This is a genomic window from Ensifer sp. Root423, from assembly GCF_001426275.1.
Classification (GTDB): domain Bacteria; phylum Pseudomonadota; class Alphaproteobacteria; order Rhizobiales; family Rhizobiaceae; genus Ensifer; species Ensifer adhaerens.
On sequence record NZ_LMEG01000023.1, the window covers coordinates 483,689 to 541,359 of the forward strand.

The 57,671-nt window shown below is 61.3% G+C and carries 47 protein-coding genes and 4 pseudogenes (1 of these 51 cut by a window edge); 21 read left to right on the forward strand and 30 right to left on the reverse strand.

Annotated features, from left to right (window positions below; translation table 11 throughout):
• The 3 genes from istB to ASD01_RS21715 all read right to left on the reverse strand — a co-directional run.
• On the reverse strand, positions 1-766 hold the 5' portion of the coding sequence (istB, locus tag ASD01_RS21705; protein WP_060644370.1) for an IS21-like element helper ATPase IstB. It extends 11 nt beyond the left edge of the window; only the first 766 of its 777 coding nucleotides appear in the window; its start codon is at positions 764-766; the stop codon falls past the left edge of the window.
• A gap of 12 nt (positions 767-778) precedes the next feature.
• Positions 779-2,332 carry an IS21 family transposase gene (gene istA, locus ASD01_RS21710; protein WP_060528918.1) on the reverse strand — a complete coding sequence of 518 codons (1,554 nt, stop codon included), beginning with the start codon at positions 2,330-2,332 and terminating at the stop codon, positions 779-781.
• Positions 2,333-2,892: 560 nt separating this feature from the next.
• Positions 2,893-4,104 (reverse strand): glycosyltransferase family 4 protein, encoded by a 1,212-nt coding sequence (locus ASD01_RS21715; RefSeq protein WP_060529176.1) that lies wholly within the window; start codon positions 4,102-4,104, stop codon positions 2,893-2,895.
• Between the two features lie 174 nt (positions 4,105-4,278).
• Between ASD01_RS21715 and ASD01_RS21725 the strand changes: the two genes are divergently transcribed.
• From ASD01_RS21725 to ASD01_RS34885, 6 genes and pseudogenes are all read left to right on the forward strand, one after another.
• Positions 4,279-5,405 (forward strand): IS3 family transposase gene (locus tag ASD01_RS21725; RefSeq protein WP_156623686.1). Its coding sequence is split into 2 segments (ribosomal slippage): positions 4,279-4,540 and positions 4,540-5,405, totalling 1,128 coding nucleotides; the frame shifts between segments, so codons are not numbered across the junction.
• Between the two features lie 433 nt (positions 5,406-5,838).
• The gene (locus ASD01_RS21730) at positions 5,839-7,542 is read left to right on the forward strand and encodes a sensor histidine kinase (RefSeq protein ID WP_156623676.1); all 1,704 of its coding nucleotides are present in this window, start codon (positions 5,839-5,841) and stop codon (positions 7,540-7,542) included.
• On the forward strand, positions 7,542-8,174 hold the full coding sequence (locus ASD01_RS21735) for a response regulator (protein ID WP_060529178.1): 633 nt from the start codon (positions 7,542-7,544) through the stop codon (positions 8,172-8,174). Before ASD01_RS21730 ends, ASD01_RS21735 begins: the two co-directional genes overlap by 1 nt.
• Positions 8,175-8,603: 429 nt before the next feature.
• Complete coding sequence (locus tag ASD01_RS21740; RefSeq protein WP_156623677.1) at positions 8,604-8,996, forward strand: hypothetical protein; 393 nt, start codon at positions 8,604-8,606, stop codon at positions 8,994-8,996.
• 16 nt (positions 8,997-9,012) lie between these two features.
• Positions 9,013-9,405, forward strand: coding sequence for a hypothetical protein (locus tag ASD01_RS35715; RefSeq protein WP_156623678.1), 393 nt, complete (start codon positions 9,013-9,015; stop codon positions 9,403-9,405).
• 474 nt (positions 9,406-9,879) lie between these two features.
• Positions 9,880-10,147 (forward strand): annotated as a pseudogene (locus tag ASD01_RS34885) (transposase); the annotation flags it as partial.
• 258 nt (positions 10,148-10,405) lie between these two features.
• On the opposite strand, the pseudogene ASD01_RS21745 reads toward ASD01_RS34885, so the two are convergent.
• Positions 10,406-11,411, reverse strand: a pseudogene (locus ASD01_RS21745) (IS110 family RNA-guided transposase); the annotation flags it as partial.
• A gap of 271 nt (positions 11,412-11,682) precedes the next feature.
• On the opposite strand from ASD01_RS21745, the pseudogene ASD01_RS21750 reads away from it, so the two are divergent.
• From ASD01_RS21750 to ASD01_RS36240, 3 genes and pseudogenes are all read left to right on the forward strand, one after another.
• Positions 11,683-12,098 (forward strand): annotated as a pseudogene (locus ASD01_RS21750) (DDE-type integrase/transposase/recombinase); the annotation flags it as partial.
• A 355-nt stretch (positions 12,099-12,453) separates the two neighbouring features.
• Complete coding sequence (locus tag ASD01_RS37640) at positions 12,454-12,675, forward strand: hypothetical protein (protein WP_060529180.1); 222 nt, start codon at positions 12,454-12,456, stop codon at positions 12,673-12,675.
• A 306-nt stretch (positions 12,676-12,981) separates the two neighbouring features.
• The gene (locus ASD01_RS36240; protein ID WP_200953469.1) at positions 12,982-13,344 is read left to right on the forward strand and encodes a hotdog family protein; all 363 of its coding nucleotides are present in this window, start codon (positions 12,982-12,984) and stop codon (positions 13,342-13,344) included.
• Between the two features lie 155 nt (positions 13,345-13,499).
• Here ASD01_RS36240 and ASD01_RS36910 read toward each other — a convergent pair whose 3' ends face one another.
• Positions 13,500-13,685, reverse strand: a complete 186-nt coding sequence (locus ASD01_RS36910; RefSeq protein ID WP_244495275.1) for a hypothetical protein — start codon at positions 13,683-13,685, stop codon at positions 13,500-13,502.
• Between ASD01_RS36910 and ASD01_RS21760 the strand changes: the two genes are divergently transcribed.
• The 3 genes from ASD01_RS21760 (at position 13,686) to ASD01_RS21770 (ending at position 16,214) form a co-directional block, all read left to right on the forward strand.
• Positions 13,686-15,038 carry a sensor histidine kinase gene (locus tag ASD01_RS21760; RefSeq protein WP_244495276.1) on the forward strand — a complete coding sequence of 451 codons (1,353 nt, stop codon included), beginning with the start codon at positions 13,686-13,688 and terminating at the stop codon, positions 15,036-15,038.
• Complete coding sequence (locus ASD01_RS21765; protein WP_060529182.1) at positions 15,035-15,643, forward strand: response regulator transcription factor; 609 nt, start codon at positions 15,035-15,037, stop codon at positions 15,641-15,643. Before ASD01_RS21760 ends, ASD01_RS21765 begins: the two co-directional genes overlap by 4 nt.
• 88 nt (positions 15,644-15,731) lie before the next feature.
• Positions 15,732-16,214 carry a GlcG/HbpS family heme-binding protein gene (locus tag ASD01_RS21770; RefSeq protein WP_060521119.1) on the forward strand — a complete coding sequence of 161 codons (483 nt, stop codon included), beginning with the start codon at positions 15,732-15,734 and terminating at the stop codon, positions 16,212-16,214.
• A 196-nt stretch (positions 16,215-16,410) separates the two neighbouring features.
• Here the strand turns inward: ASD01_RS21770 and ASD01_RS21775 are convergent, their stop codons facing one another.
• From ASD01_RS21775 to cyoA, 8 genes are all read right to left on the reverse strand, one after another.
• Positions 16,411-18,615, reverse strand: a complete 2,205-nt coding sequence (locus tag ASD01_RS21775; protein ID WP_060529183.1) for a TonB-dependent siderophore receptor — start codon at positions 18,613-18,615, stop codon at positions 16,411-16,413.
• Between the two features lie 173 nt (positions 18,616-18,788).
• Positions 18,789-19,673 (reverse strand): helix-turn-helix domain-containing protein, encoded by an 885-nt coding sequence (locus tag ASD01_RS21780; protein ID WP_034790688.1) that lies wholly within the window; start codon positions 19,671-19,673, stop codon positions 18,789-18,791.
• Positions 19,674-19,883: 210 nt separating this feature from the next.
• On the reverse strand, positions 19,884-25,826 hold the full coding sequence (locus tag ASD01_RS21785; protein ID WP_162251022.1) for a putative Ig domain-containing protein: 5,943 nt from the start codon (positions 25,824-25,826) through the stop codon (positions 19,884-19,886).
• 387 nt (positions 25,827-26,213) lie between these two features.
• A complete protein-coding gene (locus ASD01_RS21790; RefSeq protein WP_060529185.1) occupies positions 26,214-26,972 on the reverse strand; it encodes an SURF1 family protein in 759 nt (252 codons plus the stop codon).
• Between the two features lie 22 nt (positions 26,973-26,994).
• Positions 26,995-27,399: a cytochrome o ubiquinol oxidase subunit IV gene (cyoD, locus tag ASD01_RS21795; protein ID WP_060529186.1), complete on the reverse strand. Its 405-nt coding sequence runs from the start codon at positions 27,397-27,399 to the stop codon at positions 26,995-26,997.
• On the reverse strand, positions 27,396-28,016 hold the full coding sequence (gene cyoC, locus ASD01_RS21800; RefSeq protein ID WP_060529187.1) for a cytochrome o ubiquinol oxidase subunit III: 621 nt from the start codon (positions 28,014-28,016) through the stop codon (positions 27,396-27,398). The genes cyoD and cyoC overlap by 4 nt, the downstream gene beginning before the upstream one ends.
• A gap of 4 nt (positions 28,017-28,020) precedes the next feature.
• Positions 28,021-30,024 (reverse strand): cytochrome o ubiquinol oxidase subunit I, encoded by a 2,004-nt coding sequence (gene cyoB, locus ASD01_RS21805; RefSeq protein WP_060529188.1) that lies wholly within the window; start codon positions 30,022-30,024, stop codon positions 28,021-28,023.
• Positions 30,025-30,104: 80 nt separating this feature from the next.
• Positions 30,105-31,223 (reverse strand): ubiquinol oxidase subunit II, encoded by a 1,119-nt coding sequence (gene cyoA, locus ASD01_RS21810; RefSeq protein WP_060529189.1) that lies wholly within the window; start codon positions 31,221-31,223, stop codon positions 30,105-30,107.
• Between the two features lie 294 nt (positions 31,224-31,517).
• Here cyoA and ASD01_RS21815 point away from each other — a divergent pair, with 294 nt between their 5' ends.
• Positions 31,518-32,843, forward strand: coding sequence for an MFS transporter (locus ASD01_RS21815; protein ID WP_060529190.1), 1,326 nt, complete (start codon positions 31,518-31,520; stop codon positions 32,841-32,843).
• Between the two features lie 113 nt (positions 32,844-32,956).
• Here ASD01_RS21815 and ASD01_RS21820 read toward each other — a convergent pair whose 3' ends face one another.
• The 4 genes from ASD01_RS21820 to ASD01_RS21830 form a co-directional block, all read right to left on the reverse strand.
• A complete protein-coding gene (locus ASD01_RS21820) occupies positions 32,957-33,835 on the reverse strand; it encodes a sensor histidine kinase (protein ID WP_060529191.1) in 879 nt (292 codons plus the stop codon).
• 193 nt (positions 33,836-34,028) lie between these two features.
• Positions 34,029-34,382: a methyltransferase family protein gene (locus ASD01_RS36915; protein ID WP_244495277.1), complete on the reverse strand. Its 354-nt coding sequence runs from the start codon at positions 34,380-34,382 to the stop codon at positions 34,029-34,031.
• A gap of 8 nt (positions 34,383-34,390) precedes the next feature.
• On the reverse strand, positions 34,391-34,630 hold the full coding sequence (locus ASD01_RS36920; protein ID WP_244495278.1) for a hypothetical protein: 240 nt from the start codon (positions 34,628-34,630) through the stop codon (positions 34,391-34,393).
• Between the two features lie 103 nt (positions 34,631-34,733).
• Positions 34,734-35,366, reverse strand: a complete 633-nt coding sequence (locus ASD01_RS21830; RefSeq protein WP_244495279.1) for a methyltransferase domain-containing protein — start codon at positions 35,364-35,366, stop codon at positions 34,734-34,736.
• A gap of 280 nt (positions 35,367-35,646) precedes the next feature.
• On the opposite strand from ASD01_RS21830, the gene ASD01_RS21835 reads away from it, so the two are divergent.
• Positions 35,647-36,900: a S41 family peptidase gene (locus ASD01_RS21835; RefSeq protein ID WP_244495286.1), complete on the forward strand. Its 1,254-nt coding sequence runs from the start codon at positions 35,647-35,649 to the stop codon at positions 36,898-36,900.
• Between the two features lie 26 nt (positions 36,901-36,926).
• Here ASD01_RS21835 and ASD01_RS21840 read toward each other — a convergent pair whose 3' ends face one another.
• Together ASD01_RS21840 and ASD01_RS34905 are read right to left on the reverse strand one after the other, a co-directional pair.
• Positions 36,927-37,295 (reverse strand): hypothetical protein, encoded by a 369-nt coding sequence (locus tag ASD01_RS21840; protein ID WP_060529193.1) that lies wholly within the window; start codon positions 37,293-37,295, stop codon positions 36,927-36,929.
• 112 nt (positions 37,296-37,407) lie between these two features.
• Positions 37,408-37,974 carry a chemotaxis protein CheB gene (locus ASD01_RS34905; RefSeq protein ID WP_082572837.1) on the reverse strand — a complete coding sequence of 189 codons (567 nt, stop codon included), beginning with the start codon at positions 37,972-37,974 and terminating at the stop codon, positions 37,408-37,410.
• 496 nt (positions 37,975-38,470) lie between these two features.
• Between ASD01_RS34905 and ASD01_RS21845 the strand changes: the two genes are divergently transcribed.
• The 4 genes and pseudogenes from ASD01_RS21845 to ASD01_RS21855 all read left to right on the forward strand — a co-directional run bounded on the left by ASD01_RS21845 (position 38,471) and on the right by ASD01_RS21855 (position 43,133).
• Positions 38,471-38,938, forward strand: a complete 468-nt coding sequence (locus ASD01_RS21845) for a hypothetical protein (protein WP_156623679.1) — start codon at positions 38,471-38,473, stop codon at positions 38,936-38,938.
• Positions 38,939-39,115: 177 nt separating this feature from the next.
• On the forward strand, positions 39,116-39,600 hold a 485-nt coding region (locus ASD01_RS36925; protein WP_244495287.1), incomplete at its 3' end, for a glycosyltransferase.
• Between the two features lies 1 nt (position 39,601).
• A pseudogene (locus tag ASD01_RS36930) lies at positions 39,602-40,215 on the forward strand (glycosyltransferase); the annotation flags it as partial.
• A gap of 1,109 nt (positions 40,216-41,324) precedes the next feature.
• The gene (locus ASD01_RS21855) at positions 41,325-43,133 is read left to right on the forward strand and encodes an ABC transporter ATP-binding protein/permease (protein WP_060644372.1); all 1,809 of its coding nucleotides are present in this window, start codon (positions 41,325-41,327) and stop codon (positions 43,131-43,133) included.
• A gap of 128 nt (positions 43,134-43,261) precedes the next feature.
• On the opposite strand, the gene ASD01_RS21860 is transcribed toward ASD01_RS21855, so the two are convergent.
• Positions 43,262-44,089 carry a bifunctional allantoicase/(S)-ureidoglycine aminohydrolase gene (locus ASD01_RS21860; RefSeq protein ID WP_060529196.1) on the reverse strand — a complete coding sequence of 276 codons (828 nt, stop codon included), beginning with the start codon at positions 44,087-44,089 and terminating at the stop codon, positions 43,262-43,264.
• Positions 44,090-44,158: 69 nt separating this feature from the next.
• Positions 44,159-44,845: a GntR family transcriptional regulator gene (locus ASD01_RS21865; RefSeq protein ID WP_060521105.1), complete on the reverse strand. Its 687-nt coding sequence runs from the start codon at positions 44,843-44,845 to the stop codon at positions 44,159-44,161.
• Between the two features lie 193 nt (positions 44,846-45,038).
• On the opposite strand from ASD01_RS21865, the gene ASD01_RS21870 reads away from it, so the two are divergent.
• Positions 45,039-45,683 carry a flavin reductase family protein gene (locus ASD01_RS21870; protein ID WP_034797914.1) on the forward strand — a complete coding sequence of 215 codons (645 nt, stop codon included), beginning with the start codon at positions 45,039-45,041 and terminating at the stop codon, positions 45,681-45,683.
• Positions 45,684-45,686: 3 nt separating this feature from the next.
• Positions 45,687-46,418 (forward strand): aspartate/glutamate racemase family protein, encoded by a 732-nt coding sequence (locus ASD01_RS21875; protein ID WP_060529197.1) that lies wholly within the window; start codon positions 45,687-45,689, stop codon positions 46,416-46,418.
• 65 nt (positions 46,419-46,483) lie between these two features.
• Here the strand turns inward: ASD01_RS21875 and ASD01_RS21880 are convergent, their stop codons facing one another.
• The 8 genes from ASD01_RS21880 to ASD01_RS21915 form a co-directional block, all read right to left on the reverse strand.
• The gene (locus tag ASD01_RS21880; RefSeq protein WP_060529198.1) at positions 46,484-47,131 is read right to left on the reverse strand and encodes a YceH family protein; all 648 of its coding nucleotides are present in this window, start codon (positions 47,129-47,131) and stop codon (positions 46,484-46,486) included.
• A 282-nt stretch (positions 47,132-47,413) separates the two neighbouring features.
• Positions 47,414-48,394, reverse strand: a complete 981-nt coding sequence (locus ASD01_RS21885; RefSeq protein WP_234798773.1) for an ABC transporter ATP-binding protein — start codon at positions 48,392-48,394, stop codon at positions 47,414-47,416.
• Complete coding sequence (locus ASD01_RS21890; RefSeq protein WP_034797922.1) at positions 48,391-49,377, reverse strand: ABC transporter ATP-binding protein; 987 nt, start codon at positions 49,375-49,377, stop codon at positions 48,391-48,393. The genes ASD01_RS21885 and ASD01_RS21890 overlap by 4 nt, the downstream gene beginning before the upstream one ends.
• Positions 49,374-50,858 (reverse strand): amidohydrolase family protein, encoded by a 1,485-nt coding sequence (locus ASD01_RS21895; RefSeq protein WP_060529199.1) that lies wholly within the window; start codon positions 50,856-50,858, stop codon positions 49,374-49,376. Before ASD01_RS21895 ends, ASD01_RS21890 begins: the two co-directional genes overlap by 4 nt.
• A complete protein-coding gene (locus ASD01_RS21900) occupies positions 50,855-52,048 on the reverse strand; it encodes an amidohydrolase family protein (protein ID WP_060529242.1) in 1,194 nt (397 codons plus the stop codon). The genes ASD01_RS21895 and ASD01_RS21900 overlap by 4 nt, the downstream gene beginning before the upstream one ends.
• A 3-nt stretch (positions 52,049-52,051) precedes the next feature.
• The gene (locus ASD01_RS21905; protein WP_060529200.1) at positions 52,052-53,002 is read right to left on the reverse strand and encodes an ABC transporter permease; all 951 of its coding nucleotides are present in this window, start codon (positions 53,000-53,002) and stop codon (positions 52,052-52,054) included.
• Between the two features lie 10 nt (positions 53,003-53,012).
• Positions 53,013-53,984: an ABC transporter permease gene (locus ASD01_RS21910; protein WP_034797927.1), complete on the reverse strand. Its 972-nt coding sequence runs from the start codon at positions 53,982-53,984 to the stop codon at positions 53,013-53,015.
• Positions 53,985-54,042: 58 nt separating this feature from the next.
• Complete coding sequence (locus ASD01_RS21915; protein WP_060529201.1) at positions 54,043-55,605, reverse strand: ABC transporter substrate-binding protein; 1,563 nt, start codon at positions 55,603-55,605, stop codon at positions 54,043-54,045.
• Positions 55,606-56,240: 635 nt separating this feature from the next.
• On the opposite strand from ASD01_RS21915, the gene ASD01_RS21920 reads away from it, so the two are divergent.
• Positions 56,241-56,816, forward strand: a complete 576-nt coding sequence (locus ASD01_RS21920) for a nucleoside 2-deoxyribosyltransferase (protein ID WP_060529202.1) — start codon at positions 56,241-56,243, stop codon at positions 56,814-56,816.
• A gap of 32 nt (positions 56,817-56,848) precedes the next feature.
• Here the strand turns inward: ASD01_RS21920 and ASD01_RS21925 are convergent, their stop codons facing one another.
• Positions 56,849-57,541, reverse strand: a complete 693-nt coding sequence (locus ASD01_RS21925; protein ID WP_034798066.1) for a pentapeptide repeat-containing protein — start codon at positions 57,539-57,541, stop codon at positions 56,849-56,851.
• Between the last annotated feature and the right edge of the window lie 130 nt (positions 57,542-57,671).

Genomic DNA, 57,671 nt, shown 5'->3' on the forward strand with positions numbered 1-57,671 from the left:
TGATTTCGGTTATTTCGCCGCCGGTCAAGAGCGTCGGCGTTTTTCGTTTCCGCATGCTGTCGCCTTCGAGCGTTATGCGGTGAGCGTTGTGAACAATACGGTCCAAAATCGCATCAGCTAAAGTGGCCTCTCCGATCATTTCGTGCCAGGCCGCCACGGGAAGCTGAGCCGTGATCAGGGTCGATTTCCGCCGATATCGTTCCTCGAAGATTTCTAGCAGATCGAGGCGCTGTCGATCGTTCAAGGTGTGGGTTCCCCAGTCATCCAGCACCAGCAAGTGAACGCGCGCAAGCTTGTCGACGAGGCGCGGAAAGCGTCCATCGAGTCTGGCAAGTGCGAGATCCTCAAACAGCCGCGGCATACGAACGTAGAGGACTGAGTAGTCGAGGCGGGCCGCCTGTCGTGCGAAGGCGCAAGCAATCCACGTCTTTCCGGTGCCTGTTTGGCCGGTTAGGATCAGATTCTCGTTTGCCTTCAGCCATGCACCTTGCGCCAGAGATAGGACGTTCCGGCGATCAAGACCGCGGTGAGATCCAAAATCGATGTCTTCGATCGAGGCATTGGCAAAACGAAGCTTTGCTGTAGCGAGCCTGTTTGTCAGCCGTCGGTCTGTTCTCACGGCGATCTCTCGGTCGAGCATCAACCCCAACCGTTCGTCGAAGCTAAGGTCGTTTCCATGAGCCTGCTCGATAAGCTCGCGATAGGCGGTCGCCATCCCGGCAAGACCAAGCGCATTCATCTGATCCAGTGTTGGATGTGTCAGCATCTGATGTCCTCTTCATTGGTAGTAGGTTTTGCCGCGGATATTGCCGTGCGGCGGCGCCGGCTTCACAGCCTCGCTCATGGCCGGAGCCTGATCGAGACCAGATCTGAGAATGTTGGCGACAGACGAATAGCTGAGCGCGTTGATGACCAGCGCCCGCTCGCAAGCCAGCTCCAGCCGATCGGATTCGTAACGGCGCGCCAGGGAGAGAACGCCTTGAGCGGATCGGTAGCCCTGCTCGGGGTGTGGGCGATCGCATAACAGACGTTCGATAAAGGTCGCCGTATTGGTCCCGACTTTCGCTGCTTCCTTGCGCAATGTGTGGGGTGTCGTGTTTGCGTAGCGCTGGTGAGCCTTGGGCATATGTTCATTGACGGTAATGTGGCCCGAGCGCTGCGAGCTTCGGATGTGGCTGGCGACACGCTTGTGGTCAAAGAAGATCTCGACTGCCCGATACGTCAACCTGATATCGACCCGTCTTCCGATGAGACCGTGCGGCACGGAATAGAACGTCTTGTCGACGTCGACATGGTAATCGGGATGGACCTTGGCGACCTTCCATTCCGCATACTCAAACGGCGTTGAAGGCAGCGGCTTGAGCTGGGAGCGCTCGACTTCATCGAACAAAGCGCGCCGAGATTTGCCATATCGCCGCATCGTTCGGGTGTTGAGGTCCTCGATCAAAGCGCTGATGCGGATATTGAGATCGACAAGGCTGAAGAAACGGTCGTTTCGAAGTCTGGCCAGAACCCACCTCTCGACGATTAAAACCGACCCTTCGGCGGAGGGCTTATCTCGAGGACGCCTCGGGCGTGCCGGCAATATTGTCGTATCGTAATGATCGGCGAAGGCTGCAAATGTCGCATTCAACGTCGGCTCGAACCAAAGAGCCTTGGCCACCGCAGACTTGAGGTTGTCGCAGATCGTGGTCTTCGTCACGCCACCGAAGTAACTGAAGGCCCGTTGGTTCGCTTCGATCCAATCCGGCAGCTTTTGGCTGAAGCTGGCATAAGAGAACGTCAGTTGTGACGCGCTTAGCACCGCCACATAGATCTGCGCTTCGCGGATCTCGCCGGTAGAGGGATCGATGATCGGGATCGTATGGCCGGCATAGTCGCATTCCATCGCCACGCCACCAACGTGACGGCTGCGATAGGTGGGCTTGGCTCGGCTTTCGTGATCGGCAAACCGGCAGCAAAACCACGTATAGCCATAGCCATCCGGATGGGCCTCACGATATTCCTGCCATAACAGATTGAGCGTCACGCCTTTGCGCTTCAGTTCACGCGCAACCTTCGGCCAATTCGGCTCATCGCTATCGCGCGGAGGTCGCCCCATTCGGCGGAATAGTCGTTGCTCGAGAACATCGTCCTCGTCCAGGCCTGGTGGAAGGGGCCAGACCGCAAGCCCGGCTTCCCGCGCCCGCAGCAGATACGTCGAAACCGACGTCTTGCTCATCTTCAGCCGTTCAGAAACGGCGCGTATCGACAATCCCTGCTCGAACGTCAGCCGCAGGATCGATCGGATGTCCTTCACGTCGGTATGTCTCGCTTGCTTCCGTCTGGGCATCATGTCCTCGCTCAAAACACGAGGGCAAAGTGCCAGATCGGCGCTTACGAAAATCGATCTAAATCCGCCGCTATGCCTGTCCGCGACTTAGTGAAATCGCTGTCCCGTACTTACTGAAATCGGTGTCCGCGACTTACTGAAATCCTTGTCCCGTACTTTGTGAAACCCGCAACACTCCGCTCTCCCGAAATCGATGCTGACGCGCCCGTCAGTACATCGGCATTTGTTTCGTACTTCAAGTCAGCGGATGGACTGCGGGTGAGAAGAAATGCGTTGCCGCAGCCGTCCGCTGCTGGATGAGGACGATGACCCGGCGGTGAGGTGCCTTCCGGCATGCCGGCCTGGAAGTTCGAGCAGCTGGTTTTGCCGGCTGGGCTGCGAGGTTCTGTCGCAAGCGCCGACGACACGAGGCGTGATGCGCAGCGGACGTGGGCATTCAGCGAGCCCATTGGGTTCAACACGGAACGCTTCGGAGGAGACGGTTGATCCGCGGCAACAATCGCTCGGTCATAAAGATCGAACCTGTTCATGAATGGCTCCGGTGTCGGGCGGATCATTGCCTATAAGCCTTCGCTGCCTCTCCGGCAGGCTAAGGAATCTCCTTCCTGCGACAAAGAGATCGTAAATTCGGTTCTATGGTTCAAAGCGGATCGCGCGATTGTGTCCCACTGAGCGAGTATGTTCTCGGCTGAATATTTTCTTGCACTGGCTTCCGCATTCGCGCCAAGTCGAGCCCTGAGAGCGTCGTTCTCGAGAACATTGGACAGCGCTTCGGCAAGTGCATCGACGTCGCCATTGGAAACGAGGATCCCGTTTTCCCCGTCGCGCACCATGTCCGTCGGCCCCCATTCGCATGCGAAGGAAACCACGGGTACGCCGGAGGCCATAGCTTCAAGCAACGCTATGCCCCATCCTTCGTAGCGTGATGATAGGACGAAGACGTCGGCAGTCTCCACCCAGAGCCCTGGGCGCGCTGTGACGCCGGGCAACTCCACTCTCTCAGTCAATCCAAGTTGATCGCGCAAGTCTTCCAGCTCTTTTCTGGCTTCGCCCTCCCCCCAAATGACTAGCTTCCAGTCAGGGTGTTTAGGGGCGACTTTTGCGAAGGCTTGCAACAACAAATCGAAACCTTTTTGCCACGTCAAGCGTCCGACCGCGGTCAAAGTATTATTGCCACGCCGTTTTTTCCACCCGCTGGGTAGATTGACGGCATTGGCGATCACCCAACCCTTCCGACGAACCTCCCATGGGAAGTAGTCGAGGGCGCCACTTGTCATCGTGACGAGCCCGAACGCACGCGGATACAATCGCGCCTGAAGCCACTTCCAAAGCGGGCCGAACGGCTGCAACTCCGGATTATTGCGCTCGGATACGACAACGGGATATGGCAGGCCGGTGGTGGCCAACAATGCCAACACGTTCGTCCGGGTAAGAAAGCTAAGCACAAAGTCGGGACGTGAGCGCCTTATGGCGGCGCGCAACCGCTGGATTCTCCTCGTCACCAACCACGCGGCCTGCAGCTTCGATGCCTTTTGCGGCGGCAAACCGATTCGCTCGATGGAGACGCTGGGATCAAACTCGTAATAGGGCTTGGCTGCCGGCGCTTCCTGGGTAATTAGTGTTACGACACAGCCAATGCGAACCCAATGGTTTGCAACAAGGCTTACCACATGTTCGGTTCCACCTGCACCGAGTGCTGGAACGATAATAGATATCCTTGCACCGGACACGGGCAGGCCACTAACAGCCTCGACATTCGCCCCGGAACTCAATTTTTACAGCCCTCCATCATCTCAACGTACTCAACATTATCGAACCCGGAAACGCAATATAGCATCCGATATAGATCGCTACGCACCTATCGGGTCACTTGGTTGGTAATCCCCCGCCGAATAACGGACTTCAAAAGTAGAATTTTCTCGGGCTTTATGATCGAGGAGATTTTGATGAAGACGAGCAGATTCAGCGAACCGCAAATCCTTGCAATCCTGCGCCAGGCGGAGGGCGGCGTTGCCGTTCCTGATCTATGCCGGGAGCACGGGATGAGCACGGCGTCGTTTTACAAATGGCGAGCCAAATACGGCGACATGGACGCGTCGATGATCAGCCAGATGAAGGCTCTTGAAGACGAAAACCGTCGGCTGAAGAAGATGTATGCGGAGATGAGCATGCAGGCGGAACTGCTCAAAGAGGCGCTTGGAAAAAAGTGACGCGGCCATCTCAACGCCGGGAGCCTTTCGGCAAATGCGAGCATTTGCCTGTCGGCCAAGGGATGGCCGGGAAAGCGGTGGCGTTGCGCGGGGTGAGCATCGCACTCGCCTGCCGCACCTTTGGTGTCAGCGAGACCTGCTATCGTTACAGCGCCAAGCTGAACGACGAGAACGAGCAGATCGCCGATCTCCTGATCGGGTTGACGCGGGCGAAGAAGAGCTGGGGCTTCGGCCTGTGCTTTCTCTACCTGCGCAATGTCCGGGGGCATCGCTGGAACCATAAGCGGGTATACCGCATCTATCGCGAGCTGGAACTGAACCTCAGGATCAAACCACGCAAGCGGTTGAGGCGCGAGAAGCCGGATGCTCTGGCCGTACCGGAGAAACCGAACCTGGTCTGGTCTATGGACTTCATGGCGGATCGTCTTGAGGATGGCAGGCAATTCCGCCTGTTGAACGTTCTGGACGACTTCAACCGCGAGGTGCTGGGCATCGAGGTGGATTTCTCGCTACCTGCCGAGCGTGTCATCCGCAGCCTGAACCAGATCATCGAATGGCGCGGCAAGCCGATGGCAATACGGGTCGACAACGGACCTGAATACGTCAGCGGCAAGCTGATGGAATGGGCAGAGAAACAGGGCATCGCCTTGAGCCACATCCAGCCGGGAAAGCCGCAGCAGAATGCTTATGTCGAACGCTATAACCGGACCGTCCGACATGAATGGCTCGACCAGCACATCATCGAAAGCATTGAGGAGGCACAGGAATTTGCCACGCAGTGGCTATGGACCTACAACAACGAACGTCCCAATATGGGCATCGGCGGCATCACGCCCGCACAGAAACTGAAAATGGCCGCGTGAATTCTACCGCGGAGCCCCGTTGAAAACGGGGGAATTACCGGTTGATAGTTCCAAGCATGATGATGTGTTCATGCTTTGGTGACGATTTTTCAACTGCGATGAGCGTTGCTTTGCGATTTCTATCGGCCATCAATCAGAGCGAGCGGTTGAAGGCAAGGCGGAGTTTCGCGTGGCAGGTTGAGGAAAAGGATGATCCGTCTCGATCTAAGAAAGCCGCAAAAGACTTAGAAAGACTTAAGTCAGCATGAAGCCGCCACCTTACTTTTGGGCTGAAGATGAGCGCGCTCTGACATTGGGCGCCGGGCGGGTTTGGAGACGTCCACCGGAAGCGGGAAAGAAACATCCCGTTGACAATTGAACAGATACTTGTGAGAATTCGCATATACTTAAATAAATTTCGAAGCCCGGGTGCAGCCGCGGGACGGAGTTGCTTATGTCGAGCCTGGATTGCGGTCGCAAGGCGGAAATTGAGCCCACCGCCCTGCCAAACAATATAATCAGGAACCTGGTCCGCTCGCTCGGGGACTGGTTGCTCGGCGCGGAGCCCGAACGCTTGATTAACATTGGCAGGCTGGTGACTGCGGTTTTCGCAATCTTCGCCATCTACCTTGATCCCACCCAGCCGACATCCCTGCTCTATGAATCGAGGGTTCTGCTGGGCTTCTACATTCTCCTCTCAGTTCTGTTGGTCCTGCGCCCGTTGCGCAAGCCGCTCGACAGCGTGGTTCATCTCCTATTCCACGTCGTCGACGTCGTGGTCCTTGCCTGGTTGACGCTGCTGACGAATGAGCTCACCAGCCCGTTCTTCGCCGTCTTGCCTTTCGTTCTTCTGGCAATGACGATGCGGTGGGGTCTGAAAGGGGCAGCATTCGGCGCATTTGTTTTGTTGTTGGTCCAGTTGGTTGTTGGTTTACCGGACCTGAGCGATGGCGACTCGGAGCTCAACCTGTTCATTATGCGGTCCACCTATTTCGTCCTTTCCGCCGTGATCCTTGGCTATTTCGGCGCTTACCGTGAGCGCAGCCGCCAGCACTTGGCTCAGCTCGCCGAGTGGCCATTTGAAGCCGTTGCCAATGACCGTACGTCTTGGCTGGGGCTGCTGTTTAGGCATGGATCCCGTGTCCTCGGGGGGTCTCGGTTGTTCGTCGTTTGGCGCGACCAGGAAGACGAAACTGGTTGCGTCGCCTACTGGGCGAACGACCATTTGAAGCTGGTAGATGTCGGGCGTTCGGATTTCTGGCGGCGCCACGATCTTCAACCCCCGCGACGAGGGGATGGTCTGGCCGCGCTATCGAGAACCGAGGCGGATTTGCTCCTTCTCATCGCGGATTTGCCAGAATTTTCGGCAGTCGCAGGCGAGCGTATCAGACGCATCTCAGCGGCATATTTTTCCAGCGTGCGTTATCGCGGACGCGTATTCGTTATCAATTCGCCTCGCCGCCCGGACGAGGGAAGTGCGATGACGGAGATCATCGCGACCCGCCTTGGCTCGGAGCTCGAGCGGCTCGCGTTGACACAGCGGTTAACGGAAGCCGCCTGCTCCGAGGAACGCGTGCGGCTGGCCTGTGACTTGCACGACAGTGTCTTGCAGAATCTCTCAGCCGCACGATTGAAACTGAAGCTCGTCGGCGAGGCTGCCGGTAGCTACTCGAAGCTCCCGCTCGAAGAAGTGGGGTCGCTCATCCTGGAACAACAGCAACGTATCCGCCACTTTGTGGAGGACAATCGCACCGCCGAAGTACCTGTCACAAACCTGCTCGAGCAAAGCCTATCGGGCTTCGCGAACTTGCTGGCAGACCAATGGAACTGCCAAATCGCCATCGCCATTACCCCACCCGGACTGACCCTACAGTATTGGATGGTGCACGAGATCAAGCAACTGATCTCGGAAACGGTCGCAAACGCCGTGCGTCACGGGCGCGCCACGCTATTGCGAATCTCAATTCGTCAAAGCGACTGCGGTCTGCAAATCGAGTTGAACGACAACGGGACGGGAATGCAGGCCCCGGCGAAATCGCCGAGGCCCTCATCGCTTTCGGCACGGGTGGACAAGCTCGGAGGCGCGCTCACGGTTTTCCGAACCGCGCCTGGCTTCGGCATCAGTATCAGTCTACCGAGGTTGGCGGGGAGGCTCTAATGCATTCAGTGGTTCTCGCTGACGACCATCCTCTGCTGCTCAGCGGTCTTCAACAAAATCTGATGGCCGCACCTGATTTTGATGTGGTGGGAGTTGCCGCCAACGGAAAAGACGCGCTCTACCTCGTTCGTGACCTTATGCCCGATATCGCCGTCCTCGACGTGACGATGCCGAGGATGACCGGGCTCGAAGTGCTGCATGCGCTGAACGACGAACAACTGTGTCTGAAGGTGGTCTTCCTCACCGCAACGATAAGTGGTGCGCAGATTGCTAATGCGATATCCAGCGGGGCGCGGGGAATATTGCTGAAGGAATATGCGCCAGAGGCGCTGCTCGATTGCCTCCGTCATGTTGCTAAGGGCGAGAAATGGCTGCCGGCCGAGATCGCGGCCAAGGCAAGTGAACCGGCTCATGCAGCCTCGAAGAAGATCGAACTGCTTACTGCCCGCGAACGGGAGATAACCGCGCTCATATGTGGCGGCTTGTCGAACCGGACGATCGCCCAGAAATTGGGCGCCTCGGAAGGAACGATTGGGATCCATCTCCACAACATTTACCGCAAACTGGAGATTACCAATCGAACGAGCTTAGCGGCACTGCACGTGCAATATATGGCAGCGCGCAATGGATGAGGCCAGTCAATGTTCCAAGAGCCGATTCGGAGCGATCATCCGCGCTTGCCCTAGTCTTGCCGCGAGTTTCGCATTCATCGTTCACGTCGCGACGTTGATTTCGGGGAAGCCTACGCCTATTGCAGAATGTGGCCGTTGCTCCCCAGGTGGTCGCCACCCTCACCTTTCGCAGATTTCCTCCTACGAGCTGTACGGCGCGACCTGACGCACGCTCCAACCGTGGTACCCGTTCATCGCCGGTTGATAATCGACGCTTGCTTGGCGATGGTTCTCGGGTGGTAGGGTCCAGCCGTCAGTTCCGCATCTCCCGCGGGGACGGTGATCGGGAAGGTTATCGTCGAACGCATTCTTAATCTAGTTACGTTCGTGACCGGAGAGCAATCGTTATGGTCTGCTCGACCTTTTGGCCGACCCTCACTGGTGTGGTATTTGAAGCTGGTTCTCGTCGTCGCCCTCGTCGGAGGAGTTGCGATGTTGTTCGCGAACCGGATACTTCTGGCGCTGTGGGATAAAACGGCGACTGCGTCGGCAACCAAGCAACGTCTCGGCCAATCTCCTGTGACCTTCTGCACTTTGGTGTCGATCCCACTGCGACGAACCCGCACGAGCGGGTCGCGCGCACGGTTGCCCGCCTCCGGTATTCTCCAACAGGCGGGATGTCAGAGCGCCCTCCCAAAATCAGAGCTAGCATCGGTGCTGCTGATAGAGCCACCCGTCCCGAAAATGAGGCTCGAAATCCTTGATCTGGTGGACAAGATCGACTTTGGCCGGGTCGTTCACCTCGTCTTCAATCTCCTGGGACCACCTTCAGCATCGGGGTAAGCGAAGGGAGTTGCTAATGTCAATTCTCAAGCCGCTGCACCGCAAAAAGCGCGGGCGTCTGAACGGCGTCGCACGCAAAGACCTTATCGGTGGTGTCTCAATCGGCTGGGCCACGCCGTCCGGCGAGTTTTTTCTACCAGTCGCGATTTATTGGCACTTCGCGGGAGACGGCGAACTGTCGTATCGCGACCAGCCTCCCGCCTGCGTCGAGACAGCGCCGCACGAAGGTCTTCGACATGGACTACTTTCAACCGCCGCGGCAGGCATCGACGCTTCGGACCTAAATATTCGAACCTGCACAATTTTCTCGCAGGCAGCAGTTCGTCGAGCGAAAGATGACGCGTATCAAACTCGTCGCGCCAATTATCAAGGACGTAGGAGGAAGTGCGGTTGTAAAGCCCGCGCTTGATTTCAGATCCCCGACGCAGCGTCCTATCCGGATAGGCCATGAGTGTCGCGTCCAAGGCGACGTTAACGCAGGCGTTTCGATATTTGTGAAGAACTTCTCGCGGGAGAAATGCGCAGGCCGGTGCAGATACAAGTTCGGTCCTGTTTCCACCAAGAGAACGGACTTGCCAGCTTTAGCTCAGAGCATTCCGGTTACCGCGCCTCCGGAGCCTGAGACAGTGACCGCGATCTCTGCGGCCAACTGCTACAGAACGCGGTCAGTCTTGTTTCGTTGGGATGTAATAATAAACAAGCAAAGCTCCGGACAAATGCCGTGGATTGTAAGATGAGCTCTTGCCGTGGCACAATTTGGGAACGGTTCCAGCGCTCGACCTAGGCATGAAGGGGCTTTACACGCAGGATAGGGTATTTGACCTGAGACCCTGAACTTCCTCCAAATTTTGGTAGAGTCCGTCGCATTGAGGAGACGGACGGAATGAAGCGTACACGGCTCACGGAAGAGCAGATCATCGGGATGCTGAAGGAGCAGGAGAGCGGCCAGTAGACGGCCGATATCTGCCGCAAGCATGGCATATCGGAAGCGACCTTTTACAAATACTAAGCGAAGTATGGCGGCATGGATGTCTCCGATGCCAGGAAGCTGAAGGCTTTGGAGGATGAGAACGCCAAGCTGAAGAAGCTGCTTTGCCGAGGCAATGCTGGACAACGCGATCCTGAAAAGACGTCGCGTCAAAAAATGTATGGTCCGCCCTGTCCGTGCAAGGGGTCGCGACGTCGCAAATGACGATTCCAGTTGCGTAAATGTATCCGGCCTCTCGCGAGTGGACTGCTGTTGCAGCCAGGCCATGATGAGATCCGCGCACGCCGTTCCCAATAATGGTTCGGGCACGAAGCCCGCTTTTTTGCACAGGGTTTACGGCATGCTGATCCACTGTTTCGTCATCACTCGTCCCGAGCCTTGCAATCGAGCTCTGAGCGTCAAGCGAAAGCAGGTCCCTGCGTTCATAGAGTGCGCCCGGTTGGCTTAGAACGGCCCAGACAATGCGTGCCATCTTGGCCGCAAGTGCAACGACGGCTTTGTTGGGATGCATCCGCGTTACAAGGCCGTTGAGCCAGTTGCCCAACCGATCGCGCGTCCGGTCGAGATGTCGGAAGCACGACCTTGCGCCATGCACCAGAAGCTTGCGGACATATCGATTGCCGCGCTTGCTGATCCCTAGCAGCGTTTGCTTTCCCCCGGTCGAATATTGTCTCGGCACCAATCCCAGCCACGCCTCCAGATCTCGGGCTTTGCGGAACTGCAGCCCATCGCCGACGGCGGCCAGCAATGCGGTTGCGCCCAACGCGCCGATCCCAGGGATTGTCATCAGGCGGCGCGTAACGTCTTCCCGATCGGCTATCGCCTCAATCTCCTTGGTGACTTGGCGGATGCGCTCTTCGAGGCGCAGGAGATCGGCGTGTAAATCACCCAGCAGCCAACGCATTGCCCGTGACATATCATTCTCTGGGTCATCCAGAGCCTGGGGCTCCCTGCCGCAAAGCGACGCCGTATTCCAGGCAGAAGGCGCGCATCTGATTGATCAAGCGCGTCCTCGAGCCGACCATCTGATCGCGGATCCGGTGCAGAGCCTGGAGGTCGACCTGATCGGTTGCCTTTGCCGTGACGAAGCGCATTGTCGGCCGCGTCGTCGCCTCGGCAATCGCTTCAGCGTCGATGATGTCGTTTTTGTTCGACTTGACGTACGGCTTGACATATTGCGCGGGGATCAGCGGAATCTTGTGCCCGAGCGCCTGTATCCTGCGGGCAAGCCACTCCGACCCCGCACAGGATACCATGCCAACAATGCTCGGGTCTGCCCGGGCAAAGAACTGGAGAAGGGTGTCGCGCCGAAAGCGCACCCTCTGAACGGGTGTACCATCGGCGCTCAGTCCAACGACGTGGAAGACATTTTTGCCGATATCAATGCCATCGACCGCGGCCGGCCGCGGCAGATTGCGATGAGCCATTGCTTCCTCTATTGGTTTGGCCGCCTCATGATGAGGCGGGAGGACGAGGCGGACCATCCCATTATTGGTGACGCCCGATGTGAAGCGAGTGCGGTGGCTCATGTCTGCAAGGAGCATGGTGTGAGCCAGCGTCGGGCGTGCGAGGTTTTGTCCGTTGATATCGGCGCATCCACGTGAGTTGGACCGGCAGGGTATCGTCATGACCGGTCGTGCATGCGATATCCCAAGTATTCGACCTGATGACGCCCATATCCGGGATGCCATGCGGAAGGTGGCGTCAGAGCGCCGCCGTTTCGGCTGAAGAAGCTCTTCCGGCTCTATCGGGAGGAGAAGCTGACGGTGCGCAAGCGTGGCGGCCTTAAGCGAGCGATCGGCACCCGAGCACCGATGCTGATCCCGATGGCAGCCAATGACCGTTGGTCGCTGGATTTCGTGTCGGATCAACTCATTGATGGCCGCAGGTTCCGGATTCTGACGGTCGTCGACGATTGCACCAGGGAATGCCTGGCTCTCGTCGCCGACACTTCGCTCTCCGGCCTGCGGGTCGCCCGTGAGCTGGATCGGATCATCGAGGAACGTGGCAAGCCCAGGATGATCGTCAGCGACAACGGCAGCGAATTCACCAGCAACGCGATTTTGCAATGGACGGATCGGAGCAAGGTGGATTGGCACTACATCGCGCCGGGCGCATCGTTCGCACGCTCATCAATGAAGTGGTTGCGGATCTCGATGATGGAACCTCGGAGATCGTCCTCGTCATTCATTGGGTTGGTGGCGTCCATACCGAGCTGCGCCTGCCGAAGCGGCGCCGCGGGCAAAGAAACGCGACGCTGCGAAGGTTTCCCGCAAGTGCGGTTGCCTGTGATGCGGACATGGGCAACGGCTGCGGCGTAACTGTCCAATGTTTGGCAATCTTGGCCTCGATCTCGCCGACGCGAGCAAGCGCCTTGTTCCAGCGCGCTTCGAGCTCCGACGTCACCAGCCCGTTCTCCGGATCAGCCGCCTCGAGGTCGCGTAGTAGGGCATCCTGAAGCTGGTCGCGTTGGCTGGCCATATCACGTTCCGCCTCGATGGCGGCGGCAATGGCTCCTGGTTCGACAACGCCGGGCAGTGCCTCTTCGATCGCGTCATCGACCCGCAGACCGCCGAAGGCATGAAGACGAGTGCAATGGCTTCCTGGATGCGTCGGTCGGGATCCTTCTCGATACTGTCACCGGCCTTTACGAAGCCGACCGGAACAGTGACGACGAGTTCACCGCGGTGAGCCTTCTCATAGCGGGCGGAAAGGGAACGCTGACGCAAGAGATCGAGCTCATACTCGTTGAGGCTGCCTCGTTTCGTGAGAGACCAATGCTGCGCCCATTACCGCTGTTTGCGATGAGGCATCGGCGTCTTCCAGTAACTTTGCCAAAGCATGCAGGGTTGCGAGATCGACGTGCGGAACTGGCAGGCTGAGCCAATATCCGCTCACGGAGCGGTCGAACATCCATGCTGGGACTTCAAGAAGTCGATCAGAAGAAGAACCAGAAAGGCTGCAGCGGAAAATATGCGTCCCTTTGGACAGCGCCTCATGGACGTGAACAAATCGCCCGGACCAGGGCTGCCACGGATACAAAAGTTCGCGAACCTCGGTCCCGTGGGTGTTCTGTCGTCGTGTTGTACAACCGAAACAGACCCCACTCATCGCTCGGAAATATCACGCCCAGCGAATTCGCAAAGAAAATGGCTATGGAAAAACAGGCCGCATGAGGCCAAGACTGCAAACCAAAGACTCTCCCGAAATCTGGAAGGAAATTGGGTCTCAGGTCATATTCCCTCGCGCTCGAAACCGGACCGCGGCATCGCCGTCGTCATCAGTCAGACGATCAACCAGCGCAACGAGGTCGTGCAGATCCTCAAGGCGAAGCTCGTGATCGCGCGCAAGCCGGGCTGAAACGGCCGGCCGTGCTTGGCGATCGTTCGGGGTAGCGACGCGCTCTGGATTTTCTGTCGTCGGGACCGTATTTTCCCGGCAGGCGCCCCGCGCAGCCAGACAGCAGCAATGGAAGGCTGTGCAAGAAAGCCTGCAAATGACAAGAATGATCAATGTTACCGAACAACCGTCCGTTTCTTGAGCGGCCCCTCTTCCTTGCTGCCCTTTGGTGTCTCCTCCTGCTTGTCGGGGCCGTGGCTCTCGGCGCTCGTGAGCGACAGTCCCTCGTTGCCGAACTGGAGCAGGAAAGTACCGTGCTCCATGGGCTGGCCTCCCAGCGCGCCGATCAGCACGATGCCCATTTGACGGCGCTTTCGGCCGTGGCGGTTGCGTCCGAAGGGCGCCGGCACGATCTCTTCCTGGATGTCGCGCGCACGATTACCCGCTTCTATCCGCGCATTGATGAAGTCCAGCTGGTCCCCATCGAGCCGGGAGCAGAGACGATTGGGACCGCGACGCTCGATGCGGCGACAGCCGAGGGAATACGCGCGGCGGCCAAAGCCTCCGATGGCCGGATCACGCTTCTGCCGCATCCGCGGCGCCCCGATCATTACATGATGGTCAAGCGCAGCCCCAACACGAACGAGGCGCGGTACGGGTTGATGCTCGCCATCGATGCCGGCAAGCTGATCGGCGATGGCGGGCCTTTCTGGTCCCGACCGAGCACGGCCGTCCGGCTTTCATTGCCCGATGGGCACAGTCTGCTTCAGCCGGCCACGCTGCCCAATGCCATCCGCTTCTCCAGGCCGCTCAGCAGCGCGTCACAACCTCTCTTGCTCGAAACCGGTATGGATATCGGTCTCTCCGATATGTTTCCGCCCCTACATACTGGCCTGACGTTCGTCGCCCTGACGCTCGCCTATCTCGCAGGCTTGGCGGCCTTGCGCCAACGGGCGCGAACCCGCGCGGCGGAACAGCAGGCACGGCTGAGCGCGCTCGATTCGCGGCTTAGCCATGCCTCACGGGTCAATGCGCTTGGAGAGATGGCAAGCGGCATGGCCCACGAGTTGACCCAACCCTTGACCGCAATCCTCGCGCAGGCTCAAGCCGGGCGCCGCCTGCTCAACCAGGGGAACCACGCTGCCCTCGCCTCCGTGCTCGACGATACCGTCAGTCAGGCGCGCCGGGCTTCCGGTATTCTGGAGCGGTTCCGCAACTGGTCGCAGCCAAATACGGTACCTGTGAGCGCCTTTGACCTCCGCCGAGCGCTCGGCAATGTCGAGGCGCTGCTGGAGCAGGACGCCCGGTCCCGCAGCATCCTGCTGGAGTTCCACCTGCCGGAAACGCCGGTGATGGTGACAGGCGACCCGGTCGAAATCGAGCAGGTAGCCTTCAATCTGGTGCGTAATGCGATGGAAGCACTTGACGGTCACGCAGGCGAAGCGCCCGGCGTGGTCGTGACCTTGAGGCAAGAAGACTCCATGGTGGTTTTCGATGTCGTCGACAATGGCCCAGGTATTCCCGAAGCCTTGCGCCCGCGCCTTTTCACCCCGTTCATGACGACGCGGGCGGGGGGCACGGGACTTGGCCTCGCCCTCAGCCAACGCCTGGTGGAACGCGTCGGCGGCGAGATTACATTGGTGGCCGGCGACGAGGGCGCCACCTTCCGGGTGACACTGCCCAAGGCGCGAGCCCGTCTGGAAGAGACACAATGACCGTTCCCGTCTATCTCGTCGACGACGACGATGCGGTCCGCCGCGCGCTCGGCCTGCTGCTCTCGACGGTCGGCATCAAGGTCATCCCCTTCGCCGATCCGCAGGCTTTTCTCGGGCAATTGTCGCGCCTTGAGCCGGGTTGCCTGATCCTCGACATCCGCATGCCGGCGATCTCCGGGCTGAAGCTGCAGGAAAAGCTCCGCGAAAATGGCGTGGACTGGCCGACAATCGTCATTTCCGGCCATGGCGATATCGAAGCTTGCCGGCGCGCCTTCCGCAACGGCGCCATCGACTTTCTCTCCAAGCCCATAGACGAAGAGGACCTGATCGACGCGATCCACAAGGGGCAGGAAATACTGGTGCGTACGATGCAGGCACGGGCGGAAAAGGCGGAAACTCTTGCTCTGTTGGCAGCGCTCACGCAGCGTGAGCGCGAGGTTCTCGATCGCATCGCTGCAGGTTTCACCACCCGCCAGATCGCCGAGGGGCTCGGCCTCTCGCCGCGAACGGTGGAAAGCCATCGCGCGGCGATCGGCGCCAAGCTCGGCAGCACCTCGCAGGCGGAGTTGACCCGCATCTGGCTCGAAGGGACGCAAACTCCGTAGAACTACGGATGGTGATGGAAGAGCTACGAATATCGATGGGCGGCGTCCCGCAATAACCTTTCCATATCAACAGGAAAGGAACCCATTGATGATCCGCAATATCGTGCTTGCAGCAGCTCTTCTCGCTCCCGTTGCCGCCACCGCCCAGGAGCTTCCGACCGCCGCCTACCTGCCGCTCGACATGGCCGTCAAGGCGGCCGACGCAGCGCTGAAGGCATGCGCCGCCGAAGGCCACAATGTCAGCGTCGCGGTCGTTGCACGGGACGGTTCGACCAAGGTGCTGCTGAAGGCCGACAATTCCGGTCCGCACACCGGAAACAGCGCCCAGGGCAAGGCCTTCACCTCGGCGGCCATGGGGCGCGACACGGCTGGCCTCGGCGAATTCATCGCTTCCAAGCCCGCTAATGAAGGTCTCCGCGACATGGACGCACGCATGGTCATCCAGGCCGGCGGCGTGCCGATCAAGTTCGGCAAGGCGCTCGTCGGCGGCATCGGTGTCGGCGGTGCGCCGTCGGGCGACGTTGACGCAAACTGCGCGACCGCAGGCCTTGCTGCAATCGGCGCGAAGTAATTCGCTCCAAGGGAGGCTCTCGCCCTTGAAAAGGCGGCGGGCCTCTCCATTTAAAGTCCACTACCCGTTTCGAGAGCTCTCAGCCGTCGGCGCCTTTGGCGTGCGATAGCGGCACTCCGGGTTAAAAACAGGGCGCTCCCCGGCACGGGTCGAGCGCCCTGTTTGCTTTAGCAGGTCATCGATCAGCCGAACGATCTCACCAGGTCTTGCTGAGCTTCAACGTGACCGTGCGCGCATCGCCATATCCGCAAACAAGCAGGCCATTGCAGCCGCTGACATAGTGCTTGTCGAACAGGTTGGTGACATTGAGGGCAGCGCCCCAGCCGTCCTTCTCGTAGCGCAGGGCTGCGTCGAAGACGGTCGACGCCGGCACCTTCGCGGTATTTTCCTTGTCCGCCCAGCTCTCGCCGCGATAGCGCACGCCGGCGCCGAGGCTGAGGCCTTCCAGCGCGCCCTGCTGCACCGTGTAGTCGAGCCATAGCGAAGCCTGCGTATCGGGGACGAGATAGGGCGATTTGCCGATCAGCGCGCGGTTTGCGTCCTCGGTCACCTCGATATCCATGAAATCGAGGCCCGCAATCAGCTTCCAGCTTTCGTCGAGATTGACCTTGCCCTCGAACTCGATGCCGCGGGAACGCACTTCGCCGGTCTGGGTCGAGATGCTGGTCAGCGGATCGGTGACGAGAGCGTTGCGCTTGGTCAGCTGGTAAATGGACGCCGTCAGCACGCCATCAAAAAAGGTCGGTTCGTACTTGATCCCGGCCTCGAACTGCTCACCCTCTTCCGGCTTGGTGTTGCCGGTCGCCGTTACCGCCACGACCGGATTGAAGAAGGTCGCGGCGCTGACGTAAGGGGTGAGGCCGTTGTCGAATTCATAGGCAAGGCCGGCGCGGCCGCTAAGCGCGCCTTCGCTGTAGTCGAAACTCGAATTCTGGGTCGGCGCCCAGAAGGTCGGCCCGTTGTCGGTCTTGGTGTCGACATAGTCGTAACGGCCGTTGAGCGTGACGAGCCAGCCGTCGCCAAGGCGGATCTGGTCCTGCGCGTAGACGCCGATCTGCTGCTGTGTGATCACCTGGTTGATGTAGATGGCGTTCGCGGGTTGCGGCGCGCCATAGACCGGATCAGTAGCGCTGATCGGCGTTCCCGCCGACGACGCCTGGACGTGGTCCAGCCGGAAGAACTTGTAGTCGAGGCCGACGAGCAGCGTATGCTCGAGCGCTCCCGTCTCGAACTCGCCTTCGAGCCGGTTGTCGGCGGCGAACGTATCGACCTTCGACGTCGCCTCGAAGCCCAGGCGATAAAGCAGGTTGTCCGGGGTCGCCGGCGTGTTCGAAACCGGAAAAGGAAGGCTCGGATCGTAGTAGCCGTAGGTGTAAGGCCCGTTCTCGTGCTTGTAGAGATGGCCGTAGTGAAGGTTCTGACTGAACTGCCAGCCGCTGTCGAACTCGTGCTTGAATTCGTAGCCGAGCTTCTGCTGCGCATAAGTTCCGGTATCGATGTCCGGCTCGCCAAAGAAGGCCTTGCGGTCGATCTTGCCGAAGGGCGCATCGACGACCGAGCCGACATAGGGCAGGAAGCCGCCACCGGTATGAACCTGGTCGAGGCCCTGCAGCAGGCCGTAGACGGTCAAGCTGGTCGCGTCGTCGGGCTGATAGGTGATCTGCGGCAGGATGAAGCCGCGCAGATCCTCCGAATGGTCCACATAGTTGTCGCCACCTGAGATCTTGCCGGTGACGCGATAGTTGATTGCGTCGTCCAGCTGCCGGTTCACGTCAATCCCAAGGAAGGCATTGCCGTTGTTGTTGATGCCGGTCTCGACATAGGCGGAGGTTTCCCCCGTCGGCCGCTTGCTGATGAGGCTGACGATCCCGCCCGGATTGGCGCCGCCATAAAGCACCGAAGCCGGACCTTTCAGCACCTCGACACGTTCCAGCATGAAGGGATCGATCTGGAACCCGCCAAAGCCGTAGGAGAAGAGGTTGAGGCCGTCGAGGAACACGCCGGTTTGCGTCGCGTCGAAGCCGCGGATGTAGAACCAGTCGGTATCCGGATCGACGCCGAAGGGCTCGGCCATCACGCCCGGCGTGTAGCGCAGCGCTTCGTCGACCTTGTTGACGACGCCGCGGTCGTCAAGCTCCTCGCGTCCGACGACGGAAACGCTCTGCGGGATCTCAGCGATCGGAGTTGCGGATTTCGAGCCGGTCGTCGTCGCCTTGGCGACATAGCCGTCGACCGGACCTGTGGCGTCGTTCTCCGTCCTCGCGCCGGTCGCCTCGATCGTTTTCAGCCTTGTCGCCGTCGCATCCTGCGCCATTGCCGCGCCGGTGGCCAGAACCGCAATGGCGGCGACCCCGCTTGCCAGCCACTCCGTCAGCCGTACTGCCTTGCCTCTTACCATCATCTGTCTGCCATCTCACCCGAACCACCGCAGTGCCTTACAGGCGGCGCGGCTTACACCCTCTAATAAGGTGAGTGTTTATATCAACTATTGCGGTGACTCTTGTCGCGATCAGCGGAAATTGAACGTTTCTGGGCTATTTGATGCGAACAACCGCCCTTCAAGATGGAACTTGCTCAGCTCAATCGGCTGCGTTTCCAAGACGCAGGCGTCGCGCCCACGACCTTGCGGAAGACCCGGGTGAAGTGCGCCTGGTCGGAGAAGCCGGTCTCGGCCGCAACCGTCGTCAGCGACGCCTCGTTCTTCAGCAACAGTTGCTTGGCTCTTTCAACCCGCGCATTGGTCTGCCACTGGTGCGGTGCCATGCCGGTCGACGCCTTGAAGGCGTGGCTGAAGTGCGACTGCGACAGTCCGGCAAGGGACGCCAGCTCCTCCAGGCGGATGTTGCGCCCCCAGTTCTCGTCGATGTATTCGACCGCCCGGCGGAGTTGCCAGGTGGCAAGCGCGCTGCGTTTGCGGGCATCGCTGCGATTAAGCTTCATCAGGTCGATGAACAATGCGACCGTCAGGCCATCGCCGTAGAGATCGTGCAAGGGCTGCGGATTGAGGCACTCGGCGGCGATCAGTTGTGCAAGCTGCAGGAAGCGTTCGTCGTAAAACATCAGCCGTGGCGTGTCGCATCGCCCCGCATCGAGCTCCTCCTCCAGCCGTCGGCCGAGAACCTCGAGATTGAAATGCAGGTCGAGGTGGCGGATACGCCTGACATCGACCATGTCCGCCCAGATTTCCATGCCCGCCGGGATATAGGAAAGCGCCTGCTGGCGCTCGTTCTCGACCGCGCCGCGCCCATCGGGCGAAAGTCTGACGTTGCAACGGCTACCGCCTTCAGCGTCGAGCACGATGAACATGCGCGGATCATCCGAGAGATAGTGGCCACCTGCCCTCGCCTCGCATTCGACGTCCCAGACGTCGGCGATGATCCCGTTCCATTCCCGCCGGTGGAGCCCGCCGATCACCTTGAACCCGGAAATTTTGTTCTGCATCCGCGGTTGAAACGACATCTAGGCGTATCCAATGCTCTAGGACGAGGCGACGCCTCCGGCTAATTCCTTCCTCTATTACTCATCTTTAATGTTTGACGGAAGCCCGTAATCTTTCCAACGCGATTTAAACGGTCAAAACGCACATCGACCGGTGCATATCCGGGAGCGGAAAGGCAGCGGTGGAGCGCCGATTCGGGCAGCCTGCCTGCCCGAACCGGTTGCGCGCGATCAGAACCGGACGCGGGCGCCGACCTTGGCACCGGCCGACTTCGAACCGTCGCCCTCGATGTTGAAGAGCAGCGAGAAGTCGAGGTCCCAGTTGTCGTTGTTGCTGAGCGCAAGCCCGGCCGACACCCGCCCGAACAGACCCTCGCCGTCAAGCGAGGCAAAGCCGACATCGGCGCCGACTGTCGGCGACAGGATCACCCCGTTTTCTAGCTCCAGGGTGCGTTCGACGTCGAAGCCGATGCTGAGACGGGCCTGTTCCTCGATGAAGCCCTTGAGATCGATCACCTCGCCGAGCGCGTTCTTGACGGTGTAGTCCTCGGTCTCTTCATTGAAGTAGACGGCTCTCAGCTTCGGCATCAGCACCGTCGCCTCATCCAGTTGCCATTCGCCGGTCAGCTTGACGTCCGCCATCCAGCGGGTGGTGTCGAACGTGCCGGTGAAGATGCCGGTGTCGATGTCGTTGGACGAACCGCCATAGAGCAGGTTGGCGTCGAGGAAGACGCCCTGGCCGATCTCGAACGAGGCATAAGGACCGGCCAGCCAGCCGTTGCCTTTAAGCTCGGCATCCGCGTCGGTCGGATCGGTCATGTAGTCGTAGTGGAACGACAGGCCGATGAGCGCCCGATCGCTTAAGAGATAATCGGCGCCGAGCGAGAACAATGCGAAATTGCCCCACTTGTCGTTTCTGTCGTCTTCATCCTTGTGGAACAGGAAACTGCCGTTCACCCAGATGTCGAACGGCCGGTCGGTCGCCACGAAGGTTTGACCGGTCGCTGCCGCATCGGCGGCATCGCGCGCCGCCTGGATCTGCGACAGGCTGGAGGAGAAGCCGAGGCGGGCACCCTTTTCCGACGGCGTCACCGCCGTCGTCACCGGATCGGTGCTCATCGCCGCCCGCCGCCGTTCGATCAGGCCGGGCACCTTGACCGTCGACGACAACAGGTTCTGGCGATTGCGCACAAAATCGCGCACCAGCCCGTCGATCTCTTCGCCGGCAGCCACCCGATCGAGCGCGATCTTGTAGGTGACGGAGCCAATATTGGACGAGCCCAGCGCGCTCCTGAGCGTATAACTGACCACCGCCGAGCCGGAATAGGACGGGTTCGGCGTGAACTTCAGATAGAAGCCGACCGGCGTGAAGCTGGTGGCAGCGGCAAGCTCGCCTTCGATGATTTCGGCCGTGCCGGCAAAGGGCGGCGAGACCGAGGCAACCGATGCGTCGGTGAACGGACCGCCGGTGGCGCCACCGTTGAGATAGACATCCTTCGGCGTCGAACCGGCCGGAACCTCGACGACGACATTGGGCACCGTCACCGCACGAGCGTTCAGTTTCAGCGTATAGGCGGCCGAACCGCTGGCGCCACGGCTGTCAGTCACAGCAATGGTGAATTGATAGCTGTCGGGCACCGCATCGGCCGCGAGCGGTCCGGTCAATTCGCCAGTGGAGATATTCAGCACCATGCCATTCGGCAGGGCGCCGCTCTTGAGGCTGTAGACCAGCGCGCCGGTGCCACCGGTCGCCGAGACGCGTTGGGAATAGGCTTCGCCGACCATCGCGTCGGGAAGCCCGCCGGCCGACGGGGTAAAGACGAAACTGGCGGAGGCAACGGCGATCTGATAGCTGGCCTGGCCTGTCGCGCCATTGGCATCGGTCGCCGTCACGGTGAAGCCGAAATCGCCGTTGGCCGAAGGTCGTCCCGAGATCGTCCCGCTTGAGGCATCGAGCGACAGACCGCCCGGCAGAGCACCCGACGAGACTGCGTAGTTGTAGGGGGCCGTGCCGGCGCTGGCTGAGACGTTCTGGCTGTAGGAAACGCCGGGCACACCGTTGGCAAGCGCCCCGCCTGCCGGCGACAACACCAGCATCGGCGGCTTGACCGTGACCGAAACGGTTGAAGGCGCCGACGTGCCGGTCGCGTTCGTTGCCGTATAGGTGAAGCTGTCAGCGCCCGAATAGCCGGCATCAGGCGTGTAGAGGATCGTTGTCCCCGCCGCCGTAGCTGTGCCATGCGCGGGCGCGGTGGCGATCGCCACAGATGTTGCCGCCCCGCCCGTCAGACTGAGGCTGATAGCATTTGGGCTGGAGTTCGCAGCAACAGTCGCTGCAACCGGACCGGCCGATGGCGCTTCGACGGCGACCGCGAGACTATAGTTCGCGGTGCCCGTCGCATTGTTCGCGTCGGTCGCCGTCACCGTGAACGTTGCCGCTCCATCGGCGGTCGGCGTTCCGGACAGGCGACCGTCGGCAGCAAGCGTCAAGCCGGCCGGCAGTGTACCACCGGTGACCGCATAGGTGTAGGGAGCCGTTCCGTTGGCGGCGATGATCGTCAGGTCATAGGCGTCTGCAACGGTTACGCCGGCAAGCGCACCCGCAGCCGGCGTGAAGGCGAATGTCGGCGGAGACACCGTCACCGTAACCGTCGCTGCAGCGGACGTTCCGGTCGTATTCGCCGCCGTGTAGGTAAAGCTGTCGGCGCCGGAGAAGCCGGCCGCTGGCGTATAGCTGAATGTGTTACCCGCGACCGTGGCCGTACCGTGCGATGGGGGCGCTGCGATAGCGACCGAAGCGGCCGTGCCGCCCGTAAGGTTCGGCGTAATCCCGTTGGCCGACGAGTTGGCGGCAACGGTTGCCGTCGTGGCGTTGGCGATCGGCGCCTGGATGCGAACCTCCAGGCTATAGCTGCCGCTGGTTGCGGTCGCGCCATGGGTATCGGTCGCCTGAACCGTAAAGGTGAAGCTGCCGTCCGCCGTTGGCGTGCCGGACAGCGTACCGCCAGCGTCGAGCGAAAGTCCGGCCGGAAACGCGCCGCTGGCCAAGGCGTAGCTGTAGGCCGCCGTGCCGCCATTGGCCGTGAAGCTCTGGCTGTAGGTCGTTGCCACGGTTGCGGTCGGCAAAGCGCCGGCCGCCGGCGTGAAGGCGAATATCGGCGCGGAGACGAGGAAGGACTGGCTCACATTGGACGCGGCCAGGTAAGCGCTGTCACCGGCTTGCGAGACTTCGATGGTGCAGGTGCCGCCATTGCGGAATGTGACATCGCCGGTTGACGTGACGACGCAGACGGGCGTCGTCAGAGACTGGAACGTGACCGGCAGAGCGGAACTGGCGCTCGCCGAAAGGGTCACCGGCGTTGCATAGTCCTGCGGGCCGGGATTGGCGAAGGTGATCGTCTGTGGCGCCTTGGGCGTCACCGTGTTCGACGCACTGGAGGCCGGTCCCGTGCCGACAGCGTTGGTCGCCGTCACCGTGAACGTGTAGCTGGTGCCGTTGCTGAGACTGCCGACCGTGACCGGGCTCGACGTGCCCGTTCCAACAAAACCACCGGGATTGGACGTGACCGTGTAGCCGGTGATCGATGCGCCGCCGGCGCTTACCGGCGCGGTAAAATTGACGGACACCTCGCCATCGCCAGCGATAGCTGTGCCCACCGTCGGGGCGTCCGGAACAACCGCGTTGACGGTAAAGCTCTGGGTGACCGTCGTCGCAGGCAGATAGGTGCCGTCACCGCCCTGGTCGGCAGCAATCGCGCAGGTCCCCACGCTGTGGAAGGTCATGCTACCACCCGGCGTGATCGTGCACACGGCTGCGGTCGAGGATGTGAAGGCAACGGGCAAACTCGCGTCCGACGATGCCGTCAATGTCGGCGTGGTCCCGAACGTCTGCGCGCCCGGATTGGCAAAGGTGATCGTCTGGGTTGCGCGCGGCGTGACGTCGTTCGAGGCCGCCGACGCAGGCCCCGTGCCGGCACTGTTGGTTGCCGTCACCGTAAATGTATAGCTGGACCCATTGCTGAGACCCGTCACCACGACCGGGCTTGACGACCCCGTCCCGGTGAAGCCACCCGGGTTCGACGTCACGGTGTAGCTAGAGATCGACGCTCCACCCGTGCTCGCCGGCGCTGTGAAGGCGACGGACGCCGAAGCGACATCGGCGGTTGCCGCTCCGATCGTCGGTGCGCCGGGCACGACGGCATCGACCATGAACGTCTGCGAGACCGTCGGTGCCGCCAGATACGTTCCGTTGCCCACCTGATCGGCTGCGATGGTGCAACTGCCGGCCTGATGGAAGTTCAGATCGCCCTCGGGCGTCACCGTGCACACGCCGGCAGTCGACGAGGTGAAGGCAACAGCCAGGCTGGAGCTTGCCGTCGCTGTCAATGTCGGCGACGTGCCGAACGCCTTCGTGCCCGGATTGGCGAACGTGATCGTCTGTGCGGATCGCGGCGTAACCGCATTGGAGGCGGCCGACGCGGTGCTTGTCCCGGCGCTGTTGGTGGCGGTCACGGTGAACGTATAGCTCGTGCCGTTGGTCAGGCCAGTCACCCTGATCGGGCTCGTCGTATCCGTGGCCGTCATGCCGCCGGGGTTCGACGTCACGGTATAGCCCGTGATCGTCGCGCCGCCGTTCGACGCCGGGGCGGTGAACGACACGTCTGCGTAGGCGTCCCCCTCCACGGCCGCACCGATGGTGGGCGCGTCGGGCACGGTCGGCGCGACGTCGACAGTGAAGACTTGGCTGCCGGTCGCGCCATAGGCATCCGTTGCCGTAACGGTAAAGGTGACGGCGCCACCGATCGATGCAGTGCCCGACAACACCCCGTTGTTCGCCAGCGTCATGCCAGCGGGCAAGGCATTCTGCGTGACGGCGAATGTGTAGGGGCTTGCGCCGCCTGATGCCGCCAGGGTTTGTGAATAGGCGGTGCCAGCGGTCGGATCAGGAAGCGTCGCCGGCGAGAGCGCGATCGTCGGCGCAGCGATGGTGATGGAGAATGCGCGCGAGGCGGTCGAGCCTTCGGGATCGGTCGCTGTCACTGTGAAATTGAACGGACCGCTTGCCGTTGGGGTGCCGGAGACGCCGCCGCCGCTCGAGATCGCCATGCCGGCGGGCAGTGCACCGGAGGTCGTTGCATAACTCAAGGTGCCCGATCCGCCGGTGGCACTTAGCGTTTGCGCCGCATAGGCCTGGTTGTAGACCGGGTTCGGCAGCGTTGTAGTCGAAAACGCGATCGGTGCGTAGGCAACCGAATTGTCGGTGCTGGTGGATAGGTCGTTGGTAAAGCCGGCCGCGCTCGTGGCCTTGCCGGCGGGTATGGACGCCACGACCGTGCCTGCCTGCGTCATTCCGCTGACCGAAACGGTGTAATTGGCGCCCGATCCCGAAACACTCGCCGTCGTCGCGCCGGCCGTGCCTGAAATCTGGACGTCGCCAGCGGAAAAGCCGGTGACGGACTTGCTGAACACCACATCGAACGCAACGGATGTCTTGGCGCTGGGATCGGATTGCGAGCCTGCCTGGTTGATCGCGACCGTCGGTTTGGTGTCGACCCAGTGGCTGGCGCCGGTCGCAGTGCCGGTGCTGCAGCCGCTGCCGCCACCGTAGCTGGCGGAAACCGCGTGCTGTCCGAGCGGCAGCGTCGATGTCTGGAAGGTCGCAGACGATGCCGTGCTGACGGGCCCGGTCGGCGTCAACCCAAGGGTCGTCGACTGCGATCCGATCGTGATCGTCACGTTTCCAGGCGGAGACTGTCCGGCGTTACAGCCCATCGACGATACCGTTGCCGTCACCGAAACCTGTTCGCCCGGCAGCGACGGTCTCGGGGAAGATACGACATCAACGACAACCGGTCCCCCTGTGGCCGCCTTGACGACGATGTTGTTGCTGTTGGCGGTGTAGTTGCCGCCCGTGCGCGTGCCCGTGAATGTGACCCAATCGGAAAACTGGCCGGACATCGCATCGAGGGAATCGACCTGATAGGAGCCTGTGCAGGTCACGGAAGACGTCGTGCCGCCGCCCGGGATTGCCGGGCATGAAACGACGACGCCCTTGTTCGCGGTGGTCGCAGGCGCGATGCTGAGAATATTGTAGGATCCGGGGTTCAGCACATAGCTGAAATTGATCGTGTCGCCAGCCGCATTGAAGGTCGCCGGGTTCGCCGAAATCGTCACAACCTGCGCCGAGGCACCAATGGCAGAAGCCAGAAGAATGCCAATCGCTGCGAAAAATGTCCTGAAATACAAACCCTGGAATGCAGACGAAAAAATCTTCCCGCCCGCGACGCTTCCGCACCGCAGCCCCATAAATACCCCCAATATATGCCGGGAAAATTAGCCCCATCTCCCAGTCGAGCAGCTAATAAAGTGGAAGGTACTGAGTCAATCGCACAACTCACCATTGCCGGAGAAAATGCGGTCGGCCGTTGCCATGTGGCTTATCGATCACACTTTTTGGCGCCGCCGCCGACTGAACTTCAGCTGCGCCGAGTGACGGCCCCAAGGTCAGCAACTTCAGGAGGAGTGCACGAAAATGGCGGCCAGCCGTCGCGAAGAGAATCGTTATTCCGCGCCTGGCCTCTTCCGGCTTCGAAAGACGAGGTATGCGCCCCCCACACTCATGGCCGCCAGCGCAAACCAGGTCAGCGCGTAGACAAGATGGCTGTTGCGGAAGCTGACGACTGTGAGACCGCCGATCGGTAGGCCGCCTGGGTTTGGCGTCGCGTCCGCGTCGATGAAATAGGGCGCGACATCCGTCAGCTGTTGTGCTGCCGCGATTGCCGCGACATCGCGGGAAAACCAGCGATCGCCAGCCGGATCGTTGGAGCGAAGAAAGGCGCCGCCGGGTTCGCTGATGCGCAAGAGCCCGGTGATCCCGGTGGTCCCGGGCGTTTCGCCTGCGGCGCGGGCAGTCCGATCGCGCCGGTCGGCGGTCACGAAGCCGCGATTGACGAGAACCGTCGTGCCGTCTTCGCGGCGCATCGGCGTCAACACCCAGAACCCGGCGCCCCGCTCGGTTACGGCCTGCACCAGAACCGACTTGTCGTGGCTAAAGGTACCCGTTGCCGTGACGCGAAGGTATTCGTCGTTCTCTCGGGTGATGCCACCCCAGTCCGGCCGCGACGGGGCCGGGACGGCGTCAGCGTGCACACGCGCATCGACGCGAGCGATCAGGTCGAGCTTCCAGAAGAGCCGCTGGATCTGCCAGGTCCCGAGCGCCACGAAGATGGCGCAAAGAAACAGGAGCGCGCCGGTCAGAAGGAACCTGGCGCGAGAGGATGCTTTCGCACCCTCCCCTTTCACGTCGCGGCCGCCGGTCATGTTCGCGTCTGCCCGCCCCTGATCAGGGCATGTTCTTCATCATCTCGTGGGTCATCGGCATCATGTTCGTATTGAGGTGATGCATGACCCAGAGCGAGCCGGCGAGCGCAATACCGACGATGATGATCGTGAAGATCAGCGCCATCAGCGTCCAGCCACCTTCCGAACGGGCGTTCATGTGCAGGAAGTAGATGACGTGCACGACGATCTGGACGACGCCGATACCCATGACGAGCACGGCGGTCAGCAACTTGCTGTCGAGCGCGCCGCTCATGACCAACCAGAACGGGATCGCCGTCAGGATGACCGACAGCATGAAGCCCGTCATGTAGCTCTTGAGCGAACCATGCCCGGCAGCGTCGCCCGGATGGCTGTGCGCGTGGTGAGGCTCGAACGCGCTTTCGTGGCCAGGATGCTGCGAACTCATCCGAGTACTCCCAACAGATAGACGAAGGAGAAGACGCCGATCCAAATGACGTCGAGGAAGTGCCAGAACATGGAGAGGCACATCAGGCGGCGGCGGTTTTCCGGGTTCAATCCATGTTTGCTAACCTGCACCATCAGCGTGATCAGCCAGATGATGCCGAAAGTGACGTGCAGCCCGTGCGTGCCGACCAGCGTGAAGAACGAGGACAGGAAGGCCGAACGCGTCGGACCGGCACCCTCGTGGATCAGGTGGTAGAACTCATAGAGCTCGAGCGCGAGGAAGATCGCTCCGAACACGCCGGTGACGCCGAGCCAGAACAGCGTCTCCATCTTGGCGTTGCGCTCCATCTGAAGCATGGCAAAGCCGTAGGTGATCGACGAGAACAGCAGCATCGCCGTGTTGATGGCGATCAGGTTGAGGTCGAACAGGTCGGCTGGTGCGGGACCTGCCGCGTAGTTGCGCCCGACCACACCGTGCGTGGCGAAGAGAACGGCGAAGATCAGGCAGTCGCTCATCAGGTAGAGCCAGAAGCCCAGCATAGTGCTGTGCTCCGGGTGGTGCTCTTCCTTGAGGTAGAACTGCGGCTTTTCTGTTTCTTGGACTTGGGTTTGGCTCATCGTTTCAGATCCGTTCCGCAAGCAGTTTCGAGCGTGCGTCTTCGGTCGCCGCGACGGTTTCCGCGGGAATGAAGAAATCACGGTTGTAGTTGAAGGTATGGCCGATGGAGACCGCAATCAGGGCGATGAAGGATACCGCCGCCAGCCACCAGATGTACCAGATCAACGCGAAGGCGAGCACGACGCTGATGCCGGAGAGAATAATGCCAGCGCCGGTGTTCTTCGGCATGTGGATCGGCTTGAAGCCTTCGAGCGGACGCTCGTAACCGCGGTTCTTCATATCGTACCAGCTGTCATGGTCGTGAACGACGGGCGTGAAGGCGAAGTTGTAGTCCGGCGGCGGCGACGAGGTCGACCACTCGAGCGTGCGGCCGTCCCAGGCATCGCCGGAGGTTTCACGCAGTTGGTCGCGACGCAGGAAGCTGACGACAAGCTGGATGATGAAGGACGCGATGCCGATGGCGATCAGGACCGCACCGAAGGCGGCGATGATGAACCAGATCTGCAGCGAGGGATCCTCGAACTGGCTGACACGCCGGGTGACGCCCATCAGGCCGAGCACGTAGAGCGGCATGAAGGCGAAGAAGAAGCCGATCTGCCAGAACCAGAAGCTCATCTTGCCCCAGAAGGGATCGAGCTTGTAGCCGAAGGCCTTCGGCCACCAGTAGACAAGGCCGGCCATCAGCCCGAACAGCACACCGCCGATGATGACGTTGTGGAAGTGGGCAATCAGGAACAGCGAGTTGTGCAGCACGAAGTCGGCCGGCGGGATCGCCAGCATGACGCCGGTCATGCCGCCGATGACGAAGGTAACCATGAAACCGATCGTCCACAGCATCGGCAGTTCGTAGCGGATACGGCCGCGATACATGGTGAAGAGCCAATTGAACATCTTCGCCCCGGTCGGGATCGAGATGATCATCGTGGTGATGCCAAAGAAGGCGTTCACCGAAGCACCCGAACCCATGGTGAAGAAGTGATGCAGCCACACCAGGTAGGAGAGGATCATGATCACGCAGGTGGCGTAGACCATCGACGTATAACCGAACAGGCGCTTGCCGCAGAAGGTCGCGACGACTTCGGAGAAGATGCCGAAGGCCGGCAGTACGAGAATGTAGACTTCCGGGTGGCCCCAGATCCAGATGAGGTTGATGTACATCATCGGATTGCCACCAAGGTCATTGGTGAAGAAGTTGAAGCCGAGGTAGCGGTCGAGCGACAACAGCGCAAGCGTCGCCGTCAGGATCGGGAAGGTCGCGACGATGAGGATGTTGGTGCACAGCGACGTCCAGGTGAAGACCGGCATCTTCATGAAGGTCATGCCCGGAGCGCGCATCTTCACGATCGTGGCGATCAGGTTGATGCCGGATAAGGTCGTCCCGACGCCCGCCACCTGTAGGCCCCATATGTAATAGTCGACGCCGACGCCGGGACTGTAGTCGGCACCCGAGAGCGGCGGATAGGCGAGCCAGCCGGTGCGCGCGAATTCACCGACGAACAGCGACATCATGATGATGACCGCACCGCCCGTCGTCATCCAGAACGAGAAATTGTTGAGGAAGGGGAACGAGACGTCGCGCGCGCCGATCTGCAGCGGCACGACATAGTTCATGAAACCGGTGACGAAGGGCATCGCCACGAAGAAGATCATGATCACGCCGTGGGCAGTGAAGATCTGGTCGTAGTGGTGCGGGTTGAGATAGCCTTCGTTGCCGTTGAAGGCGATCGCCTGCTGTATGCGCATCATGATCGCGTCGGCAAATCCGCGCAAAAGCATCACGATCGCCAGGATGATGTACATGATGCCGATCTTCTTGTGATCGACCGACGTGAACCACTCGTTCCAGAGATAGCCCCAGAGCTTGTACTTCGTGATCAGCGCGAGGATCGCCAGGCCGCCCACGGCCACGGCTGCGAAGGTCACGACAAGGATCGGCTCGTGGTATGGGATCGCTTCCCAGGTAAGCCGCCCGAAGATGAATTGCGTGAGGCTGGTGTCACCAAACATGGGTCTTCCAATATGTCTCGAATTGCGGCCCGAAGGGCCCTGGCGCTCGCTGGATCAAGGCCGGCGAGCGCGCGAAAGTCCTAGTGCGTCTTGTGCATGTCGTGGTTCATGGGCTCAGCCGCGGGCCGCTCTTCCTTGACGCCCTCGGCCGGTTCCTCGCTCTTGGCGGGGTTACCGGTTTCGGGGAAGGTCGCGGCCGGTGCGGCCGCTTCGGTCACTCCGCCCGTATGGCGGTTGTCATGCTCGAGTTTGGCGCGGTTCTCATGGCTTTCGACGCCGGCTCCGCCCATCATGTCGATGTGCATCATATCCTTCATGCACATCTGGCCTTCGCGCACGCACATGTTGAGAACGGCTTCATAGAGGCCGTTTTCGACGGAAGCGTAGTAGCGCACCGGCTCCTTCACGCTCGGCTTTTCTAGCTTCAGGTAGGCGTCGCGATTGAGCATCGTGCCGTTCTGCTTGACGCGGGCAACCCAGGCGTCAAAGCCCGCCTGGTCCACGCCGTGGAACTTGAAGCGCATGTGCGAGAAGCCGTCGCCGCTGTAGTTGGACGAAAGGCCCTCGTATTCGCCTGCCTTGTTGATAACGGCGTGCAGCTTGGTCTGCATGCCGGGCATGGCGTAGATCATGCCGGCGAGCGCCGGAACGTAGAACGAGTTCATCACCGACGAGGCAGTGATCTTGAAGTTGATCGGCACGTCGACCGGCGCCGCCATCTCGTTGACCGTGGCAATACCGTATTCCGGATAGAAGAACAGCCATTTCCAGTCGAGCGCGACGACTTCGACGGTGATCGGCTTCGTCTCTTCGGTCACCGGGCGCGCCGCATCGATCCGATCGAGCGGTCGATAGGGGTCGAGCTTGTGGGTGCTGACCCAGGTGATCGCGCCGAGCGCGATGATGATCGCGAGCGGAGCCGACCAGATGATGACTTCGAGGCCGGTGGAATGGTGCCATTCCGGATCATACTTGGCGGCCGTGTTCGACTGGCGATAGCGCCAGGCAAAGAACAGCGTCAGGAAAAGGACGGGAACGATGATCAACAGCATCAGGACCGTCGAAATAACGATCAGATCCCGCTGCTGCGCGGCGATATCACCGGAAGGCGACATGACCACCATGTTGCATCCCGAGAGAACGGAGAGCAACAGGACGGCAATCGTCGATCGTCCGGCTAAACTGTATGGCTTCGGCATTGCGGCCTCAACTTGCGTTTTGTCTAGTCGGCATTACTCGGGCATGATCGGGCATGGAAGTGAGGTCCATCGTCGCAGCGCAACATTTTGCCGCAGTGCAGTGACGACCGTATCGCTCTATGCGCGTTTGTACGGGCGCAAAGGCATATTGTCGGTTCGATGCCGGCTGTTCCAGCGAACGTTAGGCACGAACTAGAATGAGGCATGTGCGCAGGTACGTGCACGGCATTCTTGATATCAGACGCCAATTGGTCAACACTCTAACGACAAGACGTTCGATCGTCGGAGAAATTCATGGTTTCGGTCGCTAACCCAACATCGTCTGGTCTCGAGCGGGATGCACGTCGCATTCACGAGGACGACAAGCCTCTGTCCCCGGGCAGCATCGCCATCGGCGTGGTCATTGGACGAACCTCGGAATTCTTCGACTTCTTCGTCTACGGCCTCGGCTCGATCCTCGTTTTTCCGAAGCTGATTTTCCCGTTCGCGCCCAATGCGGTCACCGCGACGCTCATGTCCTTCGCGCTGTTCCCGCTCGCTTTCCTCGCCCGCCCGGTCGGCTCCTTCGTCTTCATGTGGGTCGACCGCAACTACGGGCGCGGCACGAAGCTGACGATCGCGCTCGTCATTCTCGGTGGCTCGACGGCGTCAATCGCCTTCCTGCCCGGCTATGACACGATCGGATATTGGGCGGTGGCGCTATTGGCGCTGTTCCGGCTGGGCCAGGGCTTTGCGCTCGGCGGCGCCTGGGACGGCCTCGCATCGCTGCTGAACCTTAATGCGCCGCAGAATCACCGCGGCTGGTACGCGATGATCCCGCAGCTCGGCGCGCCGATCGGCTTTGCGCTTGCGAGCATCCTCTTCGGTTATTTCGTCAGCAACCTTTCGCAGGAAGATTTCCTCGCCTGGGGCTGGCGCTATCCGTTCTTCGTCGCCTTTGCGATCAACGTCGTGGCGCTTTTCGCGCGCCTGCGCATCGTCGCCAGCAAGGAATTCGGCGCCGCCATGGAAGCCAAGGAGCTTGAGGCGCGGCCGGTCTTCGAGATGCTGAGCAAGCACAGCATCGACGTCGTGCTCGGCGCCTTCGTGCCGCTCGCAAGCTTCGCGATGTTCCACCTCGTCACCATCTTCCCATTGAGTTGGGTGACGCTCAATGGCGGCCAGTCGGCGGCTGAATTCCTGTGGGTTCAGGTGGCAGGTGCCGTCGTCGGCGCCATCGGCATCGTGCTTTCGGGAGTGATTGCCGACCGGGTCGGCCGCCGCAACCAGCTGATGATCGGCGCGATCCTGATCGCGATCTTCAGCTTCTCGGCCCCCTTCCTGCTCGATGCCGGCGGCAAGGGCCAGGACGCTTACATCCTGATCGGCTTCGCCATCCTTGGCCTTTCCTTCGGCCAGTCCTCGGGCGCCGTCTCCTCGCGCTTCACCCAGTACTATCGCTACACGGGTGCCGCCCTGACGTCGGACCTCGCCTGGCTCGTCGGCGCCGCTTTTGCGCCGCTCGTGGCACTCGGGCTTGCCAGCAGCTTTGGCATCATCTTTATCGGCGGGTACCTGATTTCGGGTGCGATCTGCACGATCGCGGCGCTGAGCCTCACCCGCGCGCTCGACCAGCAGTAAGATCCAGAGGCAGGCGGGCCGCGGTTACGGGCGTCCCGCTTGTTCGTCCTTTCCTCGTGTGACCTTGATTGCGAGGAACGGAAACGCGATCGGATTAACCGGTCCTGCAGCCGTCAAAGGCGGACTTCGACCTCAAACCCCTGCGTCTTGCCGCGCGCCGGCGAAGCGATGAGCAATTGGCCCTGCATCTGCGCGACCAGCCGCTCAACGATGGCAAGTCCGAGCCCGGAACCGAAGGCCTCGGTCGGCCCGCGGACGAAGCGCTTGGTCAGGTTGGCGCGGGCGTCCTCGGCGACAACAGCGCTTTCGTTCGTGACGCGGATACCAATTGGGTCGACATGGAGATCGACCCGGCTGCCCGGGGGACTGTGGATCAGGGCGTTTTCAAGAAGATTGCGCAAGACGATCGCAAAGGCGTCCACGCGGATCGGCCGTTCAAGTACGGTGTCCTTGGCGACCTGAACGTTCAGGCGGTTGGCGCCGAGTGCCGATCGCTCCAGATCCTGCATCACGACCATCAACACCGGCAGCAGATCTTGCTGCTCGTCCGAAATCGCAATCTCCGCTTCGGCGCGCGACATCTGCAGTAACTTCTCGGCAAGCCGGCTCAGATGCACGAGCGCACGTTCGATCTGGGCGGTTCGCGGTTGGTATGCCGGGGGCACCTCGCGCGCCAGCCGTTGGGTCTGCGCAAGCGCACCGGCAATCGGGGTCCGCAACTCATGGGCGCTGTTCGAGGTGAACTCTCTCTCCGCCTCTAGACCCGCCTTCAGCCGCGCCAGAAGCAGGTTCACGGAACGCGCGATCGCCCGCAGTTCGCGCGGCAGCGTCGCCTCGTCGATCGGCGCCAGCTTGCCGCTGTCCTTGGTCAGGATATCGTCGCGCAGCTGCGACACGGGCGACAGCGTGCTGCGAACGACGAAGACGATCGCAAGGATGCTGCCCGGTATCAGCACGAGCAGCGGCAAAAGCAGCGCCGGGATGGCCGTCAAGTCCTTGAGCGCCCAAGCGGCGAAATGCGGTGAGGCTGCCCGCCTCGGCCGCCGCCTACGGGGCCGGAGGATTTCAGGAGGCGACGGGATCGCGAAAGGCCCCGCGCCTCTTCTTGTAGCTGATCACCGCCGTCGCGATCCCGACCAGAGCCATCGCGCCGCCAAGAACGGCCAGCACGCCAACATTCCGGCCTCATGGCTCGTAGGTCGCGAATTTGTACATCTCCGTCGCGAGCACCGCGATCATGGCCGCCGAGAAGGTCGAATAGTCCTTGCCGACGATACGTCTGATGTTGGACGCCATTCCTTCCGTGGAGTGGCTGAAGTTTGAAAGGCGCAGCGCCCAGCGCGGCACGTCACGGCAATATGCCTGATAGGCTTCGCTGGAGGTGCGAAGCAGAAAAGCTTCCTCCGCATAGACGATGCATTGGTACATGAAGGCAAAGAGCCCGATGCCGATCACGATGAGCAGCGGGTTGCCGTGCAGCAGGAAAACGCCGGAGTAGAGCAGCATGTCATAGAGCGGGTTCCGGCAAACGCCGAACATGCCCTCGGTTACCAGGTCCTTGGCGTAGACCCTAGGCCACCACGCTGGATATACTTATAGCCGACGACCGTCGCGCGAAGCGCCAGGCCGGCCAGAATGACGAGGATCGCGACCGCATCCTTGGCCAGCGTCAGCAGCGGGTTGTCCAACACCAATGCCGGCGGCGGCATCGGCAGGAACAACACCGCGATGATCGCGGGAAAAAGCTGGTTGCGGAAGCGGAAGAGAAAATTGCCGATCGCGATCATGGTCGGTCCGTCCTACTTGATCGCGACAATGCCGCAGAAATTATACCAGCGGAAAAAGACCTCGACGCTGCGGAAACCCAATACAGCAGCTGGAAATATTCCTTCAGACGGTACGGAATGAGACGTTGTCAAGCGCCTCGCGCTTCCTGGCGATCTCGATCTCGGAAAAGCCGTTGCGGCGCTTATAGTCGCAGTAGTGCTCGTTGAGAGTCGCATCCTCGCTGGTCAGCTTCTCAACGAGCAGCAGAGCGTCGCGCTCGTTGTGGCCGTCGTAGATCGAGCGCACGAACTGCAAGGTCAGAAGCATCAGGACGACGCTGGCATTGTGGATCTCGATGCCGTGGTGCAGGTCGCCGCCCCTCAGATCAATCGCCCGGTTGGAATTTACCTGGACGATCTTTTCCTTCGCCTTCTCGATCATGTCGGGAGCGTTGTCGATGCCGACGAAGCGCACGGCGGGATCAACCATGGCGTCGAGCCCGGACAGCGTCGTCGCGGTCGAGCAGCCGATGTCGTAGAGGTTGGTATCGGCTTCGGCAAAGTCGCTAGCGAGTTCGCAAACCATCCGCTGGATTTCGCCGTAGTAGGAAACCGATCGGCTGACCATGTCCTCGAAGACGGCGGCCACGGTTGCATTGAAGGCGAAGTCGCCGACATTCTCGTCCGGTGCGGCAAAAACCTCGTCCCGGCGGTGGCTGTTGTCGTGCACGTGTAGATGCGGGGCCTTGCCAACCATTCGCACTGCCTTTCTTTTCCGGAGCACGCCAAAGGAGAGGGCAGTCGCCTCTGTCCCCGGAGCGATCGATGCCCCACACAAGCCACCCTAACCTCACACGAACCTGAAAGGTTTGGCCGCGTGGGGTCGGCAGATCGTTGTGCCGGGGCGGGGATCACGGCGTGATCACGCGATTTTGCCGGCAGGTGTGCGCGCTTTTGTCGATAATCGGCGGCGTGAAACCGGAGCAACGACCATGCGGCCGAGACTAAGTTGTACGGCGTTGATCGCCAGCCTCGTCATGTCTATGGCCGCTGTGGCGTGGGCCGCGGAGCTGCCACGCTCCGGCGAGCCGACGTTCGACCGGGTGATCGAACTCGTGAACGCGAACTTCTATGACGGCAAGGCCCTCGACCGTTTCAATGCCGCCGCCCAGGCGGAAATCACGGATTCCGCGGCGACACTATTCAGGACGAGCCCGGCTTCCCGCGTCGATGCGGCGATCACGTCCGTTCTTGCAAGTCTCGGGGTTTCGCACACCGGGCGCTTCAAAGCCGACACGATCGACTACTTTGAGCTCGCCGACATTTTCCGCTTCGCCATCCGTGACGATATGCGGCGTCTCTTTCCGCCGGATGGCGCCGCGCGCTATCCCGGCATCGGCATGGTGACGACGGTTAAGAATGGGCAGCGGTTCGCCAGCGATGTTTATGACGGATCGGCCGCCAAGAGGGCGGGCCTCCTCGTCGGCGACGAGATCCTTTCGGTCGACGGGCGGGCTTATCATGAGATCGGATCCTTCGAAGACAAGGTCGGCCGCACGGTCGAACTTCGGCTCCGCCGCCACCGCGATGCGGAGCCATTGCCGCTGCAGGTTGCGGTCGAAAGCTTACGACCACTTCCGATGTTCGAGCGCGCGATCGAAGAAAGTGTCGCGCTCATCGAGACTGGCGGCCGGAAGATCGGCTATGTGCGGCTCTGGACCCTTTCCACGCGAAACGGGCTCGATCTCGTCGCCGAGGCGCTTTCGAGCGACCCGCTGAAGGATGCAGAAGGCCTCGTCGTGGATCTGCGCGGCCGTTGGGGCGGCGGGCCCGCAGACGCAGCCGAGTTTCTGGTCGGTGGTACGCCGACGTTCCGGCTGATTCCGCGCCGGGGCGAAGCCACGCTAGCCAATTTCCGCTGGCAAAAGGCTGTGGTCGCGCTGATCGACAACGGAACCCGCAGCGGTCTCGAACTCTTTGCCTACACACTGCGGCAACACGGGATCCCGCTCGTCGGCGAGCGGACGGCTGGTGCTCTGCTTGCCGGCCGTGCCTATGTGCTACCGGACGACAGCCTCTTGGAAGTGGCGGTGTCGGATGCGGTCATCGGCGACCAGCTAAGGCTTGAGGGGGTGGGCATCGCGCCGGATGTGCAAGTGGCGTTTCCGCTTGCCTATGCGGCCGGCAAGGATCCGCAGCGGGAAGCCGCGATCACTGAGATGCTGCGCATACTCCAAGCCACGCCGGCGCCGGAAACCCTGCCGGCGCAAGAACCGGCCGCAAGCAGGTGACGCTTGGCGCCTCGCAGAACTATGTGTCAGCTGATGCCGCCGGCTGCGACAACCTCCCGTCCGAGTCTCACAACTTCGCTGACGAACAGGTCCAGGTCCTCCCGTCGCGTCCGGTGATTGTTGACTGCCACGCGCAGGCAATGCTCGCCGTGTACCGTCGTGTCGGAGATGACGGCGGTCCCCTCGTCCTGAAGCCGCAGCATGATTTCCGTGTTCACTGCCTTCAATCGCTCAGCCGTCATGTTCTCCGGATGGTCACGGAAGCAGACGATGTTGATGTTGGTCGGCGCCACGAGTTCGAGCTGCGGCTCTGCCTCGACGAGGCCGCTCAGATAATGGCCTTGAGCAACATTCTGGTTGACGAGGTGGCCAAACTTCTCGATGCCGTGCTCCATCAGCGACACTGCTCGATCGCGCGGCGCAAGGCGCCGATATCGATGCGCGGTTCCGCATCCGTCGCGATGCCTGCATCCTTAATGCTCTCAATCTGATCTATGCGAATCTACTTCACAACTCACGTGGGCTTCCTCGGCCCGATCGTACCCGTTCGCAAATAAAATCAGCAATTGCGGGAACCGCTCCAGTGAAATCGATTTCGCTCTTGATTTCCGGGATGTTGGTCTCTTTAGGCTCCTCCACTACCACCGTGCCGCCAGCCTCCTTAATCGCCTTCAGTCCCAACCATCCATCCTTCAACAGTCCTGTAAGGGTTACACCAATTACGCGTCTTCCGACGCTATGGGCGAGTGACCTAAAGAGCGCATCTATTGTGAACCCTCGATAATATCCGTCAGCGAGGAGGCGCATCCGGGGTCCAGGCCCGACTGTCAGGAGCTTGTCCGGCGGTCCGACGAAGCAAGCCCCTGTCTCGAGGGGATCTCCCTCTATTGGAACAACAACACGCAAGTGGGCCACCCGCCTCAAAGTCTCTGGCAGATAGCTATGGGGGAATGGAGACCGGTGAAGAACCACTAGGACGGCCGCCGACAGGTTTTCCGGCAGTCGCCCAACGAGATCAGTGACGCCTTCTACCCCGCCAGCAGGCGCACCAATTGCCACAATGTCAGGTCTCATGGATCAAACTGATACCAGCGCTACGATATATTAGGTCTATCTCATTTTACCGCGCTGCGCGACATCATTTCAACACACGTGAAGGGTTTGTAAAAAGGCGACGCGCGAGGCGTCGCCATGCGCGAACGCTCAGTCTAGCGACGTTTGGTGGGACCACTTATCGACTGCATCCACCGTCGAACCCCGCTACGAAGACAGCTCTGGTCGCAGACTTCCTATGTCCAAGGCGCGCGCCAGATTGTGGTAACGGAGCAGGGCTGCCGGACAGTTACGCGCGCGAAGATCTGCCCGCCGACCAAAGATCGCGATCTCTCGTACTTCTCCGTAATCCGGCGAAGCACATCTTGAAGGTTTCTCCGGACAGCTCAAGTCCGGCTCATCGACAGAGCAGACCTCCTTCGCCCGCAGAAAGCGAGAATTCGGCTTTCTACAAACGGCTTGATTTCGCGGACAAGCGGCAGTCGACAACCGTATGGACTTGCATGATAATACCCACATGGCGCGAGAAAATGGCACGGTCTCACCTAGAGGGGCAGAGTATACCGCAAGCCTGCGACGGGCAACGCTCTTCCTTGGGTTCCTTTACCAGTTGATGCAGTTCGTCATCAGCAACACGCTGTGGGCTTCACTCGGATACGACCCGATAGCGATCTTGCCGATGACGCTCATCCTAATGCTGAGCGGAACACTCATGTCCTACGCGATGGCGGCGGTGCTCTTTCTCTTCCGTGACCAGTCCATCGTCTTCAAGCTTTTGCTCGGCTCCGCCCTGTCGCTCGGGGCCGGAGCGATCAACGCGGGCGTCGATTTCCTCAGTCATGGCCTGATTGAGCATGGCGACCAGATCGGGACTGTCTGGACCAATGTTAGGTACGACGTCATCTACTGCACAGCGCTGTTTCACGGATGGGCTTTTCTCTACATCGCGCTTCTGGCGAATTTCGAACTACGCGGGCGGCGCTGACTGTGCAATAGCGGGCGCTGTGCTACCAGGTCAATCCGCTCTTTCTGTTCAACAGGCCGGCGATTTTGGGCGTTACGACAACCAGAGCTTCTACCCTAGCTGCGGTAGAATCAGCCTGCATGCCTCGAAAGAGCGGATTGCGCCGACTTTAAGGAACCGGTAATATAACTCGATGAGCTGAGAGCAGCGAAAGTGCAAGGAATCGGAGTGGCCGACCTCGCCAACGCGCGCATAACTATCATTGTTTCTGCACTCGGCGCCGGCGGCACCGAGCACGTCGTCAGTCTCGTTGCCAGCCACTGGGCCCGCCTCGGCTGCACCGTCACGGTGATTACGCTCGAAGCGCCGACCTCCGAACCCTATTACAGGCTCGATCCGCGCGTCGCCATCGAGCGGCTCGACGTGCCGGTTCAGAAGGCCGGCAAGCTGCGGGCCGCCTGGCTGGTGGCAAGGCGGCTCTACCGACTGCGCTCGACGATCAGCCGCACCCGTCCCGACTTCGTCCTGAGCTTCCTGACGCGCACGAATGTGTTGACGCTGCTCGCAACACGCGGCCTCAGGCTTCCGGTGATCGTGTCCGAGCGCAACAACCCGGCGGTGCAGCCCTTCGGCCCCTTCTGGAAATGGCTGCAGCTTCGTCTCTACCCGCGCGCCTTTGCGCTNATCGTGTCCGAGCGCAACAACCCGGCGGTGCAGCCCTTCGGCCCCTTCTGGAAATGGCTGCAGCTTCGTCTCTACCCGCGCGCCTTTGCGCTGGTGACCATGACCAAGGGCGCGCTGGACTATTTCCGGCCGAATGTGCGCCGCTCCGGCCGGGTGATCGCCAATGCGATCAATCTGCCCGACGGCTGGCAAAAGAAGCGCGGTAACAATGTGCTCACCGCCGTCGGGCGCCTGACTGAGCAAAAGGGCTTCGATCTGCTGCTCGAAGCCTTTGCCAAGGTGGCCAGCGACCACCCCGAATGGAAGCTCGTCATCTGGGGCGAAGGCAAGGCGAGAAAGGCGCTGGAAGCCCAGCGCAACGCGCTCGGATTGGCCGACCGGGTGGAAATGCCCGGCCTCACCGCAAAACCCGGTCTCTGGGTCGAAACCGCCGACCTCTTCGTCCTGTCATCCCGCTACGAGGGCTGGGGCATCGCCCTGCTTGAAGCGATGGCCGCAGGCCTCCCCGTCGTCTCTTTCGCCTGCGAATGGGGCCCGACCGACATGATTGCCAACGGCGACGACGGCATCCTCGTCGAAAACGGCGACATCAACGCCCTGGCCGAAGCCCTCTCNTTTCGCCTGCGAATGGGGCCCGACCGACATGATTGCCAACGGCGACGACGGCATCCTCGTCGAAAACGGCGACATCAACGCCCTGGCCGAAGCCCTCTCCAACCTGATGGGCGACGAGACCCTGCGCGCCCGTCTCGCGGCCAACGCCGAAGCCAATGTCAGGCGCTACGACGCCGAGCATATCCTCTCCCAATGGGACGCCGTGGCGATGGCGGCGCGAGAACACACGGCCGGACGCAAAACCGAAATCCTGCGCCGTCCCCGTCTTCGGCTAGACGCTTGATCGCGCTTGCTGGGAGCGGTGTGTTGAAGGCCGTGCGGAGTGCACATGCGAGACATCGCCAACAGGTAGGCTTGTCCCTGTTGGGAGCCCAGACACGAACTCGGTGCCTCAATTGCGGAAGAGTCGCGGTTCGGTCGATCTCCGGAGGGCCTGTCGCTGATGGTCAGCGCCGTCGGCTTCTTTACGTCGTAGCCGCCAAAGGCACTACACGATGGATGTCCGACCAAGCCGACCAATCTCGATAAGCGCAATCCCCAGCGGGCTGCACCGACGGCTTCAGCCTGACGTGGTCCGTGCGTCCCGACGACGGGACCCTGCCACCGGGCGTGGTGGGGGTTACCTGCCCGGGCTTCGGTATCGGTACTTGACGTCGCCGTTTCGCCAGCCCTCAATCAATAAGTGTGTCGGAGGCTTTCTCGCGATCCGCCCTCAGCGACCAGTGATGATAACCGTCCTTGATGGCCGCCTGCCGAACCATCGCCTCACCGAACGGCGCGAGCCATCCGAGCACCAGTGCGTCCCACTTCTTCTAGCCGGGGGTCCCGGGTCTCTCTTTGCTGGTCGCGGATTTGATCGAGATGCGCCGACATGCCGGTTCCTCCCTCAGTGCCGTGTTTCGACCTCGCTCACGAAACTATGAACCCTCTGGGAGGGGTGCAATTCAACTTTCCCGCCGCAATTCGGGCAGCATGCCGCATTGACACGGATTTAACGATCCGCGCTGTGACCGCGGTTACACGTGGGCGCAGCCAATCCGCGCTAGGGAGAGAGGGTAAGGCAGGCTATATTCTACTTGAGGAGACCGGGAAGGAGAGATTCGCACCGATGTCGAACCGGACGAACGGCGAAAATAGCGGCCGGATAGAACCAAGCGACGAACAATCCCTCGGTGATCAATTGCGGATGATGCATCGGGCCTTCATGGCCTCGCCACTGCGCAACAAGATCATTGGGCTGAGCATCAGCATCACCGTTGTCATTGTTGTGACGGCTTTTGGTCAGATCATCCTCAACCGATGGTACAAGCCGTTCTACGACACGCTCGAGCGACGCGACCTTCCGGCCTTTCTCCATCAACTCGTCGTCTTCGCCCAGATCGCCGGCGTGCTTCTCGTTCTCAATGTTCTGCAAACCTGGCTCGGCCAGGTCATCAAGCTGCGCTTGCGCGAAGGCCTGACCCAGGACCTGATCACTGAATGGATGCGCCCAACGCGTGCGTTCCGGCTGGCGAATGCCGGCGCCATCGGCATCAACCCGGACCAGCGCATCCATGAGGACGCGCGCCACCTGACCGATCTCTCGGCCGGACTTTCGATCGGCCTCTTCCAATCCGGCATTCTGCTGGTGAGCTTCATCGGCGTGCTGTGGTCGCTGTCCGACGGTTTCGTCTTCCATGTCGCGAGCTATTCCTTCGACATTCCCGGCTACATGGTCTGGGCCGCGATCCTCTATGCGGGCACCGCCTCCTGGCTGAGCTGGCTCGTCGGCCGGCCTCTGGTGGCGCTCAATGGCGAACACTATGCCCGGGAGGCGGCGCTGCGTTTCTCGCTGATGCGCGTCAACGAACATATCGAAGCCGTGTCGCTTTCGTCAGGCGAAGCCAACGAGAAAAAGCGGCTGCAGCGCGACCTCGCCTCGGTGCTCGAGATCAGCTACGGCTTGCTGCGCGCCGTGACGCGGCTCACCTGGGTGACCGGCGGCTATGGCTGGATTACCGTCGTTGCGCCGATCGTCATTGCCGCACCGGTCTATTTCGCTGGCGACCTCAGTTTCGGGGGGTTGATGATGGCCGTCGGCGCCTTCACTCAGGTGCATGCGTCGCTGCGCTGGTTCGTCGACAATATCGGCGCGATCGCCGACTGGCGCGCCACATTGCTGCGCGTCGCCGCCTTCCGCTCGGCGCTCTTGATGACCGACGAACGGCACGAGGGCGACAAGCGCATCGACTTCAAGACCTCCGCTACGCCGCAGATGAGCTTCGACAACATAGAAATCGTCTCGCCGACTGGCTGCATCCAGCTTCGCGAGCCGAGAGTCACCATCAATCCGGGCGAGCGCGTGCTCGTCACCGGCGGGCCTGAGGTGGAAAAGGCGCCGTTCTTTCGCGCGATCGCTGGGCTCTGGCCTTGGGGGCACGGGCGCATCGCACTGCCGGTGGACGACGGCCTCGCCTTTGTGCCGAAATCTCCCTATTTCCCGCCGGGCACGCTTGAAGAAGTGCTCGCCTATCCGAGCCCGCCCGATACCTACAGCAAGGGCGAACTCGCCGCCGTTCTCTCCAAGGTCGGCCTTGGCCGCCTGAGCAGCCGGCTCGACCAGGATGCGCGAAAGCAGATGAACCTCAGCGAGGCCGAGCAGCGTCTTCTCGCCATCGCTAGGCTCAGCCTGCACAAGCCGCGCTGGCTGATCATCGATGAAGCGCTCGACACCCTTGAGGACGACGCCTATCAGCGCGTGCTCAAATTCATGGACGACGAGCTTCAAGGTGTTGCGATCGTCAACATCGGACGCACCGAACGCGGCAGCGACTTCTTTACCCGCGTGCTCCACCTCGACAAGAATCCGACCGGCAACACCTTCAGGCGTCTCCAGCCGCGCAGCCTTCAGCCGGCCGATCCGCAACTGGTGGACTGAGAAGGTGAACGTGCCCTCGTTCAGCCGTTGAACAAAGGGATGCGGGTGCCGCCATAGTCATCTGATTACAAAGAAAAAACGCGCGGTCGGTTGAACGCGCGGTTTTGTCTATCCTAGCGTGGGCTCGCTTAACGCGAGCGCAGCTTCATGTGGCGGTTCACGTCCTTGTAGAGCAGGTAACGGAACTTACCCGGGCCGCCGGCATAGCAGGCCTGCGGGCAGAAGGCGCGCAGCCACATGTAATCGCCGGCCTCGACCTCGACCCAGTCCTGATTGAGCCGGTAGACGGCCTTGCCTTCGAGCACATAAAGGCCGTGCTCCATCACGTGCGTCTCGGCAAAGGGAATGATCGCGCCGGGCTCGAAGGTGACGATCGTCATGTGCATGTCGTGGCGCAAGTCCGTCGGGTCGACGAAGCGGGTCGTTGCCCACTTGCCTTCCGTGCCCGGCATCGGCGACGGGGTGATTTCGGCCTCGTTGATGAAGAAGGCTTCCGGCGCGGGCAGGCCATCGACGTACTCGTAAGCCTTGCGAACCCAGTGGAAACGAACGATCGCTTCACTTCCGTTGCGAACCGTCCAGTTGCTCGCCGGCGGGATGAAGGCGAAGCCGCCCGGCTGCATCTTATGCGCCTTACCGTCGAGCGTAATGGTCAGTTCGCCCTCGACGACGAAGATCGCGCCCTCGGCGCCTTCGTCGAGTTCCGGCCGGTCGCTGCCGCCGCCCGGGGCGATTTCCATGATATATTGTGAAAATGTTTCAGCAAAACCGGAGAGCGGGCGCGACAATATCCACAGACGGGTCTTGTCCCAGAATGGCAAATAGCTGGTGACGATGTCCATCATCGTCCCCTTCGGAATCACCGCATAGGCTTCGGTGAAGACCGCGCGATCCGAAAGGAGTTGGGTTTGGGGCGGGTTGCCGCCATGCGGCGCATAGTAGCTACGGTTGGTCATATCTTCCTTCAGTTTGCTTGCAGGCACCGCCTCCTCTAAAGAGCGGTGCAATGGGTCGCGCACGCAGCATCAAAGCAATGCGGTGCGAAGATCGCGGGGCTGGTCTTTCTCCTCGTCCAGATCCAGTTCCGCTTCGACGTGGTTCAGGTGCTCGGCCATTTCCTTGATCGCGCTCGCGACGTCGCGTGACGCGATGTACTCGACCACGGCCAGATGTTCGTCCGGTCCGCAATTGTGCAGGTGGTTCGACCGGTACATTGCGGTGATCAGGGATGTCCGGGACACGAGGTCGCGCAGGATACCGAAGAGGAAGGCAGACCCCGAAAGCTCCGCGAGCAACAGGTGGAAACCACCGGAAAGCCGAACGATATCAGAGAGATTGCCGGATCGGCCGGCAATGCGCTCCTCTTCGATATGGGCGCGCAACCGGACGATATCCTTGGGATTGGCGCGCTCGCAAAGCCGCTCGACGACCCGCTGTTCGATCGCCCTGCGGGCAACGAAGACATCGCGTGCCTCGTCTACCGAAGGCTCGGAGACGAAGGCGCCCCGGTTCGGCATGATCGTCACCAGGCCATCGCGCTCGAGCGCGGTCAGTGCCTGGCGGATGCGAGCCCTGCTGACGGAGAATATTTCGGCAAGTTGTTCTTCTTTCAATCGCGTTCCCGGCCGTAGCCGACGCTCTGCAATCGCAAGCCAGATCTTCTCGCAAATGATCGCCGTCGGAGCACCGGCGACTTCGTCCGCGTTATACATGAAATCTCCCTTAGCCGTTCGCTTACTCTCGCCGTGCGGCGCTCAAAGTCAATTCCATCCGCTGCAGTTAGATATTGACTACAAAATTGTAGACAATATTGTGTACCGCAACTTGATGTGCAATGGCAACCGCTTAAACACGACCGTGCGACCGGCAAACAGACCGGGGCCGCGGCGCCAATTGAGAGCTCCGATGGACTTCGATTTCACAGAACTGCCGGCCCAGGACCGTTACCGCCTGCTGACGAACTTCATCGGTCCGCGACCGATCGCGCTGGTCTCGACGCTCTCGCCGAGCGGACAGGACAATGCCGCGCCGATGAGCTTTTTCAATGTCTTCTCGCACGACCCGCCGATCGTCATTCTCGGTATCCAGACCCGCCCGAACGGGGAAGAGAAGGACACGGTCGCCAATATCCGGCGCACCAACGAGTTCGTCGTCAACATGGTGGACATGGCGATCGCCGACCAGATGCTGGTCTGCGGCCTGTCCTTCGAGCCGGATGTCGACGAAGTGGCAATCGCCGGACTGACGGCGGCTGACGGCCTCAAGGTCGGCGCCCGCCGCATCGTCGAGTCACCCTGCTCGATGGAATGCCGCGTTGAGCGGCTGATCGAATATGACCGCCGCGTCATCGTTCTTGGCGAGGTCGTGCATATGCACGTGCGTAAGGACTGCCTCGACGAGGAAGGCCGCTACGTCGACCCGTCCCAATACCAGCCGATCGCACGGCTGCACGCCAACAACTACATCACATCGGATCGTCAGTTCGTCATGCCGACGCCCGACATTACCGCCTATGCCCCCCCTGCAAACGCCATGCGGAAGACGAGCTGATCCATGCGTATCCTGCTGATCAATCCGAACTCCACCCGCTCGATGACCGAACAGGCGCATCGCAGCGCCGAGCGCGTCGCTGCATCCGACACCCAGCTCGAATCGATCAACCCGACATCGAGCCCAGCCAGCATCGAAGGCCATGCCGACGAAGCGATGGCTGTGCCAGCGATGCTTGCGGAAATCCGCAAAGGCGAAGCGCGCGGCATCGATGCCTATGTAATCGCCTGCTTCGACGATCCCGGACTTGGCGCTGCACGCGAGATCGCTCGCGGTCCGGTCATCGGCATCTGTCAGGCGGCCGTGCAGGTGGCGATGAACATTGCGACCCGCTTTACGATCATCACCACCCTGCCCCGCTCCGTGCCGATCATCGAGGACCTCGCCGAGGCCTACGGTGCCGGCCATCGCTGCCGCAAGGTGCGCTCGGTCGACATGCCCGTGCTGGCGCTGGAGGAGGATCTGGCCCACACCGAGGAGATGCTGGTTCAGGAGATCCTGAAAGCACGCCAGGAGGATGCCGCCGAAGCGATCATCCTCGGCTGTGCCGGTATGTCTGAGCTCTGCGACCGCCTGAAGGCGCGTACCGGCATGCCTGTGATCGACGGCGTGACGGCAGCCGTGAAGCTTGCCGAGGCGCTCGTCGGGGGCGGTTATGCCACCTCGAAGGTCGGTGCGTACGACTATCCGCGCGCCAAGGAAGCGCCGGCCTGCCGGCTGGTCGACGCCAGCTGAGCGCATCCGAATATGTCACCGGGCGCACATGGCGCCCGGGACATTTTGTTTCCGACGCCGCGCTGTCAGCGCGTCAGGGCGTCAAGCTGCTCCTCCAGCGTCGCCACCTTCCGCTCAAGCGCTTCCAGTCGTTCTTCGAGAGCTGATAGGGCCGAACCGCTCGGCGCCGACGACACGGCCGCCCTTTCGGCAGGCTGCTCGACTTCACCACACAAGAGATGCGCGAAGCGGTCTTCTCGCTGGCCGGCACCCCGGTTCAGTTGAACGATGAGCGGCGGCCGGCGGCCCATCATCAGATCCAGATTGTCCTTCAGCTCCTCGATCGACGAGAACCGCGCCATGCGCTCGCTGCGCGCCCAAAGCTCGTAGGCCGTCTGCGGGCCGCGCAGAAGAAGCAGGCCGAGCACGACGATCTGCGGCGACGTCAGCGAGAAGCGGTTGGCTGCGAGGTGCTCGTAGCGCTCGACCCGCGAGGCAAATGCTTGCCGGACCAACCCTTTCTGCCCCAGAGACGAGAGAGCGCGGTGGATCTCGACCTGCTCGAGCGCCATGACGGGATCGCGCGCCGTTTTCTGGTTGGCAGCCGAATGCGCCGAATTGAGCGTCAGCGGATAGACGTCGGGCGTCGTTTCCTTCTTCTCGATCAGGCATCCGAGAACGCGGGCTTCAACGGCATTGAGGACGGGGAAATCGGTGTCGGAGGTCGTGTTCATAAGCCAACTCTTCAAATCAACGCATTTCGATCCCGGCCGGATGTCCCGAGCGGGAAGCGGTCCGACCATTGGCCCCTACCCTAACGAGAGTGCTGGAGCCCGGGAATGGTCATCGGTCTATTTCGTTGAATTCCGGTTAGCAGTCTAGCATTTGCCTTCCGACAGCGATGCGAAAGGGGCATGCGAACTGCTTGGCGCAAATACTGAAATTGCCGGCGGCAAAAAAGAGGCTCCGCGACTGGTACGACACGGAGCCCAAGTCTTCAGGGAAAGAGGTTGGCGTTACGCTGCGTTGATCGCCTTCACAGTTTCTTCGATGCGGTGGCAGGCGGCACGCGAGCCGTCAGCGAAGCTGCGCATCTCCGGCCGCTCGCTCTTGCAGCGCTGGTCTGCAAACGGGCAACGCGGATGGAAGGTACAGCCGGACGGCGGGTTCAGCGGGCTCGGCACTTCGCTCGCCGCAATGCTGCGCCCGCGCTTTGGATGGGTAATATCCGGGATCGTCTCCAGCAGCAGCTGGGTATAGGGATGCCTCGGATTGGCAAAGAGTGTCTCGGTGTCTGCCTCCTCGACGATGCGTCCGAGATACATCACGGCGATCCGGTCCGACATGTGGCGAACCACGCTCATGTCGTGGCTGATGAACAGATAGGTCAGCCCCATCTCGTCCTGCAGCTTGCGCATGAGGTTGAGGATCTGCGCCTGGACCGACACGTCGAGCGCCGAGGTCGGCTCGTCGCAGACGAGGAACTCCGGCTCGCCGGCAAGCGCGCGGGCAATCGAGATACGCTGGCGCTGGCCTCCCGAAAACTCGTGCGGGAACTTGGCACCGTCCGAGGGCGCAAGGCCGACGATCGTCAGCAGTTCGCCGACCCGGTCCATGATCTCGGCTTCGGAGTTGCGCAGCTTCAACTCGCGCAGCGGTTCGGCGATGATGTTGCGCACCCGCCAGCGCGGATTGAGGCTTGCATAGGGATCCTGGAAGATCATTTGGGCCGAGAGCGGCTCGCCGTTCTTGCTCGGTGCAAACCGCACCTCGCCTTCGCTGGCGCGATAAAGACCTGTGACCAGCCGCGCCACCGTCGACTTGCCGCAGCCAGATTCGCCGACGAGGCTCAGACAGCCGCCCATGGGCACGCTGAAGCTGATATCGTCCACGGCGCGCACGAACTGCCGCGGTTTGCGCTCGATGACCCGGTTCAGCCAGGGTGCCGAAACGTCGAAGTTACAGGTCAGGTCGTTGACCGTCAGGGCATCACTCATAGCACTCCTCCTGCATTGAGCCAGCATGCGGCGACGCCGGTCCCGACTGGCGCCGGTTCGGGCCGGTCCTTGCGGCAACGCGGCCCGGCATCCGGGCAGCGCGGGTTGAAGGCGCAGCCGGCGGGGATCGCGTTCAGCCGCGGCATGGAACCGTCGATCTGGTTCAGCCGCTCGACGCGGCGGCCAAGCGCCGGGATCGAGCCCATCAGGCCCCGCGTATAGGGATGACGGGCGTTTTTCAGCACCTCGGCGACCGGGCCGATTTCGACGAGCCGCCCGGCATACATGACCGCGACGCGATCGGCCGTCTCGGCAATCACGCCCATGTCGTGGGTGACGAGCATGACCGCCGTTCCGTGATCGTCGCAAAGACGGCGAAGCAGCGAGGTGATCTGCGCCTGGATCGAAACGTCGAGCGCCGTCGTCGGTTCGTCGGCGATGATCAGCTTCGGTTCCGCAGCAAGTGCCAGGGCGATGACGACGCGCTGGCGCATGCCACCCGAGAACTGATGCGGATAGTGGTCATAGCGTGCCTCGGGCGCCGGAATGCCAACTTCCTTCAGGAGCTGGATCGCCCGCGCCTTGGCATCGGCCTTGGAAAGCTTCAGGTGAAGGCGGATGGTCTCAACAAGCTGCGCCCCGACGGTGAAGAGCGGGTTCAGCGAGGTCAACGGATCCTGGAAGATCGCACCGATCTGACGGCCGCGCACCTGCTGCATCTGCTTGTCGTCGAGCTGGTCGATGCGGCGGCCGCCGACCCAGACCTCGCCGCCGGAAATGCGGCCAGGCGGCTCGAGAAGACCCTGGACGGCAAGACCGGTCATCGACTTCCCGGCGCCGGACTCACCAACGACGCCAAGAATTTCGCCGGGGCGAATGCTGAGCGAAACGTCGGATAGCGCCTGCACCGTTCCATGGCGGCCAGGGAATTCGACGCAGAGACCGCGCACGTCGAGCACGGCCGATGAGGTATGTTCAGTCATCGCTGCACCTCCAATGGGTAGCTCGGCGGGAAGATCTCGCTGACAGGCGGGTGACCGAAGCTCCGCTCCGGATACTTGGCAATCAGGCCATCGAACTGGACCTGTGCCTGCGCGCGTGCCGCGTTCATGTCGAAGCCTGCCACCTCGCCATATCGCATCGACAGACGGCCATCGACGAAGACCGCCTTGGTGACGCGTCCGGAACCACCGACGACGAGCGTCGTGATCGGATCGATCGCAGGCGCCATGTGATGGTCCATAAGATCGAACACGGCAATATCGGCACGGGCGCCCGCTTCCAGGCGACCGAGATCCGAGCGACCGAGGGCCTTGGCGCCGCCAAGTGTCGCAGCATCAAAGAGATCGGCGCAGCTGACGGCTGACGGGTCGCCTTCGACGACGCGGGCAGCGATCAGGCCGACGAGTAGGTTCATCAGCATGTCCGGCGGCGTCGTATCGGTGCCCATGGCAATATTGACGCCGCGGGCCTTGACCGAGCGGAACGAGTTGAGCGTGCTGCCGCCGCGGGCCGAAACCAGCGGGCAGTGCACGATACTCACGCCGTTTTCGGCATAGAGACGCAGATCGTTGTCGGTCGCCTGGGTCGCATGCGGCGCAATCAGCCGGTCGCTCAAGAAACCGAAGCTCGCCAGCCATTCCGGCGCCGTCTTGCCATGCAGGCGGCGGACGGTGTCGACCTCCATCGTGCCCTGCGCAGCATGAAGCCGGATCGGGCAATTGAGGTCGCGCGCCGCATCGGCGGTGCGCACCAGCAGTTTCTCGGTGCAGGTTTCCACCCGGTCGGGAGCCAGCAGGCCCTTCACCAAGCCACCATGGCGACCTTCATGGTCACGGATGAAGCCAATCGCGTCGTCAAGGCCCTTCAGACCCCTTGCCTCGTCGAAGATCGCTTCGAGTTGACCCGGCGCCGTCACCATCATGCCGCCGGCGCGATAGGCCGGGCTCAGATAAACGCGAAGACCCAGGTCACCTGCGGCGTCGGATGCGGCGGCGAATTCAGCAACGGTCTCGCCCCATTCGCGATAGAAAAGCGAGGCGATCGGCGCTGCGGTGGTGATGCCATTCAAGAGAAGCTGCGCGAAGGCGAAGCGCTTCTGGAACGCCAGCTCCTCCTGCGTGTACATCTCATAGGGGCCGCGCTCGATGTAGCTCAGCGGCCAGACGCGACCCTTGGCCCAACCAGGCTGATGGTCGATCGCTAAGATCGTCGTGTCGAGATCAGACAGCGCATCGAGGTCGATGAGCCCGGGGCTGATCATGGCTGCGCCGAGATCGATGCGGCGTGCCACCTCTCCTTCGAAACGTGGGCCGACATAGAGCAGCGTGCCGCCCTCGATGACGACTTCGCCGTTCGGGATCAGCCGGTGCGAACCGTCGCGGTGCCCGAGCACCCATTGTGCTGTCAGAAGCGTGCGTCCTTCGGCGCGCTCACCGAGCGTCAAATCCTTGATGTTGGTCATGGGATCGCCACCTCCGCCACGCCGTTGCGGGCGACGACGCGGCCACGCTTGACGACCAGCGGCCGCGGCGCGACGTCGACGACGGCATGCGCCAGCGTCTCGCCGGTGAGCAGGGTGAAATCGGCATCGCAGCCAACATCGAGGCCATATCCCTTGATATCCATGACGTCGGCGCCGCCCTTGGAGCAGACGTAAAGCGCATGGTCGAGATCGACGTCGCGGCGCAGGCCGTTCTTCATGCCGAGGATGCGGGCACGATCCATCATGTCGGGTTGGCCCCACGGACCCCAGGTGTCGCGGATACCGTCGCAGCCGGCAGCAACCTTCACGCCGGCATCCTTCAGACGCATGATCGAAGGCACGGTCGAAGACGGAGAGCCTGTCGTGACGATACGGATATCGAGTTCGGCGATCTGTTCGATGAGACCGCCGACGCGCAGATAATCCGGTGCGCCGAGCGCAAAGGCGTGGCTGATTGCGACCTTGCCCTGCATGCCGAGCGCGCGGATGCGCTCGAACATCATCTCCATGCTGAAGGCGCCGAGTTCGCCCTGCTCATGCAGGTGAATGTCGATCGGCTTTCCATGTTTTTCGGCAAGGCCGAAGATCGCGTCGAGATGGCCCTTTGGGTCGCGATCGATGCCACAGGGGTCAATGCCGCCAAGGACTTCCGCGCCATTGCTCAGAGCCTTGTCGAGCAACTCGACAGTGCCGGGCCGCGTGACGAGGCCCGACTGCGGGAATGCGACGATCTCGATATCGATGACATCTTTCAGCACCTGGCGGGTCTCGATGATGCCTTCCATCAGCCGAAGGCCGTGGGTGGTGTCGATGTCGACATGGCTGCGGATGTGGCTTGCGCCATTGGCAGCGAGCATGATCGCCTGGCGCATGGACTGACGGTGCGGGTCGATGCCGATTTCCAGCCGCTTTTCGCGTTCGAAATCGATGCGTTCGCGCAGCGTTGCGGTCTTGGCGTTGACGTGCCAGGGCATGCCCCAGACCGACTTGTCGAGATGGGTATGCGCCTCGATCAGACCGGAGATCACGATATGACCGTTGCCGTCTTCCACGGCCACGCCATCGGCGGCGAGGCCCTTGCCGAAGGCGGCGATCTTGCCGTCGCGCACGAGGATGTCGGTCGCTTCGCCGGCGTTGGGCCTGACGTTACGGATCAGGAGATTGGACATCATTCACCTCAATTTCGGATTGAGCGCATCGCGCAGCCAGTCACCGAGAAGGTTGACCGAAACCACGAGAAGGCAAAGCTGGACGACGGGGAAGAGCACCACCCACCATACGCCCGAAAACAGGAACTGGTTGCCGAGACGGATCAGCGTTCCAAGGCTCGGCTGGCTCGGCGGCATGCCGATACCCAGGAACGAAAGCGTCGCTTCGGTCAGGATCGCCATGCCGAAGTTGAGGGTCGCAGCAACCATGATCGGCGTCAGCGTGTTCGGCAGGATGTGCTTCAGCATGATGCGCCGCGCTGGCGTTTTCAGAAGACGCGCCGCCTGAACGTATTCCTTGCCGCGCTCGACGATCGTCTGGGCCCGCACGGTACGGGCATATTGCACCCAGGCGCTGAGCGTGATCGCCAGCACCAGGACGGCGGCAGAGCCGACGTCCCGCAGTTCCGGCGGCAGCATCTGGCGCGCGACGGCACTGACGAGAATGGCGATCAGGATCGTCGGGATCGACAGAAGCACGTCGCCGATGCGCATCAGGAAGTTGTCGATGAAGCGGCCGAAATAGCCGGCAACGAGGCCGAGGCTAAGGCCGACGGCGAGCGAAAGCACAACCGAGGCGACGCCGATCAGGATCGAGATGCGCGAGCCATAGAGAATGGCCGAGAGCATGTCGCGCCCTTGCGTGTCGGTGCCGAGCACGTAAGGCCATTGGCCGTCGGCCTCCCAGATCGGCGGCAGCTCGGAGTTCCAGAGCTCGAGCTGAGCCGGATCGAAGGGGTTCTGCGGCGCAATCAAAGGTGCTGCAAAGGCGGTCGCGATCAGGAACGTAAGGATGATCGCGCCGATGATTGCCGAAGGCTTGTGGGTGAAGGACCACCAGAGATCGCTCTGGCGCCAGCGGGCAAGCCGCGAAGGCTTGCGCGCCGGTGTGGTTTGCTGGACGTGATCTGTCATGGCAACGACCTCAGCGGGTTGCATCGCGCAACCGCGGATCGATGACCGCATAGGCGATATCGACGAGCGTATTGAGCGTGACGAAGATGAAGGAGACGATGCAGAGATAGCCCGCCATGACCGGCATATCGAGGAAGGTGACCGCCTGGATGAAGAGCATGCCCATGCCCGGCCACTGGAACACCGTTTCGGTGATCAGCGCGAAGGCGATCAGCGAGCCGAAGTTCATCGCCGTCATGGTGACAACCGGCATCAGACAGTTCCTGAGCGCATGTCGGAAATAGATCCGCCACCGCGGCACGCCACGGGCGCGTGCGAACTTGATGAAGTCCGAGCGCAGCACTTCCATCATTTCTGCGCGCACCAGACGCATGACCAGAGTGATCTGGTAGAGCGCGAGTGCGAGCGACGGCAGAAGCAGCGATGCGCGGCCCGACGACGTCAACAGGCCGGTGCTCCACCAGCCGAGCTGCACCACATCGCCGCGCCCGAAAGCAGGTACGAGGCCGAGCGTTACGGCGAAGACGAGGATCAGAAGGATACCGACGACGAAGCTCGGCAAGGAGACGCCGATGATACTGACGAACTGCAACCCCTCGGAATACCATCGCCCTCGGTGGATAGCGGTCAGGACACCAAGTGGAAGACCGATCAGGAGCGACAGGACGGTTGCGACCAGCGCCAGTTCCATCGTTGCCGGGAAGCGCTCGGCAATGAGCTTCATCACGTCCTGGCCGTTGCGGTAGCTGATGCCGAAATCGCCCTGGGCGGCATTGCCGACGAAGCGGCCGAACTGGGTGAGGAACGAATCGTTGAGCCCGAGCTTTTCGCGCAGCTCGATACGGTCGGCCTGCGACATCTGCTCGTTGGCCATCAACTCGACCGGATCGCCGGCGAAGCGGAAGATCAGGAAGGCGAGCAGCGCGACGGCGAGCATGACCAGCACGGCATTGGCCAGCCGCTTGATGAGAAAGACAATCATTGGGTTTCTCGCTGAATGAGGAGCCCCGGCAAAGCACGCTCTGCCGGGGCAAGAAAACTCAATCGCCGATACGGGTCAGCCAGTGACGCGGCTTGTTGTCGGCCCGAATGGTCACATCCGTGACGTTCTTCGACATTGCCCAGGCCATCGGCTGCTGATGCAACGGGATCATGATGACCTCATCCTTGGCGAACTTCAGCGCCTCGGTTTCGATCGCCAGACGCTTGTCGTGATCCATCTCGAGCGCGGCCTTCTTCACCATCGCGTCGAGTTCCGGATAGGACCAGCCGCCATAGTTGGCGACGCCGGCCGCGCCTTCACGGGTCGAGAGAACCTGAACCAGGATCGAATAGGCATCGAGCGTCGGCTCGTTGGCCCAGCCGATCATGTAGGCGTCGGACTTGCCGCCGGCGCGCTTGGGCGCCTGCACGGCGCGCGGACCGATGTCGAGGGTTGGCTTCAGGCCGACGCGCGACAGCATAGAGACCAGTGCGCTGCAGACGTCTTCCTCGTTGACGCTTTCGTCGTTCATGCAGACGAGCGTGAACTCCTTGCCGACGGCGCCTGCCTCTTCGAGCAGCTTCTTGGAGAGTTCCGGATCATAGGCGGTCGGCACATCGAGTTCGGCGCTGTAGCCCGGGATTTCCGGAGCAACCATGGTGCCGGCGACATGCGACTTGCCGCGCATCACGCGCTTGAAGATCAGTTGGCGGTCGATGGCATGGTCAATCGCCTGGCGCACCTTGATGTTGTTGAAGAAGTTTTCACGACCGTCGGCGAAGGTCTCGTGACGGTTGAAGACCATGTGCACGGTGCGCAGGTCAGTGCGCTCGATGACCTTGATGTCCGGCGAGCTCTTTAGGCGCTCAAGATCCTGCACCGGCGCACCATCGGTTAGGTCGATTTCGCCCGAAAGCAGCGCTGCAACGCGGGTTGCGGCCGAGGTAATCGGCATGAATTCGATGCGGTCGAGATTGTGCTTCGGCGTATCCCACCAGCCGTCGTTCTTGATGAGAACGGTCTTGCTGTCGGGCACGCGCGATTCGACCTTGAACGGGCCGGTGCCGTTGGTGTTGTAGGTGGCGTAGCCTTCGACCTTGGCGCCGACATCGGTCGGCAGCTCGGACTTGTTGTCGACCAGCCAGTCCTTGTCGAACATGAAGATGTTGGTCATGTCGTTGAGGAAGAGCGGGTTCGGCGAATTGACTTCGATGTCGACCGTGTAATCGTCGACCTTGGTGGTCGAGACATAGGCCGGAATGTTGCCGCGCAGCGGCGAGGTCGGATGGCTGACGCGGGCCATGGAGGCGACGACGTCGTCAGCGCTGAACTCGGCGCCGTTTTGGAACTTTACGCCCTTGCGCAGATGGAAGCGCCAGACCTTGTCCTTGACCATCTCCCAGCTCGTGGCGAGCGCCGGCTCGACCTTGAACTCCGGCGTATAGCGGGTCAGGCCTTCGTACACGTGGTTGAGGAAGGCAAGGTTCGAGGTGCTGCCATAGGAATAGGGGTCGAGCGAGAAGATGTCCCGCGGGCTACCCCAACGCAGCGTTTCGGCGGAGGCCGAGGATGCGAGAAAGGCAAATGCCAACCCCGCGAGGAGATGCTTTCTCAGTTTCATGTCGTTCCCTCTGTTTTCTCATCAGTCGCCATATGCAGGCGCCCTCACCCACTCGTGAGCAAGTTGCCCTAGATTTGAAGCTGTCGGCGACAATGTCAACTATTTTGTCGACAATTTTGTATGCATGATTGTTTAAAGTCGCATACGGCGGTGAAAACGACGGCCCACCAGCGGACGAGGGCAAGGGAAAAATAAGGGGGAAGCGGCAACCATGGGCAAACCGGCGGCGGGCATCCTGGCATATCTGCGTGCAAACAGGATTCGTTAGGAAACACCCGTATTTATGAGTGTTTCCGCATGTGAACGTGGCGGAGACCTTGCCACCAACGACCCGCGAGCCTTCCCGTGGGATGGTGCGCGCGCCGGTGGCGGCGGTTGCGATCGCAGCCCCCGCTGACATCGGCTGCAGATTTTGACACGTCCGCATGTCCAGCTCGCCCGCGTGGCATGCGCAAATCTCCGGAATTGGCCGAAGGTGGCACATGGCGGGCCACGGGCGTCTCCACCGGTGGGGCAATGCGCTCAGCCAGCATACCTGCTTCCCACGCTCCAAAAAACCGTGGGCAAGCTGAAGTCCATGGCTAGGCTCGGCGCTGCAGCTCTCCTAGATTGGCCGCTCGAAAATGTGAGGAGAAATGCGCGTGAAAGTCTATCTCGCTGGCCCGGAAGTGTTTCTGCCCAATGCGGCGGAGATTCAGAAATTGAAGGCAGAGTTGGCGCGTGCAGCCGGGTTCACACCGCTCGTGCCCGGCGATCTTGAGATTCCGCCGGCTCCGACCAAGCATCAGCGCGGCCTTGCGATCTACGCCGTCGACGAAGGCATGATGCTTGCCGCCGACATGATCATCGCCAACCTGACACCGTTTCGCGGCATCAGCGCCGATGTCGGCACGGTCTTCGAACTCGGCTTCATGTGCGGTCACAGCAAGCACGTCTATGCCTATACGAACACCTCCCGCAGCTACTACGAGCGCATCTTGCACGACCACTACGGCGGCAAGGCCGGCTTGCGCCTCGACGGCCGCATGGCCGGTCCGGACGGGCTCAGCATCGAAGACTTCGACATGGCCGACAACCTGATGCTCGATGGCGGCGTTCTGCGAAGGGAAGGCAGGCTCGTCCAGCGCGAAGTGCCTGAGGCCGATCGCCTGACCGACCTGCAAGCCTTCAGGGAATGCCTTGCGATTGCCGCAAAGCGGCATTTGGCATAACGACCGATTGGGCCGCGGCTTTGTGACGGCGATCAGTCGCTGGCGCAGGGCCAGCCCGCCGGCGTGCTCATGCCGGCGGGAAGCTTGGTCGAGCTGTCACCGCAAGTCATGTCGACCTGCTCCTGTTCAAGTCCGGTTGCCTCGGACAGGTCGACGCCCTCGATACGTGTCAGGAACATGAACGCCCCCTGGAAATCGATCGGGCCGGAAAAACTCGTGCTGGTCAGGTCCGCGCGCGAAAGGTTGGCATGGGTAAACCGGGTTCCGGTGAGCTCCGCCTTGTCGAAATTCGCCCGGCCGAGTTCGGCCTTTTCAAAGCTTGCCCCCGTCAGGCGGGCACCGCTGAAATTGGCCCGCTGCAGCTCGGAATTGACGAACGATGCCTTCTCGGCGGAGACGCCTGCGAAATTGCACCGATAGGCTTCGATTTTGGAGAAGTTCGCGCCATTCGCGGTAGCCCCCGCAATCGAGGATCGAACCAGAGTTGCCTTTTCCAGATTGGCTTCTGTCAGGTTCGCACCGCGCAGATCCGTCAAGGTGAAGTCGGTGTTGACGAGATTGGCACCCTGAAGGTCGCTGCCGCCGAGCATAAGCGCTTTCTTGTTGCAGTCGGTCCAATCGGCTCCAGGCGATGCGGAATCCTTGCAACTGGCGGCATGCGCCATCGACGGCGCTGCGAACGCCACTAGGCCTATAGCCGCCGCCGGAACGACCAGTGCCTTCATGACGTCGGCCACGATCCTCGATGCCTTTGCGCTAGCCGGGCGCAGCGTACCGCGCTCCTGGCCGAGATTGATTTTGAGGATGTTCATGGCGCCGCTCCAGGACCCGAGGGTCGAATCGATTGCATATCAG

Coding starts and splice junctions, on each gene's coding strand:
- ASD01_RS21900 (WP_060529242.1), bottom strand. CDS start 52,048: ATGTCCAATCTCCTGATCCGTAACGTCAGGCCCAACGCCGGCGAAGCG.
- ASD01_RS35715 (WP_156623678.1), top strand. CDS start 9,013: ATGTCAATTCTCAAGCCGCTGCACCGCAAAAAGCGCGGGCGTCTGAAC.
- ASD01_RS21730 (WP_156623676.1), top strand. CDS start 5,839: ATGTCGAGCCTGGATTGCGGTCGCAAGGCGGAAATTGAGCCCACCGCC.
- ASD01_RS21870 (WP_034797914.1), top strand. CDS start 45,039: ATGGACTTCGATTTCACAGAACTGCCGGCCCAGGACCGTTACCGCCTG.
- ASD01_RS21775 (WP_060529183.1), bottom strand. CDS start 18,615: ATGATGGTAAGAGGCAAGGCAGTACGGCTGACGGAGTGGCTGGCAAGC.
- ASD01_RS21770 (WP_060521119.1), top strand. CDS start 15,732: ATGATCCGCAATATCGTGCTTGCAGCAGCTCTTCTCGCTCCCGTTGCC.
- cyoD (WP_060529186.1), bottom strand. CDS start 27,399: ATGAGTTCGCAGCATCCTGGCCACGAAAGCGCGTTCGAGCCTCACCAC.
- ASD01_RS21880 (WP_060529198.1), bottom strand. CDS start 47,131: ATGAACACGACCTCCGACACCGATTTCCCCGTCCTCAATGCCGTTGAA.
- cyoA (WP_060529189.1), bottom strand. CDS start 31,223: ATGCCGAAGCCATACAGTTTAGCCGGACGATCGACGATTGCCGTCCTG.
- ASD01_RS21910 (WP_034797927.1), bottom strand. CDS start 53,984: ATGATTGTCTTTCTCATCAAGCGGCTGGCCAATGCCGTGCTGGTCATG.
- istA (WP_060528918.1), bottom strand. CDS start 2,332: ATGCCCAGACGGAAGCAAGCGAGACATACCGACGTGAAGGACATCCGA.
- ASD01_RS36910 (WP_244495275.1), bottom strand. CDS start 13,685: ATGGGCATCGTGCTGATCGGCGCGCTGGGAGGCCAGCCCATGGAGCAC.
- ASD01_RS34905 (WP_082572837.1), bottom strand. CDS start 37,974: ATGAGACCTGACATTGTGGCAATTGGTGCGCCTGCTGGCGGGGTAGAA.
- ASD01_RS21865 (WP_060521105.1), bottom strand. CDS start 44,845: ATGTATAACGCGGACGAAGTCGCCGGTGCTCCGACGGCGATCATTTGC.
- ASD01_RS21835 (WP_244495286.1), top strand. CDS start 35,647: ATGTCTATGGCCGCTGTGGCGTGGGCCGCGGAGCTGCCACGCTCCGGC.
- ASD01_RS21815 (WP_060529190.1), top strand. CDS start 31,518: ATGGTTTCGGTCGCTAACCCAACATCGTCTGGTCTCGAGCGGGATGCA.
- ASD01_RS21830 (WP_244495279.1), bottom strand. CDS start 35,366: ATGGTTGGCAAGGCCCCGCATCTACACGTGCACGACAACAGCCACCGC.
- ASD01_RS21920 (WP_060529202.1), top strand. CDS start 56,241: ATGCGCGTGAAAGTCTATCTCGCTGGCCCGGAAGTGTTTCTGCCCAAT.
- ASD01_RS21765 (WP_060529182.1), top strand. CDS start 15,035: ATGACCGTTCCCGTCTATCTCGTCGACGACGACGATGCGGTCCGCCGC.
- ASD01_RS21735 (WP_060529178.1), top strand. CDS start 7,542: ATGCATTCAGTGGTTCTCGCTGACGACCATCCTCTGCTGCTCAGCGGT.
- cyoB (WP_060529188.1), bottom strand. CDS start 30,024: ATGTTTGGTGACACCAGCCTCACGCAATTCATCTTCGGGCGGCTTACC.
- ASD01_RS21840 (WP_060529193.1), bottom strand. CDS start 37,295: ATGGAGCACGGCATCGAGAAGTTTGGCCACCTCGTCAACCAGAATGTT.
- ASD01_RS21860 (WP_060529196.1), bottom strand. CDS start 44,089: ATGACCAACCGTAGCTACTATGCGCCGCATGGCGGCAACCCGCCCCAA.
- ASD01_RS21780 (WP_034790688.1), bottom strand. CDS start 19,673: ATGTCGTTTCAACCGCGGATGCAGAACAAAATTTCCGGGTTCAAGGTG.
- ASD01_RS21895 (WP_060529199.1), bottom strand. CDS start 50,858: ATGACCAACATCAAGGATTTGACGCTCGGTGAGCGCGCCGAAGGACGC.
- ASD01_RS21890 (WP_034797922.1), bottom strand. CDS start 49,377: ATGACTGAACATACCTCATCGGCCGTGCTCGACGTGCGCGGTCTCTGC.
- ASD01_RS21845 (WP_156623679.1), top strand. CDS start 38,471: ATGGCGCGAGAAAATGGCACGGTCTCACCTAGAGGGGCAGAGTATACC.
- ASD01_RS21905 (WP_060529200.1), bottom strand. CDS start 53,002: ATGACAGATCACGTCCAGCAAACCACACCGGCGCGCAAGCCTTCGCGG.
- ASD01_RS21855 (WP_060644372.1), top strand. CDS start 41,325: ATGTCGAACCGGACGAACGGCGAAAATAGCGGCCGGATAGAACCAAGC.
- ASD01_RS21790 (WP_060529185.1), bottom strand. CDS start 26,972: ATGACCGGCGGCCGCGACGTGAAAGGGGAGGGTGCGAAAGCATCCTCT.
- ASD01_RS36240 (WP_200953469.1), top strand. CDS start 12,982: ATGGACGTGAACAAATCGCCCGGACCAGGGCTGCCACGGATACAAAAG.
- ASD01_RS36915 (WP_244495277.1), bottom strand. CDS start 34,382: ATGTTCGGCGTTTGCCGGAACCCGCTCTATGACATGCTGCTCTACTCC.
- cyoC (WP_060529187.1), bottom strand. CDS start 28,016: ATGAGCCAAACCCAAGTCCAAGAAACAGAAAAGCCGCAGTTCTACCTC.
- ASD01_RS21885 (WP_234798773.1), bottom strand. CDS start 48,394: ATGAGTGATGCCCTGACGGTCAACGACCTGACCTGTAACTTCGACGTT.
- ASD01_RS36920 (WP_244495278.1), bottom strand. CDS start 34,630: ATGATCGCGATCGGCAATTTTCTCTTCCGCTTCCGCAACCAGCTTTTT.
- ASD01_RS21875 (WP_060529197.1), top strand. CDS start 45,687: ATGCGTATCCTGCTGATCAATCCGAACTCCACCCGCTCGATGACCGAA.
- ASD01_RS21915 (WP_060529201.1), bottom strand. CDS start 55,605: ATGAAACTGAGAAAGCATCTCCTCGCGGGGTTGGCATTTGCCTTTCTC.
- ASD01_RS21925 (WP_034798066.1), bottom strand. CDS start 57,541: ATGAAGGCACTGGTCGTTCCGGCGGCGGCTATAGGCCTAGTGGCGTTC.